Source organism: Stieleria neptunia, assembly GCF_007754155.1.
Lineage (GTDB): Bacteria > Planctomycetota > Planctomycetia > Pirellulales > Pirellulaceae > Stieleria > Stieleria neptunia.
In genome coordinates this window covers 9,572,182-9,629,852 of the sequence record NZ_CP037423.1, presented here as the reverse complement: position 1 = coordinate 9,629,852, position 57,671 = coordinate 9,572,182, and the positions used below count along the sequence as shown (strand labels likewise).

General features: G+C 59.9%; 42 protein-coding genes (2 of these 42 only partly in view). 18 read left to right on the top strand and 24 right to left on the bottom strand.

Going from position 1 to position 57,671, the window contains the following annotated elements:
• Nucleotides 1-286, bottom strand: partial view of a DUF4139 domain-containing protein gene (locus Enr13x_RS33545; protein WP_197455552.1) — the 5' end (the start) only. It extends 1,604 nt beyond the left edge of the window; 286 of the gene's 1,890 nt are visible here — the first part of the coding sequence; the start codon lies at nt 284-286; the stop codon falls past the left edge of the window.
• A 217-nt stretch (nt 287-503) separates the two neighbouring features.
• Between Enr13x_RS33545 and Enr13x_RS33540 the strand changes: the two genes are divergently transcribed.
• Nucleotides 504-1,340: a hypothetical protein gene (locus Enr13x_RS33540; RefSeq protein WP_145391226.1), complete on the top strand. Its 837-nt coding sequence runs from the start codon at nt 504-506 to the stop codon at nt 1,338-1,340.
• 132 nt (nt 1,341-1,472) lie between these two features.
• On the opposite strand, the gene Enr13x_RS33535 is transcribed toward Enr13x_RS33540, so the two are convergent.
• Nucleotides 1,473-2,663 carry a DUF1559 domain-containing protein gene (locus Enr13x_RS33535; RefSeq protein ID WP_145391225.1) on the bottom strand — a complete coding sequence of 397 codons (1,191 nt, stop codon included), beginning with the start codon at nt 2,661-2,663 and terminating at the stop codon, nt 1,473-1,475.
• Nucleotides 2,660-3,394, bottom strand: a complete 735-nt coding sequence (locus Enr13x_RS33530; RefSeq protein ID WP_197455551.1) for a DUF2306 domain-containing protein — start codon at nt 3,392-3,394, stop codon at nt 2,660-2,662. Before Enr13x_RS33530 ends, Enr13x_RS33535 begins: the two co-directional genes overlap by 4 nt.
• 206 nt (nt 3,395-3,600) lie before the next feature.
• Between Enr13x_RS33530 and Enr13x_RS33525 the strand changes: the two genes are divergently transcribed.
• On the top strand, nt 3,601-4,191 hold the full coding sequence (locus tag Enr13x_RS33525) for a carbon storage regulator (protein WP_197455550.1): 591 nt from the start codon (nt 3,601-3,603) through the stop codon (nt 4,189-4,191).
• 641 nt (nt 4,192-4,832) lie between these two features.
• On the top strand, nt 4,833-5,276 hold the full coding sequence (gene tnpA, locus Enr13x_RS33520) for an IS200/IS605 family transposase (RefSeq protein WP_145391222.1): 444 nt from the start codon (nt 4,833-4,835) through the stop codon (nt 5,274-5,276).
• A gap of 314 nt (nt 5,277-5,590) precedes the next feature.
• Here the strand turns inward: tnpA and Enr13x_RS33515 are convergent, their stop codons facing one another.
• From Enr13x_RS33515 to Enr13x_RS38565, 3 genes are all read right to left on the bottom strand, one after another.
• Entirely contained in the window at nt 5,591-7,012 is a 1,422-nt protein-coding gene (locus Enr13x_RS33515; RefSeq protein ID WP_231743935.1) for a POT family MFS transporter, read from the bottom strand.
• Between the two features lie 104 nt (nt 7,013-7,116).
• On the bottom strand, nt 7,117-8,406 hold the full coding sequence (gene glgC / locus Enr13x_RS33510; protein ID WP_145391221.1) for a glucose-1-phosphate adenylyltransferase: 1,290 nt from the start codon (nt 8,404-8,406) through the stop codon (nt 7,117-7,119).
• Between the two features lie 2 nt (nt 8,407-8,408).
• Complete coding sequence (locus Enr13x_RS38565) at nt 8,409-8,549, bottom strand: hypothetical protein (protein ID WP_197455549.1); 141 nt, start codon at nt 8,547-8,549, stop codon at nt 8,409-8,411.
• A 340-nt stretch (nt 8,550-8,889) separates the two neighbouring features.
• Here Enr13x_RS38565 and Enr13x_RS33505 point away from each other — a divergent pair, with 340 nt between their 5' ends.
• On the top strand, nt 8,890-10,419 hold the full coding sequence (locus Enr13x_RS33505; RefSeq protein ID WP_231743933.1) for a Do family serine endopeptidase: 1,530 nt from the start codon (nt 8,890-8,892) through the stop codon (nt 10,417-10,419).
• Between the two features lie 86 nt (nt 10,420-10,505).
• Entirely contained in the window at nt 10,506-10,982 is a 477-nt protein-coding gene (locus tag Enr13x_RS33500) for a 6-pyruvoyl trahydropterin synthase family protein (RefSeq protein ID WP_145391220.1), read from the top strand.
• A 109-nt stretch (nt 10,983-11,091) separates the two neighbouring features.
• Here the strand turns inward: Enr13x_RS33500 and Enr13x_RS33495 are convergent, their stop codons facing one another.
• From Enr13x_RS33495 to Enr13x_RS33465, 7 genes are all read right to left on the bottom strand, one after another.
• Complete coding sequence (locus Enr13x_RS33495; protein ID WP_145391219.1) at nt 11,092-12,498, bottom strand: DUF1501 domain-containing protein; 1,407 nt, start codon at nt 12,496-12,498, stop codon at nt 11,092-11,094.
• Between the two features lie 2 nt (nt 12,499-12,500).
• Complete coding sequence (locus Enr13x_RS33490; RefSeq protein WP_197455548.1) at nt 12,501-14,699, bottom strand: PSD1 and planctomycete cytochrome C domain-containing protein; 2,199 nt, start codon at nt 14,697-14,699, stop codon at nt 12,501-12,503.
• 337 nt (nt 14,700-15,036) lie between these two features.
• Nucleotides 15,037-16,257, bottom strand: coding sequence for an HD domain-containing phosphohydrolase (locus Enr13x_RS33485; RefSeq protein ID WP_145391217.1), 1,221 nt, complete (start codon nt 16,255-16,257; stop codon nt 15,037-15,039).
• Nucleotides 16,254-17,465 (bottom strand): response regulator, encoded by a 1,212-nt coding sequence (locus tag Enr13x_RS33480; protein ID WP_145391216.1) that lies wholly within the window; start codon nt 17,463-17,465, stop codon nt 16,254-16,256. Before Enr13x_RS33480 ends, Enr13x_RS33485 begins: the two co-directional genes overlap by 4 nt.
• A complete protein-coding gene (locus Enr13x_RS33475; RefSeq protein ID WP_197455547.1) occupies nt 17,462-19,246 on the bottom strand; it encodes a hybrid sensor histidine kinase/response regulator in 1,785 nt (594 codons plus the stop codon). The genes Enr13x_RS33480 and Enr13x_RS33475 overlap by 4 nt, the downstream gene beginning before the upstream one ends.
• Nucleotides 19,243-21,249, bottom strand: coding sequence for an ATP-binding protein (locus Enr13x_RS33470; RefSeq protein ID WP_231743932.1), 2,007 nt, complete (start codon nt 21,247-21,249; stop codon nt 19,243-19,245). Before Enr13x_RS33470 ends, Enr13x_RS33475 begins: the two co-directional genes overlap by 4 nt.
• The gene (locus Enr13x_RS33465; RefSeq protein WP_145391213.1) at nt 21,246-21,875 is read right to left on the bottom strand and encodes a RedB; all 630 of its coding nucleotides are present in this window, start codon (nt 21,873-21,875) and stop codon (nt 21,246-21,248) included. Before Enr13x_RS33465 ends, Enr13x_RS33470 begins: the two co-directional genes overlap by 4 nt.
• A gap of 405 nt (nt 21,876-22,280) precedes the next feature.
• On the opposite strand from Enr13x_RS33465, the gene Enr13x_RS33460 reads away from it, so the two are divergent.
• From Enr13x_RS33460 to Enr13x_RS33445, 4 genes are read left to right on the top strand one after another with little or no spacing between them, the layout of a single operon-like run.
• On the top strand, nt 22,281-23,015 hold the full coding sequence (locus Enr13x_RS33460) for a cupin domain-containing protein (protein ID WP_145391212.1): 735 nt from the start codon (nt 22,281-22,283) through the stop codon (nt 23,013-23,015).
• On the top strand, nt 23,012-23,983 hold the full coding sequence (locus Enr13x_RS33455) for a toprim domain-containing protein (RefSeq protein ID WP_145391211.1): 972 nt from the start codon (nt 23,012-23,014) through the stop codon (nt 23,981-23,983). The genes Enr13x_RS33460 and Enr13x_RS33455 overlap by 4 nt, the downstream gene beginning before the upstream one ends.
• Before the next feature lie 6 nt (nt 23,984-23,989).
• Nucleotides 23,990-24,448, top strand: a complete 459-nt coding sequence (locus Enr13x_RS33450; RefSeq protein ID WP_145391210.1) for a tetratricopeptide repeat protein — start codon at nt 23,990-23,992, stop codon at nt 24,446-24,448.
• Nucleotides 24,449-24,452: 4 nt separating this feature from the next.
• Complete coding sequence (locus Enr13x_RS33445; protein WP_197455546.1) at nt 24,453-26,264, top strand: asparagine synthetase B family protein; 1,812 nt, start codon at nt 24,453-24,455, stop codon at nt 26,262-26,264.
• A gap of 326 nt (nt 26,265-26,590) precedes the next feature.
• Here the strand turns inward: Enr13x_RS33445 and Enr13x_RS33440 are convergent, their stop codons facing one another.
• The 3 genes from Enr13x_RS33440 to Enr13x_RS33430 are packed head-to-tail and all read right to left on the bottom strand — an operon-like array spanning nt 26,591 to nt 30,202.
• Complete coding sequence (locus tag Enr13x_RS33440; protein ID WP_197455545.1) at nt 26,591-28,105, bottom strand: tetratricopeptide repeat protein; 1,515 nt, start codon at nt 28,103-28,105, stop codon at nt 26,591-26,593.
• Nucleotides 28,092-29,600: a protein kinase domain-containing protein gene (locus Enr13x_RS33435; protein WP_145392838.1), complete on the bottom strand. Its 1,509-nt coding sequence runs from the start codon at nt 29,598-29,600 to the stop codon at nt 28,092-28,094. The genes Enr13x_RS33440 and Enr13x_RS33435 overlap by 14 nt, the downstream gene beginning before the upstream one ends.
• Entirely contained in the window at nt 29,597-30,202 is a 606-nt protein-coding gene (locus Enr13x_RS33430; protein ID WP_145391207.1) for an RNA polymerase sigma factor, read from the bottom strand. Before Enr13x_RS33430 ends, Enr13x_RS33435 begins: the two co-directional genes overlap by 4 nt.
• Before the next feature lie 389 nt (nt 30,203-30,591).
• On the opposite strand from Enr13x_RS33430, the gene Enr13x_RS33420 reads away from it, so the two are divergent.
• On the top strand, nt 30,592-32,901 hold the full coding sequence (locus tag Enr13x_RS33420) for a vWA domain-containing protein (RefSeq protein ID WP_197455544.1): 2,310 nt from the start codon (nt 30,592-30,594) through the stop codon (nt 32,899-32,901).
• Nucleotides 32,898-33,713 (top strand): hypothetical protein, encoded by an 816-nt coding sequence (locus Enr13x_RS33415; RefSeq protein ID WP_145391204.1) that lies wholly within the window; start codon nt 32,898-32,900, stop codon nt 33,711-33,713. Before Enr13x_RS33420 ends, Enr13x_RS33415 begins: the two co-directional genes overlap by 4 nt.
• An 8-nt stretch (nt 33,714-33,721) precedes the next feature.
• Here Enr13x_RS33415 and Enr13x_RS33410 read toward each other — a convergent pair whose 3' ends face one another.
• Entirely contained in the window at nt 33,722-34,624 is a 903-nt protein-coding gene (locus Enr13x_RS33410; RefSeq protein WP_145391203.1) for a TlpA disulfide reductase family protein, read from the bottom strand.
• Between the two features lie 147 nt (nt 34,625-34,771).
• Between Enr13x_RS33410 and Enr13x_RS33405 the strand changes: the two genes are divergently transcribed.
• The 5 genes from Enr13x_RS33405 (at nt 34,772) to Enr13x_RS33385 (ending at nt 43,811) form a co-directional block, all read left to right on the top strand.
• A complete protein-coding gene (locus Enr13x_RS33405; RefSeq protein WP_145391202.1) occupies nt 34,772-35,410 on the top strand; it encodes a sigma-70 family RNA polymerase sigma factor in 639 nt (212 codons plus the stop codon).
• 125 nt (nt 35,411-35,535) lie between these two features.
• Nucleotides 35,536-37,722 (top strand): serine/threonine-protein kinase, encoded by a 2,187-nt coding sequence (locus tag Enr13x_RS33400; RefSeq protein WP_145391201.1) that lies wholly within the window; start codon nt 35,536-35,538, stop codon nt 37,720-37,722.
• 205 nt (nt 37,723-37,927) lie between these two features.
• Nucleotides 37,928-40,231 (top strand): sensor histidine kinase, encoded by a 2,304-nt coding sequence (locus Enr13x_RS33395; RefSeq protein WP_145391200.1) that lies wholly within the window; start codon nt 37,928-37,930, stop codon nt 40,229-40,231.
• Between the two features lie 22 nt (nt 40,232-40,253).
• A complete protein-coding gene (locus Enr13x_RS33390; RefSeq protein WP_145391199.1) occupies nt 40,254-42,281 on the top strand; it encodes a putative bifunctional diguanylate cyclase/phosphodiesterase in 2,028 nt (675 codons plus the stop codon).
• 126 nt (nt 42,282-42,407) lie between these two features.
• Nucleotides 42,408-43,811 (top strand): sulfatase, encoded by a 1,404-nt coding sequence (locus Enr13x_RS33385; protein WP_145391198.1) that lies wholly within the window; start codon nt 42,408-42,410, stop codon nt 43,809-43,811.
• Here the strand turns inward: Enr13x_RS33385 and Enr13x_RS33380 are convergent.
• Together Enr13x_RS33380 and Enr13x_RS33375 are read right to left on the bottom strand one after the other, a co-directional pair.
• Nucleotides 43,781-44,830 (bottom strand): hypothetical protein, encoded by a 1,050-nt coding sequence (locus Enr13x_RS33380; RefSeq protein WP_145391197.1) that lies wholly within the window; start codon nt 44,828-44,830, stop codon nt 43,781-43,783. The two genes, Enr13x_RS33385 and Enr13x_RS33380, sit on opposite strands and share 31 nt — an antisense overlap.
• A gap of 60 nt (nt 44,831-44,890) precedes the next feature.
• Nucleotides 44,891-46,399: a hypothetical protein gene (locus Enr13x_RS33375; protein ID WP_145391196.1), complete on the bottom strand. Its 1,509-nt coding sequence runs from the start codon at nt 46,397-46,399 to the stop codon at nt 44,891-44,893.
• Between the two features lie 835 nt (nt 46,400-47,234).
• On the opposite strand from Enr13x_RS33375, the gene Enr13x_RS33370 reads away from it, so the two are divergent.
• Complete coding sequence (locus Enr13x_RS33370) at nt 47,235-48,905, top strand: sigma-70 family RNA polymerase sigma factor (RefSeq protein ID WP_145391195.1); 1,671 nt, start codon at nt 47,235-47,237, stop codon at nt 48,903-48,905.
• Between the two features lie 332 nt (nt 48,906-49,237).
• On the opposite strand, the gene preA is transcribed toward Enr13x_RS33370, so the two are convergent.
• From preA to Enr13x_RS33350, 4 genes are all read right to left on the bottom strand, one after another.
• Nucleotides 49,238-50,365: an NAD-dependent dihydropyrimidine dehydrogenase subunit PreA gene (preA, locus tag Enr13x_RS33365; protein WP_145391194.1), complete on the bottom strand. Its 1,128-nt coding sequence runs from the start codon at nt 50,363-50,365 to the stop codon at nt 49,238-49,240.
• A 348-nt stretch (nt 50,366-50,713) separates the two neighbouring features.
• Entirely contained in the window at nt 50,714-52,090 is a 1,377-nt protein-coding gene (locus tag Enr13x_RS33360; RefSeq protein WP_145391193.1) for an aspartate aminotransferase family protein, read from the bottom strand.
• Nucleotides 52,090-53,499: a uracil-xanthine permease family protein gene (locus Enr13x_RS33355; RefSeq protein WP_145391192.1), complete on the bottom strand. Its 1,410-nt coding sequence runs from the start codon at nt 53,497-53,499 to the stop codon at nt 52,090-52,092. The genes Enr13x_RS33360 and Enr13x_RS33355 overlap by 1 nt, the downstream gene beginning before the upstream one ends.
• Nucleotides 53,500-53,603: 104 nt before the next feature.
• On the bottom strand, nt 53,604-54,476 hold the full coding sequence (locus Enr13x_RS33350; RefSeq protein ID WP_145391191.1) for a nitrilase-related carbon-nitrogen hydrolase: 873 nt from the start codon (nt 54,474-54,476) through the stop codon (nt 53,604-53,606).
• Nucleotides 54,477-54,700: 224 nt separating this feature from the next.
• On the opposite strand from Enr13x_RS33350, the gene Enr13x_RS33345 reads away from it, so the two are divergent.
• A complete protein-coding gene (locus Enr13x_RS33345; protein WP_145391190.1) occupies nt 54,701-56,203 on the top strand; it encodes a CoA-acylating methylmalonate-semialdehyde dehydrogenase in 1,503 nt (500 codons plus the stop codon).
• Nucleotides 56,204-56,245: 42 nt separating this feature from the next.
• Here the strand turns inward: Enr13x_RS33345 and Enr13x_RS33340 are convergent, their stop codons facing one another.
• Nucleotides 56,246-57,671, bottom strand: partial view of a WD40 repeat domain-containing protein gene (locus Enr13x_RS33340; RefSeq protein ID WP_197455543.1) — the 3' portion only. The gene runs 317 nt beyond the window's last position; 1,426 of the gene's 1,743 nt are visible here — the last part of the coding sequence; its start codon lies off the right edge, out of view; its stop codon occupies nt 56,246-56,248.

Sequence of the window (57,671 nt, the reverse complement as noted above, 5' to 3'; positions counted from 1 at the left end):
TTTCGGCGTCGGATTCCCAGCGAACCGATTGATCGCGGATGGTTTCCGGCAGTCCCGTGATGCGTATCAATTGACCTTCCGCCGCGGGTCGCACGTTGATCTCGCGCACGACATTGGCTTGGCGACGAAAGACGGTGACCGCGGTGATGGGACTGTCTACGTCGAGCACGGTGTTCGGCTCTTGCGCGGAAACACAACCACCGGCCAGTAGCAACGCCGCACTCGATGTGAACATGATCCTGCGAAAGGAGAAGGCGTCGTTTAAGATTCCAATGATCGCTCGCATGTTCCAACCTCGTTGAGTGGCCTGCTGTAGCAAAACGCTACAGTCGCATGATTGACTGCGACGCAAAATCAGACGCTTGTCTCCCGATCTTGCGTGCACCGGGGCAATGATGCATTCGGCATGCCAAGTGCAGTGGCATAAGCTTCCAGCTTGCGATCCCCAATGGGTACGATCTTGGCAAGCAAGATGCTTACCCCACAAGCGGAGCACCCTGTTCATGAGATTCATCGCCGTGTCGTTTCTGCTGCTTATGTCGGCAAGTCTGCTGTCCGCCCAGACGTCAGGCAAGTCACATCATTGGCTCAGCCCCGGGGTGAGCGATGAGATTTCTCGCTCGGCCGTCACCAAGTCTGGCGGGCCGGTGGTTTCGTTTCCATGTGATCCGTTGATGACCGCAAAGCAGGAACGGGCGCTGGCCGTCGCGTTGATGAAGGAGTCACCGTTTCATTGGGTACCCGGCATGTCGCTTAGCAACATGGCTGCGGAGCTCAGTGAGCAGGTTCCCGTGTTGCTTGACCGAAGGGCATTGGAAGAGATCGGCATCGATCCGGATTCCCCAATCGGCGCAGGAGTGATGACTCACCAGCACGCCGATTCACAATCACGGCGCGGCGAGCGGGAGCGATGGTGGCAGCGCGATGAAGCTGCGGTGATCGATGGCCGTCCCAGTTTGGTCGTCGATGTGTTGAGCCGTCTGAAAGACTTGTATTTAACGCTGATGATCGTTCGCGGCCAGGTGGTGATCACCACGGTTGAGGCCGCCGAAGACGACTTGGCGACGAGGATCTATGATGTGACGCCACTGATCAGCATGAGGGCTCATGCGTCTTGGGGCGCCAGCCATGCAACTCATGGTGTTAGTGAAGCTTATGCCGACTTCGACTCACTGATCAATATTCTCGAAACCAGCGTCGCCCCCGATACCTGGGAAGCACTCGGCGGAAACTCCACGACTGTCGGCGTGACCATTCGCGACCGTCATTGGATCGTGGTTTCAACGACGACGATGACGCACTGGAAAATCCAACGACTGCTCGATCGGCTCAACCAGTGAATTAGCATTCGGTCCATACCTTGCGAATCATCGATCGCTAGATGGACCAGTAGGGCATGCTGTGCATGCGGGCGGCCGTCAGGCACAGCCTGGGCTACACCTCGATCGGCTGAATCAGCGATCGAGACCATGCTACTGATTCAGTTGCTCTTCGATCACGTCGCCTTGAGCACGCGTTCCCAGTGCCCCCCACAGGCCGTACGGGCTGTGGCTGCCGGGGGCGCGCGGACCGGTTCCGCCGCGGACGACGGTACCGATGTTCGAATCTCCGCTGTCGACCGAATCGGTCATAAAGATCACCGCTCCGTCGGCCATCAACACGTGCGTTCCGCCCTGGTGACGACTCGACGGGGGCAGCATGCCGATGCCGGATTCACCTCCGGCCAGACAGACCTCTCGGTTCGGGGGCAGGATCGTATTGAACCCGGTGTACAACGCCGCGCCGTCGGCCCAGCGAAAGCCGCGTTTCTGGTCCTCGCTGCCCAGGCTTTGGGGGCTGTCGTCGGCCTGTGACCAGAACATCGGTCGCTGCGAATCAATTTGGTGGTTGCAAAGCGTGGGGATGTCGTGAATCTTGGTCCAATCATTCAGCAACGATCCTGAGGTTCGAATGTCACCGTCATCAAGATCGGTGGAAATCTCCCCGGCCAGGATCGTATTGCTCAACCCGTCGTGGATGTCACGCCAACGCGTCACCTGTCTGGGAACGAACGCCCCGCGACCGGACGCGGCCACTTCGTCGCTGCGATCGGTGACCCAGGCTTGCGCGTCTTGGCTCCAGCGGACCGGTCCGGTGTTCATTGCCGCGGTCGCGTCACCCAAGCAGACGGCCAGATTGGCGCGGCCGTGAGCGGGCATGCCCAGGCCCGGATCGGAGGGGCAGCGAAAGACCGGAAACTCCGTTTGCCATGGATGGAAACCACGCGTCCAAGGCGCCGGCCCCATCGGCGCGTACGTCGTGTTGTTGGACGCCGATTCTCCATCGACAATCGCTTGCCAAATGTTTTGCTGTTCCAGGAACGGCAGCAATCCGACCAACGCGCTCAAACGGTAGCGGTTATTGCCGGGGGCGGACGTGCCGCCGGAATCGGAGGACGGGTCGAAGGTTCCGCCCATCTGCAGGGGCAGTTGATCGTTGGCCGAATGGTAGTTGTGAAACGCCAGGCCGACTTGTTTGATGTTGTTGGAACAACTCATCCGCCGCGCCGCTTCACGCGAGCTTCGCACATTGGGCAACATCAATCCGACCAAGACGCCCAGGACCACGATCACGACCAGCAATTCGATCAGCGTCAATCCGAATGGTCTTGTTTGTTGGTTCATGCTGGGCTCCTGTTTTCGGCCTGCGTTGGGATTTTCGTGCGTGCGAAGAGAAAGCGGGGGGCTGCAGGGCGCGATCGCATGTCGGCCTTGGAGGACATCAAAACCCATTCATACACCGCCAGCGGGACGAGCCAGCTGAGCCAGGCGTTCAAGCGGTACGTCCATTCCGATTCCAGGTTTGAAACGATCATCAATCCCGCGACGACGCGCAACAACAGCGGTGACCAAAGTAGCAGGTAACAACGGTTTGCCCAGCGACGGTGGGCCACGAGGTTGCCGGCGCGGGCGAACGAGACCGCCACAAGGATCGTCACGCCGGTCAGGATCGACTGGACGACAAAGCCGAGTTGGGCGATCGGTCCGGCGTACGCTTGCAGCGACATCACCAAACCGCTCGGGACGACCATCAATCCGATCAGGGCGCATTGTGTCTTGCCGACCTTGCGATGGATGCGCTGCCAACGTGGCTTTCCGCCGCTGAAAAGCAAGAACGTGCCAAGGATCAATGCGACCGGTCCGGCGAAGACGTGCAAATAGAAGGCCCAGCGATAGAGGCCGGCGAAGCTGAATCGGCGGCCGGCGAGAAACGGCGAGGCATCGAAATCCGGTGGAAAGTACCAGCGGTATTGGTACAGAATCGACAGGAACACCTTTGCCGAAACGATCACACCGCCCCAAAACAGGACCCTGATCAGTCGCCCAGATCGGTTGGGGTGTGCGTTCGGTTCCACGTGATCCTCGGGGCTGCCGATTGATGTGGATGCGAGAAGAGACTTTGGTTCTACGCGGCCGGGCGAATCTGGTTCAGATTCTGCTGTTTTCGTATTTTAGCGGTTGCGTTATGTTTTGGGGAAACCGAAGCATGAGTGCTTCATCATTGATCCACTGCGGCGACGAAAGGATCGTTTTCGCGGTGTCAACATGAATGGAGAAATCCATGCTTGTGCTCTCTCGTCGTGAAAATGAACGGATCGATCTTCTTGGGTTGGGAGTTTCGGTCGAGGTGGTCCGGCTGACGCGTTCGCGCGCGACCCTTGCCATCGACGCACCCCAACACATTCGTGTCGTCAGGCATGAGATGCGACCTCGCGGGAATGAGGCGGCGGCCCGCGAAGCGTTTTGGGCCGTGGTACGCCGCGAAGTGATGTCGATGATCCAAGCCGAGATCAACGCGACAACGACGAAGCTAAAGCTTGCTCAAGAAATGTTGTTGGCCGGTGATCACGACGACGCGCTGACGGCCCTGGGAGAGGCGATGGCGGAGCTCGAGGTGCTGCGCCGCGAGGCTTCGAATCTGGAGTCGGCTCGTTTCGAAGCATGCGGTGAATCAGAGGCAGCCGATGATTGGACGGTTGCCGGCGGTGTCGCCGAGTCGTCGGTCGGATATGCCAATTCCGCTGCCGGGGAGATGGCGGATCAAACCGACACGGTGTGGGTCGTGGGATCGCCCGATGATTCGCTGCAGTCGGGATACGAATTCATGCCGGATCCGGATGCCGTGACGGTGGTCGTCCTCGCGCTTGGCTAGCGCTCCGGTGTCCGGCGCGATCCGGAGCTCCTGACGTGATTGGCTGCGACCCCGTCCGGGTCGTGGTTGGTGGGGTGGGGATTTCCGGAGGTGTCGCTGCGCTCACCTCCGGCTACGCGCTTCGACCCCATTCGGGGTCCAGCCCCCGCGGCCGTGCCGCGTCTGGAACGCCCGATTGATCCCGACGGGAGCATGGCCAGTAGCCAGAGGTCAGCGCAGCGCCACCTCCGGTGCCGACGCGCCCTCACGCGTCCAACCGATCCCGACGGGATCACAGCCAGTAGCCGGAGGTCAGCGCAGCGCCACCTCCGGTGCCGACGCGCCCTCACGCGTCCAACCGATCCCGACGGGATCACAGCCAGTAGCCGGAGGTCAGCGTAGCGCCACCTCCGGTGCCGACGCGCCCTCACGCGTCCAACCGATCCCGACGGGATCACAGCCAGTAGCCGGAGGTCAGCGTAGCGCCACCTCCGGTGCCGACGCGCCCTCACGCGTCCAACCGATCCCGACGGGATCGCAGCCAGTAGCCGGAGGTCAGCGCAGCGCCACCTCCGGTGCCGACGCGCCCTCGCGCGTCCAATCGATCCCGGAGGGATCGCAGCATTTCCACCTCCAATCCTAACTCCCTCGAAGGAGCAACCATGTCCACGTTCCATAGCATTCACCTTCACGTCACCTTTAGCACCAAGTACCGCATGAAATGGATTCACCGTTCCTGGGAAGAACGCCTTTACGAATACCTGGGAGGAACCCTTCGCGGGTTGAATTTGGCACCCCAAGGGATCGGCGGTGTCGAAGACCACGTGCATTTGCTGATCGGTTTCAAACCCTCTCGCGCAATCAGCGATACGATGCGGGAACTCAAAAAAGCGTCGTCGGCGTGGGTTCACTCGGACGTCGGCATGAAGGACTTTGCCTGGCAAGAAGGTTACGCGGTGTTTTCGGTCAGCGTGACCGAGCGATCCAAGGTGAAGGGATATATTGCGCGGCAGCGTGAACACCATCGCAAACGCACGTTTCAAGAGGAGTTAATGGAGATGTTGGATCGCGCGGGTGTTCAGTACGATCCGAAGTACCTGACGTGATTGGCTGCGACCCCGTCCGGGTCGTGGTTGGTGGGGTGGGGATTTCCGGAGGTGTCGCTGCGCTCACCTCCGGCTACGCGCTTCGACCCCATTCGGGGTCCAGCCCCCGCGGCCGTGCCGCGTCTGGAACGCCCGATTGATCCCGCCGGGAGCATGGCCAGTAGCCAGAGGTCAGCGCAGCGTCGGCCCTCTCTGGCGTTTGCTTGCTGCGCAAACGCCGTCTCTCCCAGAGGGAGAGAAACTAAATCAGTTGCCAAATCCTGCGATAAAGAATCGACGTCCCGGAGGGATCGCAGCGGGTCGCCGCGAAAAACCTACGCGGTTCCTTCGGCTTCCGATTCCGCTTCGACTTCGGATTCTTGGATGTACTGCTTTCCGCGATAGGTCACTGCGACGGCGATAAAGATCACGGCGGCGACGAGCATCAATCCGGTGAAGAACCAGTAGTAGGACGCGCCGGGCAACTTGGACGTTCCGTCGGCGTTGCTGATGATGGCATTGACGCCGGCGGTGATGAAATTACCCAGCGACACCGACAACATATAAAAGCTCATCACGATACTTTTCATGCTGTTGGGCGCTTGGGTGTAGCTGAATTCCAGGCACGTGATGGAGACCATGACTTCGGCAGCGGTCAACAGGACGTACGCCAACACTTGCCAGGAAATACTCGGCGTCCCACCGTTCTGAATCGAGGTTTCGATCAAGGCGCTGATCGAGAATGCAAACACGGTGACAAACATCCCGATCGTGATTTTACGGAGCGGGGTGAGCGGAAAGACCTTGCTGATCGCGGGATAGACGGCATAGCTGAACAGCGGCACCAGAATCAGAATCAGGAACGGGTTGGCGGCTTGGATTTGGCTGGACAACAGTTCGACGCCCATCACCGTTCGGTCCATGTTTTCGGCCTGCAAAACCCAGGCGCTGGCCGTCTGGTCAAACAGGCTCCAAAACACCGCGACCAGCACGTAGATCGGGGCCAGGCGAAGCAGCGCCCGACCGCCTTCGCCGGTGAATGCGTCGCGAAAGACTTGGGGACCCCGCGGCGGAATATGAACGAACTTGTTGCGTCCCATCCAAAACAACAACGTCGCGATCGCCATCAAAACGCCCGGCACGCCGAACGCGATTTGCGGTCCGAAGCGGTCCAACAACCAGGGCGTCAAAACGGTGGAGGCGAACGCGCCCAGATTGATCGCGACGTAGAACCAGCCGAACACCTTGCTCAGCAGGTGAGAATTCTTGGTTCCGAATTGATCACCGACGTGGGCGGAAACACAGGGCTTGATGGCACCGGTGCCCAGCGCGATCAGGCTCAGTCCGATGGCCAGCCCCATGCGGGTTTCGTCCAGGGCCAACGCCAGGTGCCCGAAACAGTACAGCACCGAGAGATAGAGAATGGTTTTGTATTTTCCGAACAGCCAGTCGGCCAGGAAGGCACCCAGCAGCGGCGTGAAGTAGGCGGCCATCACAAAGGTGTGGACCCAGAACTTGGCATCGTTGTCGCTCATCGGATCGACGCTGCCGCCGCTGCCGATCAGATATTGGGTCATGAAGACGGTCAGGATCGCCTTCATGCCGTAGAAGCTGAACCGCTCGGCCGCTTCGTTGCCGACGATGTAGGGGATCCCCGGGGGCATCGTCGTGATCGGGTACGGCGTGGTTTGCCAACCCTGTTGATCGTCCAAGGGCGTGTTCGAATCCGGCGTTTCGCTGGGCGGTGTATAGGGCACGATGCTTCGCCATGGTTGCGTGAAAGGAATCGTTCGCTTTGACGCACATCATGGCCGACGGGCCCCATTGCGACAACGGAGGTTTGTAAACCTCCCCCGCCTTTTCAACCGCCGGCTTGTCCCACCGCCGCCGGTTCGGCCGGGCAATGGGGTGTGATCAGCTCGCCTCGGCTGATCACGACCAAGCCGCTTTCGGTGACCTTGAATCCCCGCTCGGCATCGGCGACCGGGTCGAATCCGATCTCGGTTTCCGGCGGGATCGAAACCCCCTTGTCGACGATCACGCGACGCAGACGACTGCGGCGGCCGACGTTCACTTCGTCAAACAAGATGCTGTCTTCGACCGAGGAGTAACTGTTGATGCGCACGCCCGGGCCGATCACGCTGCGGGCGACGCTGCCGCCGCTGATGATCGCGCCCTGGCAGACCAACGAGTCCATCGCCGTCCCTCGGCGCGTCGAGATGCCTTCGCTGCCGAAGACAAACTTGGGCGGAGGCAACATCGGCTGGAACGCACGCACCGGCCAATGCTTGTCGTACAAGTTCAACTGTGGATCGATGCTGATCAAATCCATCGTCGCTTCGTAATACGCGTCGATCGTCCCGACGTCGCGCCAGTACGCGTCGGACTTGCGGTTTTCGTCCAGGAATGGAAACGCGCACACCAGGTGTGAATCGATCGCCCGGGGGATGATGTTCTTGCCGAAATCGTGATCGCTGTCCATTCGCGTCGCGTCGGCGCACAACTGCTCGTACAGGAACCGGGCGTTGAAGACATAGATCCCCATCGACGCCAGGCAGAACTCGGGGTCCTCGGGGGTCGGGATCGGGTTCTCGGGCTTCTCTTGAAATCCGATGACGCGGCCATCCAGATCGGTTTGCATGACGCCGAATTGCCGCGCCTCGTCGACCCCCACACGCAACGCGCCGATCGTGATGTCGGCGTCCAGCTTGCGGTGGTGATCGACCATCGGCCCGTAGTTCATCTTGTAGATGTGGTCGCCCGCCAAGATGACGATGTGCTCGGGCTGCTCCCGCTCGATCGCGTAGATGTTTTGGTAGACCGCATCGGCGGTCCCGGAATACCAATTGCCCGCGATCCGCTGTTGGGGCGGAACGACGTCGATGAACTCGCCGAGTTCGCGGCAGAAGTAATTCCGCCAAGCCAGGTTGATGTGTCGGTCCAGCGATTGTGCTTTGTACTGAGTCAGCAACAACAGCCGCCGCATGTCGCTGTTGAGACAATTGCTGAGCACAAAATCGATGATCCGGTAGAGACCACCAAAGGGGACCGCGGGTTTCGCGCGGTCGCGTGTCAGGGGTTCCAGTCGCGAACCCCGACCGCCTGCCAAAATCACCGTCAATGTGTCACGCATTCGAGCCACCCGTTCCATGGTCAGATGCTTCGCCCTATCCCGGACGAACCACCCAGTAAATCGTTGCGAATCAATTCCAGGCCGAATCGATGTTGGTCGGAATCGATCGTCCCGTGGGGGCCACCGTACTTGCCGCCGCCGCCCCAGTCTGTAAACAGCAATACGGAATAGCGTAACAGAATTCCAAGACCAGCCGCACGCGGAAACGGCTTGCAATCTACCCGAAAACACGAATATCGACGGAATATCTGCCGTGGTTGGTGATTGGCCTGCTGTTTGCTCCCGCCTGACTGGCCCTGCCAAGTTGTCAGCCGGTGATGCGATCGGTCGACGCGCGCGCTACGATAACGGCGTCCCGCGGCAGGCGAATTTTGGCGGTTTCTCCGTCGGCCCGGACATGTTCTATCGCTTGCGGCGATCGGATCGATCGCCGGCTGCGGCGTGTAAAACTGTCAGCAGAGATCGAAATTTTTACAATCAATGCACAAGGGAGTCTCAACGATGCCCAATACGGTAATGCCCCAATCCTGGAAACCGATCCGTGGTGCCCTCGGCGCGATGATCTTGGGATCGCTCGTCACCGGCGCGGTGATGACCGTACCGGGGTTCATGCGGAATGACCCGGGTGCCCAAGAGGTGGTCGCGGCGCAATCCGGTGCCGCGGCGAGTCCGTTCGGCCAAGCGTCGCCGCTGCAAGGACAGAACCTTGGTGCCGCACAAGACTTGTCGACGGCGTTTCGCAACGTTGCCAATTTGATGCGGCCGAGCGTCGTCAGCATCAACACCAAGGCGACTCAGATCATTCGTGGACAACGCGTTCCGCCGGGGCTGCCGCCGGGGTTTGAGCAATTTTTCAATCTCCCCGAAGGCCAGCCGCAACGTCGCGAAGAGAGCGGCATGGGAAGCGGCGTGATCGTTCGCAGCGACGGCTACATCCTGACCAACAATCACGTGGTCGAAGGCGCCGACGAGCTGGAGGTCGAATTCTCCGACGGGAAAAAAGCCGCCGGCCGCATCATCGGCACCGACCCCCAGACCGACCTGGCCGTCGTCAAGGTTGACCGCAACGATCTCAAAGCCGCTCCGTTGGGCAACTCCGACGCGATCCAAGTCGGCGATTGGGTCGTCGCGATCGGCAGCCCCTTTGGGCTCGACCAAACCGTCACGGCGGGAATCATCAGCGGGAAAAACCGGATCCGTGGCATCATCGGCGACGGGGCCGGGTTTGAAGACTTCTTGCAGACCGACGCGGCGATCAACCCCGGAAACTCCGGCGGCCCGCTGGTGAACTTGCGCGGCGAGCTGGTCGGGATCAACACCGCCATCATGTCCCGCAGCGGATCGAGCGCGGGGATCGGATTCGCCATCCCGGTCTCACTGGCCGCCCCCGTTTTGAATTCGATCATCGAAAACGGAACCGTGCGGCGCGGGTTCTTGGGCGCCAGCTTGGGACCGGTCAACGAGGAGACGATCGAAGGCTACCAGTTGAAGGCCAAACGCGGTGTGCTGATCGAATCGGTGCTCGAAGGGATGCCGGCTGATCAGGCAGGGGTTCAACCCGGCGACGTTGTGGTGGCCATCGACGGGCGTCCGATGAAGACCCACGCGCAGATGCGAAACTACGTCGCCAGCCGCCCGCCGGGAGCACAAATGCAGCTGGAACTCAATCGCGACGGCAAGCCCTTGCAGGTCCGTGTCGATTTGAAGGAACGCACCGAAGAGGTGATGGCCCAATTCGGATCGGGTGAAGTGATGGGCGCCGAGTTGGTGCCGGTCACCCCGGCGACGGCCCAGAAATATGGCTACCGCAACCTGGAGTCGGGGCTGATCATCACCGGCATCAAGGACAACAGCATCGCCGAACGCGACGGGCTGGAAGTCGGCGATGTGATCCAGACGGCGGGAGGTTTGCCGCTGGCATCGGCCCGCCAATTGGAGGCGGTCCTGGACGAGTACAAACGCCAGAATCAGCCCTGTCGCGTGACCATCCGTCGCGGCAATCAAATGCTGTTGATGGTCGTGCGGGAATAGGTTGACGCCTTGCAAGACTTTCCTGCCGGGTTAGTGTTAAGCTGATCGGCCCGAATCCCCTGACTTTCCAAATCGCGAGATTTTCCATGGCTTTGACCATCATGCGTCGCATCAAGTTCTGCGCCGGACATCGATTGTTCGGCCACGGCGGAAAATGCGAGCACTTCCACGGCCACAACTACGTCGCGGATTTTTTCGTCCAGGGTGAGACGCAGGACGACGTCGGCCGGATTCTCGATTTTTCCGTGCTCAAGCAGCGTGTCAAAGGCTGGATCGATGAGCATTGGGATCACAGCTTTCTGATCCACCAGGACGACGCCAACGCCCGGCAGGCACTCGAACTGGTCAAGCCCTGCCGATTCTTCGTGATGCCGTACAACCCGACGGCAGAAAACATGGCCAAGTACTTGCTCGAAGAGATGTGCCCAGAAGTGCTGGAAGGAACCGGGGCGCGGGCTTGTCAGGTCCGGATCTGGGAAACCGACGAGTCCTACGCCGAAGCATCGCTGGACCCCACCGGCGGAGAAGCGGTGACCTATTCCGCGATGGCCGTCGGCGAATGAGCGGAATGCGGTCAATAAGTGGGATAGGCTTCCAGCCTGTCGACGCTGCAATGACAGGCTGGAAGCCTATCCCACGCTCAACATCCGCCACGTTTTTTCTGCCTGCTGCTCAGGCGAACCAGTCGTCGACGACACGGCCGTGAACGTCGGTCAGTCGAAAATCGCGTCCGGAGTAGCGGTAGGTCAATCGGGTGTGATCGATCCCCATCAGGTGCAGCACGGTGGCGTGCAGGTCGTGGACGTGGACCCGTTTCTCGACGGCGTGCATCCCGAAATCGTCGGTCGCCCCGTGCGTGTATCCGCCGCGCACCCCGCCTCCGGCCAGCCACATCGAAAACCCGGTGTGATGATGGTCGCGTCCCGCTTTCTTGGGGTCTTTGTCTTTATCGACTTGGGCGTACGGCGTGCGGCCGAATTCACCGCCCCAGATCACCAGCGTGTCGTCCAACATCCCGCGGCGTTTCAAATCCGACAGCAACGCCGCGGTGACTTGATCGGCGTCGGCACAGAGTTTTTCGTGACCGGAGTTGTTGTTGCGGTGGGTGTCCCACGGCTGCTTGCTGTTCTTTTTGACATAAAACACTTGGACCACGCGGACGCCGCGCTCCAGCAGCCGTCTGCCCAGTAAGCAGCTGCGGCCGAACTCCGAATCGCCGTAGGCTTGGCGCGTCCGTTGGCTTTCGCGATCCAGGTCAAACGCCTCGGACGCTTCACGCTGCATCTCAAAGGCCAACTCCATCGATCGAATGTGTGTTTCCAGCGATGCTTCGCCGGGGCGTTGCTGTCGATGAATCTGGTTGAATTTCTGCAGCAGGTCCAACTGCTCGCGTTGATCCGACCGCGACAGGTGCGGGTTCCGAATGTTGTGGATCAGTTTTTCGACATCGGAATGGTTCGTGTCGATCTCGATGCCCTGGTGTTGACCGGGCAGGAACGCGTTGGACCATAGTTGTGGGCCGACGACGGGCAACCCCGGGGAGAGCGCGATGAACGACGGCAGGTTCGCGTTTTCGCTGCCCAAGCCGTAGGACAACCAAGACCCCATGCTGGGACGCGTCGGTTGTTGGTGGCCCGATTGCATCAGCAACAAACCGGGTTCGTGATTGGGGACATCGGTGTGCATCGAACGCACGACGCACAAATCGTCGGCATGATCGGCCAGCTTGGGAAACAGCTCGCTCATCACGACGCCACTTTCGCCATGGGCGCTAAACTGAAACGGTGAGGGCATGTACCCGCCGGCGCGGTTCTTTTTGTCGACCGAATGATCGTTCGGCGATTCCCCCGCGTGTTTGGCCAGCATCGGTTTGGGGTCAAACGTGTCGACGTGTGACGGTGCACCGTTCATGAACAAGAAAATCACCCGCTTGGCGCGGGCTCGATGGTGCAACCCATCGCTGACCGATGCATCGCCGGCAAGGATCTGATCGGATGCCAGGGCGGACATCAATCCGACCGAACCAAAGCCGGCGCCGCTGCGGCGAAATAAATGACGGCGGGAAAAGGAATCGTGCATGATCAATCCAACATGAACATTTCGTTGCTGATCAACAGCGTCTGCGCAAGGCCGTTCCAACGCTCCTGGCTGCCATCGGCGACGTAGCGTTTGGCAAGCTCGCGTTCGTCGTCGCTGGGCGCTCTTCCGTAGAGCAACCGCCAGGCGAACGCGATCCGCTGGGAATCGGTCGTTCCGGCCAGTTGGATTCGGTCGGCCAACATCGACGCCTGGTGGATCAGGAACGGGCTGTTGAGCAGAAACAGTTTCTGTAAGGGAGTGGTGGTTTCGTGGCGGCCGGGGCTGTGCGCATTGGGGTCGGGAAAATCAAACCGCGCCAGCATGGGGCTCAGGTCCAATCGACTGACTTCGCTGTAAACGGTCCGGCGACCGGACGACGTCTGTTGGGGATCGATCGATCGGCCGCCCAGGGTGGCGTCCAGTCGGCCGGAAGCCGACAGGATGGCGTCGCGATACGCTTCCAGAGTCAACCGCCGTCGCGGCATCCGCCAACGCCAGGTGTTGTCCGGGTCGGTCTCGAATTTGGCCGGGTCGATTTCGCTGCTTTGCCCGTAGGCGGCCGACAGAACGATTTCCCGCTGCAACCACTTCAGCGACCATCCGGCATTCATGAATCGAACCGCCAGGTCGTCCAGCAGCAACGGGTGGGAGGGACGTCCGCCGAGCGAACCGAAGTTGCTCGGTGTGGCGACGATCGGCGCGCCCATCAATTGGTGCCAAACCCGATTGACGATCACGCGGGCGGTCAGCGGATTGGACGGATCAGCGATCGCGTCGGCCAGCGCCGCCCGGCCGCTGCCGTTGTCAAATCCGCCGGCTGTCGAAGGATCAGTCTCGGGGGGCTGCAGCACGGTCAAGAAACCGCGTGGGACGGTTTCACCCAGACGCTTGGCGTCCCCGCGGATCATCACCTTCAAATCTTGTGGTTTTCCTTCGCGGACAATGTGCACGGCGTCTTGTGGTTTTTTCGCTTGAGCGCCGTTGGTTTCGACGGACTCATCGAGCGGCCGATTGAACATCTCGGTGCTGGCAAAGACACCGGCCAGGGCGTAGTAATCCGCGGTCGGCACGGGATCATATTTGTGGTCATGGCAGCGTGCACAGGCGACCGTCAGCCCCAGCAAGCCACGCGAGACGGTGTCGATGCGATCTTCCCATTCATCGGCCATCACTTCCGGGGCGTTGCGACGGTAGTACTTGGGGCCGAGTCCGAGGAAACCGAGTGCGACGTGGCGTTCCGGGGCATCGGGGTGGAGCAGATCGGCCGCCAATTGATCCCTGACAAAAGCGTCATAGGGCATGTCGCTGGCCAAGGCGTGGATGACCCAATCGCGGTACAGGTAGGCGTTGGGGTAGGTCAGCGAATCATTGTTGCCAACGATGTGGGCCTGGTCTTCGGCAAAACGTGCGACGTCCAGCCAGATTCGAGCCCATCGTTCACCGTGTTGGGGTGAAGCCAACAAGCGATCGACGACACGGAATTTGGCATGGGGGCTGGTATCGGCTTGGAAGGCTTTCACGTCTTCGATCGTCGGCGGCAACCCGGTCAGGTCGAAACTGACACGCCGCAACCAGATCCGTTTGGATGCCGGTGGATTGGGGGAAAGACCGTGTTGCGAAAGCCTGGCGAAGACGAACCGATCCAATTTGTTCGCCGCCCAGGACGATCCGGCGTCATCGTGACCGGCGATCTCATGGGGGTGATGCAGGGCGGGCGGTTGGAACGCCCAAAACTGCCTGGCCCGTTCCCAATCGACTTCCGACTCGTCCACCGTTTCCGTCTGCGGGGCGTCCGTCGGAAGTGGATCCGGCATCGCGGCGCCGGAGGCGATCCATCGTTCGAAATCGCGGATCACGTCATCCGGCAACGGTTCATCCGGCGGCATTTCCATCCCGTCGTAACGCAACGCGGCGAGCAACAAACTGGCGGCCGGCTGGCCGGGCGCGATCGCTGATCCCGAATCGCCGCCGCGGAGCATCGCCTGGGGATCATCGACGCGGAGCCCGCCTTGGACCAAGTCGGCGTCGGAGGAGTGGCATTCGTAGCAGCGTTCGACCAGAACCGGACGAATCTTGCGTTCAAAGAACTCGATCGATTCGGCGTCTTGCTCTGCCGCCGGACTGATGCCGTTGTTGAAACAGGCCAAGGTCACGGCGGCGCTCGTCAAGACGAATGCACGGCTGAGGCTGGAGCAAGGCACGGTGGTTGCACCAAGTCTTCGGGGGGCGGGGTGAAGCGGAGGCGGGGCGTCTATTGTAACGCATCCGCAACCGGTTCGCTCCGACGTTTTGATTTCCCCAAGTTCATCGGATTTTCGATTGAGATCAGCCGGTTCGCGCCAGCGTCCGGGCTGTGATCGGGGCGATGCGCGGCCCCCGCAGGTAACGCTGTGAAGCATTTGTTAGCGGTAGGGCGCGAGCCCTCCGGTTTTTCACGGTGTTTCTGAAGCGCAACCGGACGGCTCGCGCCGTTCCGCTAACACCTCTAGTGTCAAAGTCGATGGCATTGGGCTGGCGTCAAGCGGCTGATGATTGAGATCAGCTGTCGGCGAACGTGACGTCCACGTACGGCAGAGGGATTTCGGGCGTCTGTCCGGCGGTCGTGGGGGGGGCGTTTTCGACCTCGTCCGGTTCGCTTCGCACGATGACCTTGAGCGGTCCGCTGAGGATTTTTTTCTTGTAGTAGTTCTCCAGCAAACGGATCGCCGAGCCGGTCAAGCGATGGCCCTTGCTCATCAGCAGAGTCCCGCTCTGGTTGCGAATGTCTTCGGCCAACACCATGCCCTGGACGACTTCATGGACGCTCAGTTTGACATGTTTGAAATTCCGTTCGCGTTTGACGTAGTCCTCCAACGCCGCGAAGAACTCGGGCTCGTAGGCGCGTCGGTTTTCTCTGAGTTCGTTGAGTGCGTGGAGCGGGCTTTCGCAAAAGCGTTCTTTCAGGTCAAAGTCGATCGCCAGTTTCAAGACCCGGCTTTCGATCGGGACCGGGACGCCGTCGACCGAGGGCATGCCGTGGTCGGCATTTTGCAGCTGGATGATTTTGGAGACGTATTCCATCCGCGGAATCGTCTTGATCAGGTCGGCGGCCAGTTTGGGGTGTTTGGCAAACTGTTTCTCTTCGTCCGCCGAAACGGTCGCGCCGTCAAAGATCGCTTCCAGCACATCGGTCGGGACGGTGACACAACCGAGTGACGACAGCATCGCGGCGATTTCCAGTTGCCATTGGTCTTCGATCGGCACCCGTTTCAAGATCCCGTCGACGATCGCGCGAACGCGAGTGGATTGGCCGAACGCCAGCGGGCTGACCAACGCCAGCACTTCACTGAGAACCTTGACGCTTCCGTGCAGCGTGCCTTCGACCAATTCGCGTTCGGCCTCGATCAGGGCGTGTTGCCGGAGCCCGGCTTTGAGGGCTGCGGCCAGATCCTTCTCACTGCAGGGTTTGGCGAGAAAACGAAAGATGTGCCCTTCGTTGATCGCCTCGATGGTCGAATCGAGTTCGGCGAATCCGGTGAACATGATTCGGACGGTGTCGGGTGAACGTTCGCGGATACGTTTGAGCAATTCGATGCCGTTCATCGCCGGCATTCGCATGTCCGAGACGACGACGGCGAAGGGGCCTTGTCGTTCGATCAATTGAAGCGCTTCTTCGCCACCGAGCGCGGTGGTCAGATCAAATTCATCACCCTGTTGGCGCATGATGCCGCCGAGCAGTTTTTCATCGTCGTCAACGAACAGGATCTTTTGGTTGCTCATCGGTGATTCCTTGTTGGTGATGCCATGTCGGCGTGTTCAAGTGCGTCGCCCTTCCAGCTCAACAAGTGCTGTGCAAACAGAGTGGCTTGTTCGTTGTGATTTGCGGATTCCAGTTCACGCTCGATCAGGTCTTCGTCGCCGCCGTGGCACAGCCAATTGGCGGCGTAGACGACTTGGCAGGGGAGGTTGCGTCGCGAACAGACCTCGAAACTATGGTGGGACGCAACGATTTCGACGATCGCGGCCGGCACGCCCCAGAGCGCCAGCAGGTACGCACCGACACCTTGGTGCGACGCACCGAGTTGGTCGAGTTCCAGTTGCCACAACGGGCGGTGTTCTGTGGCGGCGATCGACAGGAGTTTGGAGTATTGGTCGGGGAACGCATCCATGAGGATCAGTTTTCCGATGTCGTGCAGCAAGGCACCGCTGAACACCGAGGCGCAGGTGTCGTCGCCCTGGAGGACGTGTCGGGAAAAGGTCTTCGCCAGGACGGCAACCTGAAACGAATGATCAAACAGGGCGTTGGTCGACAGCAGCGCGGAGTCTTTGACGTTGCGTAACTGAATCGCTTGGGACAAGGCAAGACCCTGGATCACTTCGGCACCGACCAGCGACACGCCTTGCACCACGTCCAACACTGGGTGTGGCAGTGCGAAGATCGCCGAATTGGCGACCTGCAGAATCCGGGCGCTCAGCAGCGGATCTTTCTTGATGATGTTGGCGATCGATTGCGTGTTCCAATTTTCGCTCGCCAGGGCGTCATTGATCTCGCTGACGATTCCCGGAACCGATGGCAATCCGTTCGCTTGGCCGATCGCATCCAAGACCGCCGCCGAGGCGATGGTCGCTTGAAAGGTCTCCGCTCGCTTGATGACATCGATCAAGACGTTCAGATCGCAGGGTTTGGACAGAAACTGGTGCATCGGCTGGACGGCACTGAGCACGGTGTTGCGGTCCGCCTGGCCCGACAAGACGACTCGGAACACATCGGGGTGACGTTGTTCGACCAGGCTGAGCAATTCGGCGCCGTCCATGCCTGTCATTCGCATCTCGCTGACGATCACGTTGAAATCGCCCGATTCCAACAGTCGCAGTGCATCGGCGCCGGAGGCCGCAGTGACGACCTCCCATTGCCCGATCTCGCCCGCGATCCACCGCGAAACGCCACGGACGGCACGTTCTTCGTCATCAACCAACAGGATTTTCATGGCATCGCTCCGATCGATTCGCTCACGGCGGCCGCTTGTGGGCAGCGGGGGATCTGGATCGTGAACGTCGTGCCGACCTCGTCGTCGACGTCGAACCAAAGTTTGCCGCGGTGTTTTTGGACGATGACCGAATGGGCGATCGCCAAGCCTTGGCCGGTTCCCTTGCCGACGTCCTTGGTCGTGAAGAACGGTTCGAAGACTCGTTTGCGGATCGCGGCCGGGATGCCTCCGCCGTTGTCCGAAATCGTGACCTGGACGGCGTCGCCGAGATCGCGGGTGCAAATCGAGATCACGCCCTTGTCCAGTTCGTGGCGTTCGGCACGCTCGCCGATGGCGTGCGACGCGTTGATGATGATGTTCAGAAAGGCCTGATTCAATTCACTCGGTAAGCCGTCGATGGGAAGCAGCTGATCGTCGAGATCGGTCTGGATCTCCGCGACGTACTTCCACTCGTTCCGGGCGACCGCGATCGTCGACTGCAACACGTGGTTGATGCAAAGCTGGCTTTTCTTGCCGGTCCCCGGGTGCGACAACTCTTTCATCGCCGCAACGATCTTGGAAACCGCTTCGACACCATCGATCGAATCGACCAGGGCATCGGGAACCTGCTCAAGCGCCGTGCGGACTTTGCGGGCGTTGTCGCATCCATCGATCGCATGGCGGAGTTCGATCAACTCCGCGTCGGAGACGGATTGATCGACAAAGGCCGGCAGACAATCGAGCAATTGGGACAGTCGATCGATGGTTTTGGCGACGTAGCGGACGTTGTCGCCGATGTACTGCATCGGCGTATTGATTTCGTGCGCGACGCCGGCGGCCAGTTGCCCGACCGACTCCAATCGCCGTGACTGGTCCAGTTGTGCCTGGATGAATCGCTGTCGGGTGACATCGGTTGCGACGACCAACATCGCGGCCGATGCGGCATCGCACAGCGGAGAGATGCGAATGTCCAGCGTGCGTTTTCCACCGCAGCGGTCAACGAATTGGATCTCGTCGTGCTGGGGGGCCTGTGATGAATCCGCTCGCAACAGGCTTTCCAGCTTGGCGGCGTCGGACCAGGCAATGGACAGCTCCGGCAGCGCGCGTCCGATCGCGTCGTCGGCCTTGATGTCGAATGTGTTTTCGGCATGCGGATTCCACCGCGTGACACAACGGTCGCGGTCCAGACAAATCAGGATGCTGGAGATCGAGTCGATCAGCACTTCGGCGTTCTGGTGGGCCGACTCGAGTTTTGACTGTTGTGACGCGACCGTCTTGGTCAACTCGCTCAACGACCGGCGATGGTCATCCAACAGCCGACGTTTTTCGCAAAGCGACGTCGCCAGTTGAACCGCTTCGATTTCATCAAAGGGTTTTTTTAGGACCAACAGTTTGTCGGTGCGACCGAGGCGTCGGGCAATTTCGTTCCAACTGTGGTCCGAAAAAGCGGTGCAGATCACGACTTGCAAGTCGGGGTCGACTTCCCAGAGTCGTTGAATGGTTTGAACGCCGTCCCATCCCGGCGGCATGCGCATGTCGACGAAGGCGGCACCAAAATGGACGCCCCGTTGTTTGGCCTGTTGGACGATCTGGAGTCCCTGCCGGCCTTGGCTGGCAAAACTCAACGCATAGCTTGGTGAGGGGGCCTGGGGCTCCGATTCCTCGCCGAATAGCTCCGCGTCCAACGCCATCAAGTCGTCGTGGGCAGGCGACGCGGCAAAGATCTTTTGGAAGTCGTTGTGGATCGCTTCGTTGTCGTCGATCACCAACAGATGTTCGACCTTTGTGTCGGATACGCTCATGTGGTTTCTCCGGATTCGGAAGGAATCCATTTCGTCGGATGATCATCACGTTCTTCGTGATGATCGCGTTTGTCGCAAGCTGCTCGCCCGTCGAGGGGGACCCGCAGGACAAATTGCGCGCCCGTCCCGATCCCCGCACTGGTTGCCGAAAGCCGTCCGCCGACTTCGGTTGCCGCGTTGGCGCTGCTGTGCAGACCGAATCCGTGGCCGTGGATCTTCGTCGTGAACCCGTGCTGGAAGATCTTGTTGAGGTTGTCGGCTTGGATTCCGACGCCGTTGTCGGCCACTTCAAAGCAGACGTGATCGTGCTCGGTCCACGTTCGCAGCAGCATGGTCGGATCGGGGACGCCCGCCTCCAGCAAGGAATCTTTGGCGTTGCACACCAGGTTGATCAGGATTTGCAGGATCCGATGTTTGTCCGAGACCATCGTCGGATCGGGGGCCGCGAGTTCTTCGATGACTTTGATCGCGTGCTTGTTCAATGATTCCTTGTTGGCCGTCAAAACGTCGCGAATCAGGTCACTGGCGTGCAGTTCTTGTTGCAGTCCGGAGGTTTTTGCCATGGTTTGTTGCACGGCGATGATTTCTTTGATGTGTTCAATGTTTTTGGTCAGGTCGCTGAGTTCTCGATCGACGGATGCCTGCTCGTGACGCAGGGATTGAGAGACGACGACCAGGTATTTGGGAAGCTTTTGGCCACGGGAATCGTTTTGAATGAAATCCGCGAACGAGGATTCGTACTCGGAGATCAGGTGGGTCGCCTTTTCCAGATTCTGCAGCGCGCTGTTGGAGAACTGTTTTTGGATGATCGACGCGGAAACGTTGACGCTGTTGAGGATGTTGCCGACGTTGTGAAGGACCCCCGTGGCGACCTCGGCCATGCCGGCCTGGCGGGAGGCGTCGACGATTTCTTGTTGCAGGACTTTGTTTTGCCGTTCCGCTTCGACGCGATCGGTGATGTCACTCTGGATGCTGATGAAACGCTGCGCGGTGCCGTCGGTGCCGGGGATCGGACGCAGTTCGATCGCCAACCAGAAGGGGGTTCCGTTTTTCCGGTAGCTGATGATTTCTGTGTTGAATGCCTGTTTGTCCTCGATGGCACGACGCATGGACGACAATGTCTGGGGGCAGGTTTGTTCGCCGGACCGAAATCCCGACTCCGGAGCACCGATGATCTCATCGGATTCGAAGCCCGTGATCCGTGTGTAGCCTTCGTTGACCCATTCGACGTTGGCATCGCCGTCGGTGATCGCAACGGCGTTGTCGGTGTACTTGGCGACCAACGCCAGTTTTTCCGCTTCAGCCGTCTTGATGGCCAACAGCAGGTTTGCCTTGACCAAATCCTTGGTGCGTTCTTCGACCTTCAGATCGACCGACCGCTTGGCTTCCTCGATTTCCGTCTGCCGCGCGCAAAGCTCGCGGATTTCCTTTCGCAGTCGCCGGCACCCGGGCGCCAAAAACGCGACTTCAAACAGCACCCACAGTGCGTGTTCGATCCAGCGGTAGGGGCTTTCGGTCACGATCCCGAAGGCCGAAAGTGGATAGAAAACGCCACGAACAAAGTGATCCACCGCGATGACGGCGGTTGCGGTGATCAAGATCGTCCAGTCGCGATAGATGCTCAGGATGGCCAGCGAAGCAAACACGTGGAAATGGGTTTCGATGCGTCCGCCGGACAGATGGATCAGCAACGCCGACCAAAGCATTTGAGTCGTCGCCACGACGTGTCGCGAGTGGGCGGCGGTGGGGTAGGTGCGCAGCCACAAGATCGCGAACCCCGAGAGCGAGCCGCCGATCAGGATGGAGGCCCAAACGTGCACGTGCAATTCGAAATGATTGCCGATCCAGGTCAGCGGGGAATAGAACGCGGCGAACGCGATGCCGGCCAGCCACTGGGCGACCATCAACCATTGAATGAATCCGTTGACGCGTAAACATTCCTTCTGGTAACGCGCTTTAAACAGCGTGTCGGTGCTTTCGGTCGTCCGCCGGGTCTCGCTCACCGTTGCGTCTCCGAATCGGAGGCGATCGAGCATCCGAAGACGGCCCATTGTCCGCAGTCGTCTGGGGGGGCATTGATTCGACGCAGCAAGTCCAACGACGAGGGGCTATCGCCTTCGTGCCCACGGTAGGGGGTGATTCCGCCGCTGAAGGTCAGCCGGCCGTCGGCGCCGTAGAGCAGCAGGTGTCCGGAGACGAGGGCACCGAATTGTTCACTCAGCTTGCCGCCCCTGTCGATCACGGTCTGCGTCCCGGTCAGATTGGAAAGTGCCGTCGTGGTTCGAGACTCGATCCAAGCGTCGTCCTGGTCCGGCGGGCAATACGCAACCGCGATGATCCGCAGCGTCGGTTTGAAACGCGGCTGCAGTCGTTCCAGAACCCGCACCGTGGCCGCCGTGCAGGGGCATTTGGGGTGGTAAAAAACCAGCAGCGTCGGCATCTCGCCCAAAGGGATGCCGGGCACGTCGCCCGTCCAGGACGCCTCCAAGAGTGCCAGGTCGGTCAGTTGACGCGGTGCCTGTCCTGCCCGGCCGGGACGACTGGAGTAGTCCGTCAACTGAATGAAGCCGATCGCCGACATCGAAAACAATGCGACAAACGTCATCAGTAGAATCGGCCGTGAATTCATCCCGCTGTCCCCTCGGTGTTGCCCCGCGTCAATAGAAGCTGTTGGTCGTCGGTTGGCTGATGGCAACCGATTGACGCCGGGTTGAGGGGAATCCCGAACGATCGGACCGGCGGGACGGGACGTCATGAGGGAGTTAGCGGAACGGCGCGAGCGGGCTGTCGTCTTATTGGGATTTGTCGAGTCAATGGTGAGCCGCTGGCCGTCAGGCCTCGGGCAGCGTCGCAGTGCCCGGCCGCTTACGCGCCCGCGGCTCACCGAATCGCCGGCCCGCGCCGTCCGGTTTCCGGTTGAGGAAACTTGAAAGACCGGAGGGCTCGCGCCCTGCCGCTAACAAACAGCGACGAGTTTCGTTATCCTTGCTGGCTGTTTGCGATCCCTTTTCTGCACCCATGCAAGCTGAGACCGATGGATCACGAGCCGGATGCCGTTTCGCTGTTTGCCGCACAGACGCGGCCACTTTGTGATTTGTCGGATTCGTCGTTCCCGGCGGTGCTGTACGGCTGGAAGGATGAAGGGTTGACGCTGCAATCAGACGCGACGCATTACGGGTTTGTGCAACGCGGTCGTGCGGTGTTGAAATTGGGGGGACACGACTTTCAATTGACCCCCGGAATGTATTTCAGTGCGGCGGGGGAATGCCGGTTGGAGGGATCTGGCAGCGGGTTCGTCGCCTCGCGAATCGGTTATCGCGGGCTGTTTCAACTGGGCGGCCCGATCGAAGCGACGGGCCGCTTGCGATACATCGACGGCTGCAGCGATACCTTGTTGATCAGTCCGGCCGTCAAGGGCGACCCCTGTTTGAATCTGTTGCACATTCCACCACACACGCGTCAGACCGCCCACACCCACCCGACGGTTCGTTTCGGAATCATCGTGGGCGGCCAAGGTGTCTGTCGGTCGCCGAATCAAGACTTGGCACTCCAACCCGGCGACATTTTTTCGATTCGCCCCGAGGGCATTCACAGCTTCAACACCACGCATGATTCGTTGCTCGTCATCGCTTGGCATCCGGACAGCGATTGCGGTCCGACCCATGGTGATCATCCGATGATCAACCGCACCGTGATCGATGGTGTTTCGGCGGCCCAGCGGCAGCGGAATCAAGACGCATCCTGCACACCGGCGGAATCACGATCATGAAATGTCCAAAGTGCCCGCACAACCAACCGGTCAAATCGGGGATGAAGTGCGCTTCCTGCGGTTATCGATTCAGCTTCAATCCCCAGGATGTGCAATCCCAGGGATTGACGGACGGACGTTTTCTCGCCGCGGTTCGCGCGGCCAGCCAGAATGACACGGCGTTCTTCACCCGCAACCAGCTCTATGGGACCTATTGTCGGCGGCAAAAGGTGTCAAAGGTACCGGGCATCCTGGTGGGAACGTTGTTCTTTATTTTCGGAGCGGTCGCGATTGCTTCCAATAACATCCCCGCCGGTGCGTTGACATGGTTCATCTCGGCGATCATCTTTTTGGCGACGCTGCTGAGCCGTCCGTCGATTTTACCGCGAGACCGCTTCATGCGATTGATCGAGCGATGGATGAACGACGGCAAACCACTCGACAAGTTGATCGTGTCACCGTCGCTGCGGTCGCCGCCGCCGCAGTCGCCCGAGTCGGATTTGTACGACTATGGGATTCAGCGATTGTTGATCGTGCAGCGCGACGAACTCGTGGATCTGTTTGTTCTCAACAATCTCCACGCCGAACAGTCGATGCTGGTGTTGTCCATCAACGGCTATCCCAATTACCTGCTCGGACATGCCAAACGCGTGTTGGAAGAGCAGCCTGATTTGCCGGTGCATCTGCTTCACGATGCGGACGCCCTGGGACAGACCATGCAATCGCAGCTTCCAAAGCTTGGTTTGCCGCTGCAGGGGCGCAAGATCATCGACTTGGGATTTTCCCCCGACGATTTCAACCGTCTCAAACGGGCCAAGCAGATTGATCCCACGAATCGCAAGCGTACTCTGCCTGCCGACGTGTTGGCGCTGCCGTTCCTGTCCACCGGATTGGCCGCCTGTTTTGCGAGCGAAATGACGATGAGTGCGTTGCTGGAAGAACACGCTCGGGAACAGGCGGTCGCATCCTCCAATTCCAGTTTTGGGTAGTCCGTGATGAAAACGAATACAGCTGTCCTCGCCGCGTTGCTGATGCTGATGGCGGTCTGCACGACCGGATGCGACAACCAACCCTCTGGCGAAGCCTTTCACCGCGGAAGAGAGTTGTTGATCAAGGGGCAATTCGACGCGGCCGAATCCGTGTTGGCGGAATTTGAAACACAGCATCCCGGTCATGCGCTCTCCAGTCGGACGCGGTTCCTGCGCGCCAAAGCCAAGCTGGGGGCGGGGGATCTTCCGCAAGCGCGGCAACTGTTTCAACAAACCATCGATCGGTTTCCCAAGTCGGACGAGGCCGACAAGGCACGCTACAAACTGGCGTTTATTGAGTTGCTCGATGGGAACACGCAGCAGGCGGAGCAACAATTTCAAGACATCGTGAACCAGTCGCGCAGCATCTACATCGCCGAAGCCCATGCGGTGCGAGCCATGCTCGATCGGCAACGGGCCGAGTGAATCCATGGATGCATTGGTCGGATTCACGGGGCCGCCGTCGGAGACGCTGTTGCGATCGATGATCGCGACGCTGATGCACCGTGGGAAAGCACCCGGCGAGGTGTTCCTGCAATCAAACCATGCGTCGTTGGCAAGATTGCAACTGAGTGACGACCACGCCGTCGGTCTGCGACTGGACCGCCGCGGGTTGATCGATGGCGACGTGACGTTGCTGGTTTGTGGGTTCCTGACCCGAGACGGAACGGAGTCGCCCGGGGGATCGGTCGCGCTGTCCGGCTTGATCGCGGAGTATCGGGCACGCGGGGTTGCCGCGCTGGCGCGTCTGCAGGGAGCGGCGATCGTGGCGATTGCTGACGAGACCGCCGGCGCGCTGCACGTGGCGAGAATCGGCGCCGGGGTGCGGACGGTTTTTTACGGGCGGTACACCGACCCGTCGGCCGCAACGTCGCGCTGGTTGGTCGCATCGGAGCCCAAGGCGATCACATCCGCACCGGCGTTTCAGGCAGCGATTCGTCCGGCGGCGATCGCACAATACTTGGCGTTCAGTTTTGTACCCGGTAGCGGGACGATGTTGCAGGATGTCTTCGAATTGCCGGCCGGTCACGCAGTGACGCTCTCCGCTGATGGTTCCAGCAACCTGACGAATCTGTTTCCGTTTGAGGACGGTGAATGGGACGGCCGGGGTGACGGGGATGACCATTCGCACTGGGTGGCTGAGTCACGGCGGGTGATCGCCGATGCCGTCGCGCGACGGTTGCCTGTGGGCGAGCCCGTCGGGATCTTCTTGTCCGGCGGTTTGGATTCCAGCATCGTCGCCGCCGAGGTCGCCCGTCAGCACAACCATCGGGTGCTGACCTATGCGATTCACTTCGGCAAACACTATCCCAACGAGTTACAGTTCGCACGCAGCGTCGCAGACCGTCTGGGCACCGAGCACCATGAAGTCATGGTCAATCCCAGGCAGTTTGCGCCGCGGCTGCGTCAGATGATCTGGCATCTGGACGACCCGATCGGTGATCCGATCACGCAGCCGAATTTTGAACTCGCCCGACGCGTCAGCCAAGATGTGCGGTATGTGTTCAACGGCGAAGGGGGCGACCCGCTGTTCGGCGGTCCCAAAAATTTGCCGATGATGATGCAGCACTGGTACGGCGTCCCACGCGAACCCGGGTTCCGTGAAAAGGCGTACCTGGCGTCCTATCGACGGGCTTACGAAGAATGGTCCCGCGTGCTGCACCCGCGGATTCGAGACCAGATTGATCCCGAACGTGATTTGGAATCGATTTTGGCGCCGTTCTTTCAACAGACCTCGGTCCGTTCGTTCTTGAACAAACTGATGGCCATCAATATTCGTCTCAAGGGGGCCCATTTGATTCTTCCCAAAGTCGAACGGATGTTGGCCGCGTCGGGACTGACCCCGCTGGCGCCGTTGTTCGACGAGGAATTGATTCGGTTGAGTTTTCAGATGCCTCCGCGCATGAAGCTCCGCAGCGGTGACGAAAAATGGGTGCTCAAGCGTGCCTACGAAGACGACTTGCCACGTGAAGTGATCGAGCGGCCCAAGAGCGGGATGCGGGTCCCGGTCCATTTTTGGTTCCGCGGTGAAATGCGGCGGTTGGCCAAAAAAACGCTGGCGTCGCGACACGTCCGCGAGGCCGAGTTGTTTGATCCCGATCGAATCCGACAACTGTTGCGTTACGACATCGAAGAAGGCGCCGGACGCTACGGCATGCGGTTGTGGATGCTGATGACGTTCGAGCTTTGGCGCCGCGTCGTGGTCGATCGCGACAGGACGGGGGTGAGTGGCGGTCGGTAGGCTGGCTTTACCCCATGCCATCTAGGTTGACGCCAAGCGGGGTGTTTGGGTTAGCGGCAGGGCGCGAGCCCTCCGGTCTGTTGGCAAAAACGCGCAAGCCGGAGAGTTCGCGGGCTGTCGATTGAGTGGGATTGGTCGAGGCAATGGTGAGCCGCTGGCCGTAAGGCCTCGGGCGGGCGCCTGGATGCCCGGCCGCTTACGCGTCGCGGCTCACAAAACCGACAGCCCGCTTGCGCCCTGCCGCTAATAAATCGTTCACGGCGTAAGGCAGAGCCTGGGAACGAGTCTCCATGAAGTTGTTATTGAATGAAAGTGACGCTGCCCAACTAATCCTCGACGTCGCTGGCCGATTCGGCTTGTTCCAGCATGTCCTTCATGCCTTTGTCATTGGGATTGTGCTTGAGGTATCTCCGGCTCCACTGCTTGGCTTGCTCGTAGTTTTGCTGTTGCAGGTACGTGCGGACCAGACCGTGCCAGGCGGCCAATCCCATCTTGGCGGCGCGAACTTCGCCAACCTTGGCGATCGTCTGCTCGGTCGTGTCGAGCAACACCTGGATGGCTTCATCTAATTTGCCCAGCGCGAGTAGACTTTGGCCGATCCCGTTGAGCGCCGCGCCGTGAACCGGCGTGTCTGGATCGATCTTTTTGAATTCCGTGATCGCTTTTTCGTATTCCCCCAGATGCACGTAGGTCCAGCCCAAGCCGTTTCGTGCCGATTGGTTCTCCGGTTCGAGATCGACCGCCGAGAGAAAGCTGGTCAGAGCCTTGCGAGTATCGTGGGTTCGCCAGGCCTTCCAACCTTCGTCGACGAGCACGGATGCCGGTACCTGTTCCTTCGTCTCGGGTTTGGCCACATCGCTGTGGATCAATTCCTGCACGCGGGCGGCGATGATTTCTTCGGCCGAATCAAGCCGTTGCTGCAATTGCAGTTTGACGCGTTGCAGGTCGGCTTCGGCTTTTTCCACGCGTGCCAATTGCAGTTCCATCTGCAACTGGAATGACTGTCGCACCAACGCTTCGATCACTTTGTTCGGGTCGGTTTCCGGCGGGGTTTTGGCAGTCGACGGTTTGGCAGTCGACGGTTGTTTGGCGGCAGGTCCGAGCGGGGCGGCGCCCAATCGTTTGAGTTGGTTGTTGATCAGTTCAATGTTCTCTTCGAGTTGCTTGACCGTGGGGTGACCCTGACCGAATTGACTGGCCAGTTCTTGCAATTTGAGCTTTGCGGCCGATCCGGTTTCTCGCAGTTTCTTTTCAAGAGAATTGGTATTCCGCGCCGGCGCGGATGGCGGCGGTTCAGCGGTTAGAAACTGTGCGACGTCACCGTTTATTCCGTCCACGACAAACCGCTTTGCGGCATACTCGCCCTGAAAGGTCGTGACCTCCAGTCCGGTGAGCTCTTTGAGACGTGATTTGAGGTCGCGACCATTCTTGGTATGCCATGAATAGGCCCAGAAGAAATCTTTGCGAGTTTTGTCCGCGTTTGGATAGTACGTGATCATTTCTGTCGGAACGCGATCCGGTACGCCGCGGACGGAGTGTTCAAAGTAACCCGCAATGATGATTTGGCGGACGTCGGCTTCGGGGGCAATGTTCAAATTCCACTGGGCGCCGTAGTAGCCCGAGAGCACCAACACGACGGGTTTGCCGGTGGGTTGCACGTCGACGAACACGCGGTCATCGGCACTGCTCTCAGGCGAATAGATCCCGATGACGTGCAACTGGCAGGAGGCGAGTTTGTCCGCGGGCAACAGTTCGGCGCGGGCTTGTTTCGAAACGCTGACTTGCATCAGCAGGATACCCAGCAGGGCAGACGCGACGGTTGGCAAATTAAAGCGTCTCATTGGACGGCTCCAAGGTTGGTGAGGGATCGGCGAACGGATCGTCGGCCGTTTCTTGCAGAAGAAGATGGAGTTCGGTTTCCAATTGATCCAACGCTGTTGCATCGAACTCCCAGCCGACCTGTGGCGGCAGCAAATCCGACGGTGGTGGATCGGGATCGGTGACTTGGGGTGGCGGTGTTCCGGAATCGTTGGTCTCGAATCGCTTCATCGCCCAACCGTCCCCGACCATGACCAGAGCCACCACGACCAGGGCAACCAGGGCAAGGGCGACCATCACCACGGCGAGCGGCAACACGCTTGGCCGGCGTTTGGACGAAGGCTGCAGCTTTGGCAACAGCGTCGTCGTCGGTTGACGGACGTGCGCGAGGCATTCTTCGAGATGTGCGGCCAACTGATGGGCGTCATCAAATCGCTTGGCGGGATCTTTTTGCAGCAGTCGATCGACGATGGATTCCAACCAGGTGGGAAGATCGTCGCGAAGCTGGGAAAGCGGGCGATGCGGCTGGTCGGTGATTTTGCGGAGCACGCCGTAGGGTGTTTCGGCGCGGAACGGCGGGCGGCCGCAGGCCATGGCGTAGATGACGCTGCCGAGACTGAATAGGTCGGTGCGACCGTCGATGGCTTCACCCTGGGCCTGTTCGGGCGACATGTATTGGGGCGTCCCGGCCAGCACGCCGCTGCGGGTCAGGCTGGCATCGTCGGCGGTGCGTGCCAAACCAAAGTCGGTGATGATCACTCGCGAAACGCTGGCGGGCATCAAGATGTTGGCCGGTTTGATGTCGCGGTGAACCAGGCCCTGGTCGTGTGCCGCAGCCAGCCCTCGCGCGATCTGTAGCGAAATCTCGAGAACGTTTTCCAGCGCAAGCGGCGCGGCACGGTCGATGCGTTGCTGCAACGATTCGCCCTTGATGTAGGGCATGACCAGGTAGGGCATGTCCTTCCAATGGTCGACGCCGTAGATGGCGATCACATTGTCGTGAAGAATCGCCGCGGCGGCTTGTGCTTCCCGGGCAAAGCGTTGCCGCGCCGCGGAGTGGCCGGCGTAGGCGGGGCTCAGAACCTTGATCGCGACGAAACGATCCAACGAGACATCCCAGCCCTTCATCACCACGCCCATGCCGCCTTGGCCGATGATGCCCGAGATCTCGTAGCCGCCGAAACGCCCCAACATGCGTGGGTCGTCGGTGGGATCCAAAAAGCTCAGTTGTCCGAGGTGGAGGGATTGGCCCGGCCTGTTCAACGTGTGCGGATCCGATGTCGTGGGCAGCGGGCGATCATCGGTGTCGTGATCCGATGGCAGATCGTCGGCCGCGCTCAGAAAGGTTTGGGCATCGTCCCAGAACGATTCGTCAGCGGTCCGCCGCGTCAGTTCCTCGTCACAGTGTGGGCACGCATCGAGATGCTGTTCGAGTTGTTCCACTTGCGCGGCGGAGAGTTCACCGGCCAAGAACGCGTCAAGTTGATCGAAGCGGCACGGAGTGCTTGGTGCTTTCATGATTCGTCGTGCTCCTGCCGCAGATCGAGTTCCTGGACTTTGTCCTTCAGGCGTTTCATGACACGGCTGCGGGCGGTGTAGACACTTCCGCGGGAGCGATTCAACGTCTCGGCAACCCGTTGAACATCTTGTCCGAGCACCACGCTGCACCAAAACGCTTGCCAGGTCTCGCCATGGAACTCCTCACGGATTTGTGAGGCGGCGACGAGAAAGATTTCTCGCCGGTACTGCATCATCAAGGTTGACGTTTGATCATCGGCGGCGGGCTGTTGATGCAGGAAATCGATGACGTCGCTGCCTCCGATCGCCCGATCGGGCGCGCCGCGGGTGAGGGCATTGATGATCGCGCGTCGAGCGATCGTTTTCAGCCAGGTTCGAAATTTTGCTTGCCCGTTGTCGGGGTCAAATCCTTCGATCGCTCGCGAAATTGCCAGCAAAACTTGCTGAGCCAAATCGTCCGCGTCGGCCGGTTGCATGCCCCGATGGCGTGCCATTCGGCAGACGACGGGACGATACAGGTCCGAAAACTCGTGCCACGCCTGGCGATCACGGGGATCGCGGATTCGCATCAGCAGGCTCGGTCGTGTTTCGGGAACAGACATTCGGCGGGACAATGAATCGGGAGTTCGGCACGATGCGTCGGGCAAAGCGGAGCGTCATCAGACGTCCTACACACGCCAGGTGAGCAAATCTGTCAGCAGGTCAGGTCATTTTTGCAGTTTATTATTTTCTAGCTGTTGGATCGGGTGCGGGAGGGAAAGGCTGAACGATTGGAGGGCCGAAACATTCCAGACTGGCCGTCCGATTTGACAACGCCACTCGGATTCGCCACGCTAACGCTCGTAGGCGGGCGTGGGTCATCTCTTCATCATCTTATCACTCGTCTGCCGATGGACGTGTCACGGCGCTGCCACTTGCGCTGTTGACGGATGGTTGGATTGGATGCGCGCACGTTGCTGATTGTTCAAAGGACCGGATCGAGGCACCCGAAATGGCATCAGCTCGGAAACGATGGCTGACCGACGGACTTGATCTCGGCTTGGAAGACCGTGAATCCTTGCCGATCAATTTTCCGCCGCCGATTCCCGGTGAACGACGCGCCGCGGCCGATTCGGTGATCTACCGCGATGCTCCGCCGGTCGCCTGCTGCGACTTGCCTGCCGGCGATGATGCCAGCGATGATGCCAGCGATGATGCCAGCGATGATGCCAGCGATGATGCCAGCGATGATGCCAGCGATGATGCCAGCGATGATGCCAGCGATGATGCCAGCGATGATGCCAGCGATGATGCCAGCGATGATGCCAGCGTACGCCGCTTCCCGACGCTGGCTCAGATTCACACGGTGCGGCGTGCCGCGGAGACCGGGGGCCGCCAAAAGTCGGCCGGCTGGTTCGGCTCGATTCTCGTCCACGTCGCGATCGTGCTGCTGATTGCGTTTCTGGTGGTTCCGGCGGACTTCGGGGGCAACGGGATGCAAACCTTGGTGATGACGCTCAGCGAGGATCAGCCGGAGATTCCGATCCCGATGATGTTGGTCGACGAAACGGCGGCCGAGGACTCCTCGTTACTGAACGAAATGGAACCGGAAGCGGAGATGCTCGAGCCGGTTGATGTTTCGCTGAACGTGGCTCGCCCGGTCATCAAACCCTCCGGTTTAAAATCCAAGCCCGGTCAATCCGCCGGCAATGTCAGTGGCGGATCACGCGGTTCATTCTTCGGCATCGAAGCGGTCGGACAGGAGTTTGTTTACATCGTCGATCGTTCGGGAAGCATGAACGGCGTTCGCTATCGACGCGCGATCGAAGAATTGAAGCGATCGGTTCGTGAACTGCGGGAGGACCAGAAGTTTTTTGTGGTGCTGTTTAGCAATTCCAGCACGCCGATGTTTCAGGGGACTCGATTGATGAAGATGATGGAGGCGACGGCGGAGAATAAAGACAAGCTGGACGCTTGGTTGGCGACGATCCGCGCCGGTGGCGGGACCAATCCCAATTCCTCGCTGCGGACGGCGCTGAGAATGAAACCGAGTGCGGTGTTCATGTTGTCCGACGGTGAATTTTCGGAGACGAAGGCCAACAAGCGGGGCGGTTTGTTGAGTGCCGGCGGTGATGCCTATTCGATCGTCCAAGCCTCCGGCGGGGCGATCCCGATCCACGCGATCGCGTTTGAAGATCCCCGCAGCTGCAAAAACATGAAACGACTCGCGGAGCTGAGCGGCGGTGAATACCGGTTTGTCAACGCGTCCGGAAGAACGCAGGCCGAGTTGATCGCCGACGCCAAGACGATGGTCGGCCAGCCGCCGGGCAGAGCCAGGGCGAGTCGTCAGCGGCAATTGAGCCACCAATTCGGATCGTCTCAGGTGTCCGGCAACGCGAAACAGACCTATGGGACGTTGTTGGTCGACGAATTCGAGAACACCTATGGTGACATCGGTCAACCGGATTCGCTGGTCAGTGTTCCTCCCTTGGATGAATTATTCGGGTTGCTAGAAGCGTTGGTCCATACCGATTCCCGACGGTCCGTGATCGCGTCGTTGCAAGACAAGGTCGCCGGAGAGCTCTCGCGACGATTGCACGAGGCCGATGCGTCCGACGTCGAATCCACCTGCGACGCCATCTTGCGTTGGCGGGGATCGGTTGCGGCGACAAGCGTTTTGGACCGGATTGCCGATCATCTGGGAACGTTGAACCGGGACTCCGCCGAAAAAGCCTTTGCGCGATTGCAAATGGTCAAGCGATTCCATCCGCGATCCAAAGCCGTTGCGGTCTGCCAGACGATGTGCGATCAGATTCGTGATCAAATTCTCCGTCAGTCCAATGAGATGGTTGAACGGGGAGACATGGCGGCGGCGATTCGGAACTTACGCGAGGCGAGGACGGGGCAATCGGATCAGATCCTGCGATCCCTGGCCGATACGGCGCTGCGTGATTTAACGATGAAACAACTGGTCGCCGCACGAGACGCATCGATGCAACGCGATTTTGATCTCAAAGACGAGATCAATGAGCAATTGGAGATGGGGTTCGCGGATGATCCCTTGCTCGCTCAATTGCGCAGGGATCGCATCAATTGCGAACTGAACGCCCGACGAATGTTGTTGCAAGTCGGCAGCGAGAACGCCTACGCGGGTCTAAAGCAAAAGCGACAGCAACTCGAAGCGATCATCAGCCGCTATCCCGATGCGTTGGCCACCCGCCAGGCGAAGACCCAATTGGATCAGCTGCCCAAATGGAAAGCCGCGGAGGAGAAACAGGAAGCCGAGCTGATTCGACTGATGGATGACACACGCCGCCGATGACCGAATCTCCGCAGCGCAGACGTCGGGTCCGGCGAATCGTTCTCGGCAGCGCCCTGTTGATTCACGTCATTGTCTACTGGTCGTTGGGGTTCGTATTGCGGCCGTCCGATGACGTTCACCGGGTGATCGCGGTCGGCGTGATGCTCGGTCAGTGTTCGTTAGCGGCGATCCTGGCAACGATGTTTGCGCCAGGCAAGCTCGCCCGAATCGCGATCACGTGGAGTGCCGCTCTGACGTGTTGGTACGGGCTTTCGACCGTCTTTTACTGGGGACTCGGTGAACCCGGCGCCGCATGGTGGGCGATCGCCATCACCGTGCAGACGATCGTGTGTTCGCTGGGGACCCAGGTGATGGAGCAAAAAAGAAGGCATGCCTCAGCTTCGTCGGCCGTCGCCTTGGAGTCGGGAAACACTCCGTTTCAGTTTCCCATCCGATCTCTGATCGTGTTGACGACCATGGCGGCGATCGGGTTCGCGGTGGTCGAAGTTGGTCAGCGGCGGGGTTGGTGGTCGATCGATTCTTTGAACGTCCACGAAGGCATCATGATGGTGGTGGTCGGGTTGATGGTGGGCGTCACCGCTTTGCTGTGCGTGATCGCTTTGGCGGCGCGGAAGAGGTCGGTGGTTGCCACACGTCTGTTCGCGTTTGCCGGACCGGTGTTTCTGCTGGCAGTCGTCTTGCAATGGGGGGCCGTCCAAGCGGGAATGGACCAGTCTTCCGATCCCACCTTGGCCGTCGTGCTGCTGGGGACCCAGGCGGGGTGCGTCGTGATCACGCTGGGCATTGTCAACCGCGTGTCAGGGGCGCCGTGATCGCGGGATCATCCGGCCAGTTTTTCGACAAACGGAACGACGTCGGCTTCATACGAAAAACCGACCGTGTCACCGGCATCGACGAACTGTTTGACCTGTTTTCCATCGGCGTCAAAAATCAGCACGGCGGGGATCGAAGGAATTCCGACGGTTGCAAAGACGTCATCGCTCGGCGTGTTGCACAGGTAGTTTTCGAAGTCCGCGCCCATTGCACCCAGGAAGGCGGTGACCTTGTCCGAATAGTATTCCGGCGGACGCGATTTTCGTCCGTCGTAGTCCACCGCCACGCCGATGCAGACCACGTCGTCGGACATGGATTTGCTGAGCCGGACGAGTCCGGGGAATTCCTTGACGCAGGGTTCACAAACGGTGGACCAGAGGTCGACGACGGTGATCTTGCCGGTCGATTTGGCGTGGGATTCGATCGCCGACCAGCTCGCGAATTGCAAGTCCACGCCGCTGTTGCTTTGCCCTGCATCCGCCGCTGAATCATCGGACGAATCATCGGACGGGGGGGCGGGATCGAGATCGGGCATTTCAATGCCGCCGGCCCCCGGTTGGGTCGGTCCGCCGGATTCGGGCTGGGCTTGGCCCGAGGGGGCGCCGGCTTCATCGCCGATTTCGACCGCTTGATCGGGAAGCTGGATGCCGCTGCCGCCGGCCGGCACCGCCGGCGTTGCTGACATCGCCGGTGTCGCGGGGGAGGTCGATTCGCCGGCGTTTTCGCTGCCGGTCGAGTCGCCGGCTTCGACGGACGCCGGCTCGGGCGACGGGCTGTCGCTTGATGCGTCGTTTGGTGCGTCGCTGCCGCCACAGCCGACCAAGAGGGCGGCTGCGAAGACGACGAGAACACGGGACAGCTTGCGAGTCCGGTGTCGGAAAGGCCTTGGATCGGTGTGACGCATGGACATCGTGGAAGTCTGCCGAAGTTTGGTAGGGAAGGACGGTGAAGAGGCGAAAAATCAGCGACGAACAGGCTCCGTTGGCTTTGGGACCCCCATTCTTCAGATAAACTGTGTCGCATCCGCCGCGCACCAACATTGTCCAGAATTTGATTGATGACCGCAACTGATGGAGACATGTCGACGACCGAATTAGTGGTCGCATCCAAAGCCGGCGACAATTCGGCGTTGGGGCAATTGCTGGAACAGTATCGCGGGTACTTGTTGATGCTCGCGCATCGCAATTTGTCCGAACAGCTTCGCCGCCGCGTCGATCCGGGGGACATCGTTCAAGTCACGTTTTTGGAAGCAAAACGCGACCTGCATTCCTTTCGTGGCGATTCGCCGGGAGAGTTTGCCGCGTGGTTGCGTGGCATGTTGAAAAACAACGTCGCCACGGCCGTGACGCGTCACGTCATGACGCAAAAGCGGAGTATTCGTCGAGAAGTCAATGCCGATGCCAAGCAGGGAAACGATTCGGGCGGTGCACCCTGGATCGCCCAATTGCCCGGCAGCACCACCAGCCCTTCCGGTGTGGTGATCAAGGAGGAAACAGCCGTCGCCCTGTTGGAAGCATTGCATCAATTGCCCGAAACGCAGGCCGAAGCGATCCGATTGCGTTACATGGAAGGTTTGCCGCTGGCAATCATCGTCGAGCGGATGGGAAAATCCGACACCGCCGTCGCTGGCTTGCTAAAACGAGGGTTGCAGAAACTGCGGACCATCATTGATCCCAAGAACAATCCGTACATGTAGGTCCCCATGCGGCCCGCTCCGTGCCGACCGCGGAGGGCGCGCCCCCCGCCACGGTGATTGCGGCCTCTGATGCTGGTCGATGTGAAGACGCCACCCCTTCCCCTGATCCTTCGTCCGACTATTCCATGCCCGTTCCTTCCGAAGCCGATGATCCGATCGACGAAGCGTTCGCAGCCTACCTGCGTTCGTGTGATGAAGGATCCGTCGGATCGCGCGAAGAGTTTTTGGCACAGTTTCCCGAGATGGCCGAGGAACTGAAAAGTTTGATGGACGCGGCCGATGCGATCCATCGTTTCACCGGGGCAAGCGTTGCGGACTCGGGCGAGATCGGGCAAGCCGCCGCGGCCGCGGACACCGTCGACTTGAAGGTCGCCGGGCCCGACGATTCCGGGGACGATCCCGCCGCGACACTGCCCGAGGCGCATCGTGCGAAAGGCGATCCGGGGCCCACGCTGCCCTACACGCTCGGCGATTATGAACTGTTGGAGGTGATCGGCCGCGGTGGGATGGGCGTGGTCTATCGTGCGACCCAACGCATGCTCAATCGAACCGTGGCGGTCAAAATGATTCGCGGCGGAATGCTGGCCTGTGAGAACGATGTGCGGCGGTTTTATACCGAAGCCCAGGCCGCCGCCCGGCTGCATCATCCGGGAATCGTTCCCGTGTATCAATTCGGGCACGAAGCCGGCCACCACTTTTTTTCGATGGCGTTGATCGAAGGGACGGATCTGCAACGCAAGATCAACGACGGCGAGCTGAGAATCGAAGACGCCGCCCGATACGTTCGCGATGTCGCGCGGGCATTGGAGCACGCCCATCAGAACGATCTGCTGCATCGCGACATGAAGCCCGCCAATATTCTGATCGATCAAAAGGATCGTGTTCACATCACCGATTTTGGCTTGGCCAAGAATCTGAGCACCGACAGCAGCGTGACCGGCAGCGGTGCGGCCGTGGGGACGCCCAATTACATGGCGCCCGAGCAGGCGGGGGGGCACAGCGATCGGGCCACGCGGCAAAGCGACGTGTATTCACTCGGTGCGATCCTGTTTGCCTGTGTCACCGGGCGACCACCCCTGGTCGGCGACACGGTCGTGGAGACGTTGATGCAGGTCGTGCACGAGCCGCCGCCGGCGATGCGTGCGTTTCGCAGCAACGTGCCGACGGATTTGGAGACGATTGTTGCCAAATGTTTGGAAAAGGAACCTCGCAAACGCTTTCAATCGGCCGGAGACCTCGCCGAAGACCTGGACGCGTTCATGGAAGGCCGACCGATTCTGGCGCGGCCCCGCGGGCGGTTGCTGAAAACGTGGCATTGGGTTTCCGGCGTCCCCTTGGTCGGCGCCTTGATCGGTCGCAAGATCGTGCGCACCTCACCCGGACACCGCCGTTTCCAGGCCGCGATGCTGTTGCTGTTGGCCCTCTCGCCGTTCCTGTTTGTCATCGGGGCGATGCTCTGGAGCCGTCACATTGAAGCGATGCCGCAATCGGTGGCGTTGGCCGGTGGGCTGGAACAAGGCTCCTACAACCGTGTCTCGCAAGCGATCGCCGATCGGTTGGAACGCTCGGCCGCAGTGGCGACGCGTGTCATCGCCAGCGAAGGGTCGCTGGCCAACCGCCAACTGTTGATCACCCGAGAGGTCCAGCTTGCGCCGATGCAGGCCTCGGCGATCAGCGGTGACGATTTGTGTGTCATTGCACCATTGTTTTATGAAGTGGCGCATCTGCTAGTCCGTGCGCCCGAACTCTTGGCCCCACCTGAATCCGTCGGCTTGCAGTTTCTGGCCGGACAACGCATCGCGGTCGGTCCGATCGGCAGCGGTTCGCGCCGCGCCGCGGACATGATCCTGGATTCGCTGCAACTTCCCGCCGACGTCGCGCCGCGTGAAGTCATCGCCTGGGAACAGTTGCAATCGCCGGACGCACCCGATGTCGCGCTGATCTGTGTCGGCCGTGGCAGTGGCCTGGTTTCGGAATTGCTGCGGCGCGATTGGCGTCTGGTCGCGATCCCGCAAGGCATCACGATCTCCATGCAACACCCGACGCTGCGGACGATCACGATCGACGCAAAGGATTACCGGACCGCAGGCATTCCCGATGGGGGGCTGGCGACGGTCGGCACCACCGCCTTTTTGGTCGCCCGTCGAGACGCGCCCTCGGCTCTGGTGCAAACCACGCTGGAACTGCTGTACCAACCCCCGCGGCTGTTCGTCGACCTGATCCCCAGGGAACGTGCCGCCGAATGGCAGGGATTGGATCTTCATCACGCCGCACGACGCTACTTCGAATCGCTCGACATCGGAACGCGATGAGGGCGTTACACGCCCCCCGCCTTGTCTGATCCTGTCACAGTCGAATCAAGGCAAATCGCCCGGCAGCACCGCGTCATGATCGGTCCAGTCGATAGGATCGGTCCCCGCCATTCCCCTCGGGTCGGGTTCATCGAATCGTGCGGGTCCCGTTTCAAATTGCGAAACCTAGGGTTGCCTGAGTCTTCGGTCCCCAGGAACCCACCGCATGTCGACGCGTCCACCTCTCTCACACGATCCACCCAACGCCGACGAGCCCCCGGGCGCGCCGTCGGATGGGCACGGTGAGACAATCGGTGAGACCATTCCTGAAGCGACCAGCGGTGCAACCGCCGGGCGTACGGATGCCGGCGCGAGATCGGACGAGACGGCGCCGACGAAAACAGCGGCGACGAACAAAAACGAACGCCCACCACGGGATTCGCCGGACCGAGACGGCACGTCGGGCGACCGAGACGATTCGATCCCGACGCTCTCGGCGAGTCAATTCGAAAGCGAACATTCACAATCGCTGCGGAGCAAGTTGGTCTTGGCGCTGGCGTTGATGTTGGGCGTGGTGGTCGGCATCGATGAAATCGTCCGGCAAAAAGTGATCGCGCCCGAATTCGCCAACCTGGAACGCGTCGCCGCACTCAAGGACACCAATCGAGTGCTCTCGGCGATCAACACCGAAGTCGAATTCCTCTCCGAAACCGCGGCCCAGGATGCGATCCGCATCGACATCCATCTGCGGGCCCAGGACGGTGGCGATCCTGCCGAACAGCTTGCCAGCGCGATGCCGCTGGGGATGCTCGGTCAGGGGAAACGCGTCGAGTGGGCTGCGATCACCCGTCAAGACGGAAATTGGACTTGGCTGACGACGACCGCGCCCGCTACAGAAGACGATTCAGAAGACGAAGCGTCCTCGACGCGACCCGACTTGGCCGACCTCGAATTTCCCGGCATCGCCAAGCGGATCGCGGCTCAGCGAGACGTAGCGAGCGGTTCGGACGACGCGAACACCGTTCGCGGGATGACGCGTGGCAGTGACGGCCAGTTGTACTTGTTCGCCGCCGTTCCGCTGTACCAACGCACCCACGGCGTGCCGCATCGCAACCACCACGGTGCCGTGGGGCGTCAGACGCCGGCATCCTTCTACGTCGTCGGTCGCCAGTTCGGTGATGCGGTGATGACGGATCTTCAGCAACGGACCAGCGTTCTGTTTTCCGTTCGCCCGCTGACGCATGACGTGACATTGAAACAGTCCATTGAGGTGGAACCGACCGACAGTTCGCTGCTGTGTGTCCGCTGGCCGCTGTTGAGTCCGTCCGGCAGCCCGTTGGCGGAACTGAGCGTCCATCTGCCACGGGAAGTCACCAGTCGCAGCAACCGGACCACCGCCTTTGCCCGCTATCTTTCATTGTGTGGGGCCTGTGCTTCGTTGTTGCTGTTGTTGCTGTTATTGCAGCGGATCGTGATCGGGCGGATCGAGAGGATTCGTGAGCATACCGAACAGATTGCACGCACCGGGATCATTTCCGAGGAGACCGGCGCACCGGTCTTGCGGGTCGCCGGGCACGACGAGATCGGCCAGTTGGCCCAGTCCTTCGATCGGATGCGGACACGTTTGGGCGACGCCCAGCGACGGCTCTCCGACGCCTCGCACGCGGCCGGAATGAGTTTGGTGGCCGACACCGTGATTCACAACGTCGGGAATGTGCTGACGAACGTCAACAGCCTGATCGAAACCGCGACGCGACGCGTGGAAAGCTTGCGGATCGAACCGCTCGAAAAGCTCGCCTCTCGGTTGCGGCAAGACGACGTCGACATCGCCCTGCAACGCGCGACGCCGGATTATCTGCAGCGTTTGAGCGCGACCTTGGAGGACGACAAAGACGATTTGGCCGCCCTGCTGCAAACGCTCAATGACAACATCCAGCACATTCACCAGGTGATTCGTGACCAGCGGCGGCATGCCAACCAGCCGATCAAATGGGCGCACCTGGACGTCAACGGTGTGATCGCCGAAGCGGTCCGTTGCAGCCAGGCTCGGCTGGAAAAGGACAACGTCTCGGTCGACTTCAAGCGAGAGAATGATGTTCTCATTTGGACCGATCGGTCGCTGTTGCTGCAAATCCTGATCAATATCATCACCAATGCCGGCAACGCCACGCAGGACATCTGTCACCGACAGCCGACACTCACGATTGATCTGATCCGCACCAAAACGACCGTCCGGCTTCGATTCCGTGACAACGGTTGCGGGATGGATGAAGCCACCCTGGCGCGCGTTTTTGATGCCCACTTCACGACCCGCCAGTCGGGAAGCGGATTGGGGCTGCATTTCTGCGCGATCGCCATGAAACGAATCGGCGGGGCCATTCACGCCGAAAGCGACGGTCCCGATCGGGGCGCCACCTTCATCCTCGAGGTGCCGGTCGTCAAACCGTCCGACGAAAGCGACCCCGGACATTCCAGCGAAGCTCCCGATCTGGTCGGTACCGCCAGCGGATCTTCCGGCAGCCATCGATGAAGGGAAATCACGGAGAGAATAAATGACAGACTTTGAAACGGAACGCCGCGTTCTGATCATTGATGACCAATCACAGATTCACGAAACGTTTGCGCGCATCTTTCAATGCGATCAACGCAGTGAACATGAATTGGATGATTTCGAGGCGCGTTTCCTGTTGGATGACTCCGAGCCGCAAGCGAGCCAGCGGTCCAGTGCACCGGTCTTCGCCCTGACGCATGCCTACGGCGGCGAAGAAGGCGTCTATGAAGTCCAAAAATCGGTCGAAGCGGGAGAGCGGTTTTCCGTCGCCTTTGTCGACATGCGAATGCCCAGGGGAATGGACGGATTGGCGACCATCCGCCGGTTGTGGCGGATCGATGCCGATTTGCAAGTCGTCATCTGCACCGCCTACAGCGATCACACCTGGGACGATATCGTTCGCAGCCTCGGCTACAGCGACAAGTTGTTGCTGCTCCGCAAACCCTTTGAACATGACGAAGCACGTCAATTGGCGTTGGCGCTCAGCGAGAAATATCGTCTCTCGATCCGACAGGAAGAGAAGCTCCAACTGCTCAAGAGCGAAGTGAATCGGCGGCGTAAAGCGGAATCGGAACTGAGAGACATGGCGCATCGGGACGCGCTCACCGCGCTTCCCAATCGTCCGTTTTTGATCGAAAAACTGGAACAAGTCCTCGCCAACCAGGGGCCGCGGCGGCGATCCCATGACGCGCTGCTGTTTCTCGATCTGGACAATTTCAAAATCATCAACGACAGCCTCGGCCACGAGGCCGGTGATGACCTGCTCAATCAGGTCGCCGTCCGGCTTCAAGAATGCGTTCGCGATCACGACACCGCTTCCCGCTGCAGCGATTCGGTCGAAACCAGCAACGATGCGGCCGGCGATGAAACGATCCGCTTGGGCGGCGATGAGTTCGTCGTGCTGCTGGAACGGTTGGCCCATCGCGACGACGCCCTGCTGGTCGCCCGGCGGATCGTCCAGCGGATCTGTGAACCCTTTTCGCTCGGTGATCGACTGGTCACCGTCGGGACCAGCGTCGGAGTCGCATTCATCGATGACTCGCTGGCCGACGGCCACGAAGCCCTTCGCAACGCCGACACGGCGATGTATCAGGCCAAAAATTCGGGCAAAGGCCAGATCGCGGTGTTTGACCAAACCATGCACGATGCGGTCGTCGCCCGGCATGAGCTGGAAGCACAGCTTCGCGTCGCGTTGCGGGAGGAAAAATTTGAACTGCGCTACCAACCGATCGTGAATCTGAAGAGCTGCGAGATTCAAGGCGTCGAAGTCCTGTCGCGATGGCGAGGTGACGACGGAGAATACGTGCCCCCGAGCGAATTTGTGCCCGTTGCCGAAGAGATCGGATTGATCAACCATTTCGGCGAATGGGTGCTCGAACGATCGATGCGTGAATTCAGCGCCATGATGGCGTCGTTTGAGGACGCACAGCGACCGCAAGTCTATCTGGGCGTCAACATTTCGCGGCGCCAGCTCGCCGATCCCTTCTTCATCGATCGGCTGCAAGCGATCATCGATCGCACGCGGTTCAAGTGGTCGCTGAAACTGGAAATGTCCGAAAACGGAGACACCCGTCACAACGAACGCTCCCTGCAAACGATGTTGGATCTGCACCAAAGCGGTGTCGGGATTCACATCGACGATTTTGGCAAAGGCAATTCGTCGCTGACCTGCTTTCACGACTATCCGATCGAGACCGTGAAGATCGATCGCACGTTCACCGCCTCGATCACGATCGACCATGGGCATGCGATCATCACCCAAGCCATCGTTCAACTCGCGCACCACCTGATGGCAAACATCGTCTGCCAAGGCGTCGAGTCGGCTCAGCAATTGAATCTGCTGCAACAGTGGGGATGCGACCTCGCCCAAGGCTACATCTTTGCGCCGCCGCTGGATATCGTCCAACTGGAACGATTGCTGATCACCCCCGGTGAAAGCGACGGGATCAAAATCCTGAAGTCCACCGTTCCGGCCCCGGTGACGATGCCCGGTGGCACGACCGGCGGGATTCAACTGCCCAGCCGCTGAGTCTGCCCGGTCGCTGAGCCTGCCCGGTCGCTGAGCCTGCCCGGTCGCTGAGCCTGCCCGACACGTCTTGGGTTACAATCGCGGCATGATCGATCTGTCTCGTTCCACCCCGCAACAACCACGACGATGATTCCACGATTGCTCGCCGCCTGCCTTGCCGTCTCCCTTACCTCCGCGACGGCCGCGGCCGTCCAGCCGCCGCGTGAAATCAAAAACGTCGTGATGATCGTCGCCGACGATCTCAAGGCGAGTGTGCTGGGGTGTTATGGCGACAAGGTCTGTGCGACACCCAACCTGGACCGCCTTGCCCGCAACGGGATGGTTTTCCGACGAGCCTATTGCCAGGGGACCTGGTGTTTGCCCTCGCGGATCTCCTTCATGTTCGGCCGCTATCGGGACAAACAGAATGTTTCCCTGGGACAGCACTTGCAAACCCACGGACTCAGCAGCACCCGTGTCGGCAAAATCTTTCACATGCGTGTCCCGGGCGACATCATCGCCGGGACCGACGGCCAGGACCATCCGGCGTGTTGGTCGGCGCGGTTCAATTCGCCCGGACCGGAGGCGCATACGCCGGGCGAGTACGCGTGTTTGAATCTGAATATCGTGACGCGTGATTTGCAGAATCGACAATCCACCCGAATGCCCCATCGCATGTTCGTGTCGGTCAAGGGCGATGCCGATGGGACCGAGCAACCGGATTACAAATCGGCCAGCAAGGCGATTGAACTTTTAAAGCAGTCGCCAGAACGCCCGTTCTTTCTCGCCGTCGGGCTGGTGCGACCGCATTACCCGATGGTTGCCCCCGGCAAGTACTTTGAGCCGTACGGCATTGAACGCATTGAAATGCCGGCCAACTGGCACGACGACACCGACGACATTCCGAAACTGGGGATCGCCAAGACCAACAACCGGAAGAACGCGATCGGAAACTACCCCGAGAACCAGAAACGCATGTGGGCCGCCTACTACGCCAGCGTGACGTTCATGGATCATCAGGTCGGGCGAATCCTGGACGCCCTGGAGGATTCACCCCACCGCGATCAGACGGCGGTGATCTTCACCAGCGATCACGGTTACCATCTCGGGGAGCATGGGTTCTGGCAGAAGAGCAACCTGCACGAGGAAGTGATCCGCGTCCCGTTGCTGATCGACGCCCCCGGCATGCCATCCGGTCAATCCGATTCGCTCGCCGAGTTGGTTGATCTGTACCCGACGATCTGTGACTTAGTCGGTGTGCCGGTCGCGGCGGCCGCCGAGGGGACCAGCCTGATGCCGGTGCTTGCCGACTCGACCGCCGGCGTGAAATCCGAAGCGCTCTCGTTTCAAAATGGAACGTCGATTCGCACCGACCGCTGGCACATGATGCGTTATGACGACGACAGCGAAGAGCTCTACGACATGCACAACGACCCCGGTGAAACGACCAATCTGGCGAACCGATCTCAATACGCCGAGGTGCTCCAGCGGCTGCGGGAACGACTACGCGAGCGAACCGATCACTTCACCGAGCGGAAGACCCAGCGGTAATTCAGCGGTTCGGGCATGTTGTACTTGTCCAGAATATACGCTTGCTCTTCGGAGTCTTCGAACGAAGGCATGCCGAAGCGAATGAAGTCTTCGGTTTGACTCATCGCGTCGCCGGGCCGAAAGAAATTCAATTGCAACGCTTTGCGACGGTACGGTGCGTCATCGCCTTCACCGTCCTGTTGGAACGCGTTGGTCAGTCCCGAAACGTACAGCGAGACGTAATCGACGTTCGGATTGACATCCATCCAGGTCAACACGCCCCAGACTCCGGGGGCGCTTTCATCGGAGGAAAGCGGAATCCGCTGGCGGGTGATTTCGACGCTGTTGTACAGCGGTGCGGTGATCTGTTCGCGGGCCGCGATCATTTCTTTGGCGCTGGGGATGATCCGGTCCAGGTACTCTTGGCCGCTGACGTGATCTTTCAGGGTGACCAGGGGAAAGAACCGTCGCGAGTCGTAGGAGACCGATTCGAGCCGTTGATACAGTTTTGAACCGCCCACTTCGTCGGCCGCCGGTCGCAAGTCGCCGCCCCGATAACGCACGCGATAGACCATGTACCAAACCAGTTTGCGTTGCAGTTTGCCGCTGCCGACCGGCACATCGACATACATTTGACGCAGGGGTTTAAAGGAAAATTCCAGGCAGTAAATCTCGCGCCGCAAGACGACCTGTTTGGCCATCTCGACCAACGTCCGCGAACGGGGATCGAAATGCGGTGAGCCGTTTTCGAAGGTCGGCGCTTTCCATTCCAGTTCGGGATGGGCACTGAGAAACGTCTTCAGCGTCAGCGGGCCGTCAAAGGTTTCGTCGGGGCTGGCATCACCGGGGACGATGGTCACCACGCCCGGGGCGAACTGGGTCGCCTGCTCCGTCGTGGCGTCTTGGGGTTGACCGGATGCTTGGGCGCTTGCCTGGGGGCAGCGAACGGCTGCCAGGCAAACCAACATCGATCCCAACAGCACCGTAGCACGGCGCGGGGTCAGTCGCGCGGGCGTGATTTGATTTTCAGCAAGGCTCATGTCAGGAACTCGGTCAGAGATTTTGGATTAGCGGACGGATCTTCGGCGGCCGGCGTGGGCCTACCTCCGATCACTGGAACTGAGGGTTTCGGTGTCATCGGTCGGGGGGCGGCTGGCGATCTCCGGATCGGCCTCGGGCTCTCCGGCGATCGCTTCCTCGTCACCCGGCTTGCCGTCGTGGATTTCCGTGGGGTCGAGAAATCGCAGGGAATCGGCGAGCTGGGCGTCGTTGCCGGCAAAGGCTTCGAGCTTGTCGGCGGACAGCGTGAAGGTCGCTTGAACTCGACGTCCCTCGTCATCGGAGAAGTGCATCATAATCCATCGAATCGGTACGCCTTGGGTTTCTCCGTCGGCGACGACGCGCAAAACCCGTAATCCTTGTGCACTGACCCGCTGATCCCCCTCGACCAGCTGTGTCAGCTTTTCGCCGAGTGTCTGTCGGACGGCCGCCTCAAACGCCTCCAGCGTCCACTGCTTGCCTTCGGGCAGCTGGACCAATGGGCGTAGATTGCACTGGGCGATGCTCCGGTCATGGTCGATCATTCGCATCACCGCCGAACCGGGGGCGTCGCTGATCATCCGCCACTTGCGGTCCATCATCGTCCCGACCTCCAGCTGACGACTTTGCAGCTCGACGTACATCCGCTCCCGTGGGATCTCGCGGTCAAACTCAATCACCGCCCGCTCAGCCGGCAAGGCCACCGCTTGGGCCATCGGGCGACGGACCATTCGGATGGTGGCCGAGACATCAAATCCGGGTTCGGCGCGGCTGATTTCACGGGTCTCGTGGATCGCCAACGCCAGCCAGGTGCAGGTCTTGGCGTTGCGGTCGAATGTCATTTTGCCGATCAGCCGAATTCGCGTGCCGACGCCATCGATCGACCCTTCGATGTCGCCTTCCAATTTGAAACGCACCGCGTCCTCGGAAATCCCGGCGACGGTGCTTTCCACCCGTCCGCTGTCGACCGACGTCAGATTCAAAACGGAGCACAGGGCGTCCGAATCGATCTCATAGCGGTCTCCCTCGATCACACGTTCGCCCGGTAGGAATCGGTCGACCGAGACGCTGGAGACGGGGGATTTGAGCAGCGAAAGCTCGCCGTGGGTGAAAAAATGATCCGGCGAGTAGATCGATTCGGGCAGCGATTCGCGGCGGACGATCGCCTGTCGCATCGATTTTCGCAAATCCTGCTCGCTCGACGTCTTGTTCAGAACGCTTTTGTTGGATGCGGTGTGGTAATACCGCTCGGCGGCCACCACCTCGGACGAAGCGGCCGCGTCGGCAGGCCGCCGGTATCGCTCCTCATAGTCCAGGACCGCTTGGGACGTGATCGGAAACGTCTGCCGCGTCTCTTTGGACGCAATCGCGTTGTCGGAAACCCTGACGTTTCCTTTCACATCCATCTCGATCCGCACCCGCATCAATTGTTGGGGCCCGGCGACGATGTTGGCCGATCCGGTCGCCGCCCGACTGGGGGCAGCGAGCGACGCCGAAGCGATCGCGAGAGAGCCGGCGAGAAAGGAGCGACGATTGGCGGTGACGTCGTGGCTGGGCATCTGAAAGTCCATTTCGGTGGGCAGTCCGGAAGTGGCCGATCGACCCCCGCCGCGCGCAGCACGGCGGCTTGGGAGATCGCCTGTCTCGCAATGATCGACCGTCGGCATTGGGGCGGTTCAGCCGAAATACCCCGCTCGGGGCGATTCAGGGGGCAGTTCCCGGGCCCGAAAGGTGTGCAGCCGTCGTGTTCCGCAAAGTCGATTCTTGGACAGCGGTCGCATTGCGAGACTGCCTTTTGTGCAGCCTGTCTGAAATTTTTACACACAATGCAGGCAGCGCCGCAAAAATGCGCGACACCCCGAAAAGGTTTTCGGGTTTCTAAAGTGTTGCCAGTAAAGGGTTTGCGGCGAAAATTGAGGGAAATCGTGACAAATCGCTGCAGAATTGGCCCCAAATTTCCTACAAGGTGTCCCGGACGCAGGCAACCGCTGCCAAGCTCATCGAGTTGGAATAGTGGAAAAAAAATCGACTCAAAGTGTCGGGTTTCATCCCCAAGCAACGAGTGGTTTTCTAGAAACTCATTCAATCGAGGTGAACCGAGCGGCGGAGGCTCTCGTCCTACAGGCATCCGCATTTGTGGACAGCAACGTTTTTAACGGCTGTTGTCCTGCGACTGTCATTTCGGTCGACATGGAGTCGGCTAGGGAACTTGTTCTGGGGGTCAGGCCATCCGGTTTGACCAGAGGTGTCGAGCCAAGGCTCGACATTGAAACCTAGGCCAAGCGACCGATATCACCTGGAGGAGACAGGTGACCCCGGGCAACCGAGGCGATTGGACTGGGCGATCCGCCGGGATTGCAAGGACGTTTGGCCAGTCTACGCCAATAGCGCTGGGAGACCACAGTGATGCACGACAATTACCGCGACATAAAAATCAAAGACCTGCGCGATCAGCTCCGCTTCAATCAAAAAACAAAATTGATTGAGCAGGCTGCCGCTGCGGAAACCCTACTGAGCGAAATCGAAGAGGATCGAGATTACGCCTACGACTTTTTGTGCTATCGAATCACCAATTATCGCTCCGACCGACCCGGTCGACACAACATCGCCTCGGCCGATCTGGCTCATGACTTGCGCCTGTTGATCGAAGATCTCAGCGAGTTGGCGGATCTGTCGGTCGAGGAAATCGCCGAACAGGTTCACACCGTTCAAGACCTCAGTCGCCAGTTCAATGTTTCGACCAAGACGATCAGTCGCTGGCGCGAAGCCGGTTTGGTCAGTCGACGGTTGCTCTTCGGCGGCCGCAAACGCGTCGGGTTCCTCAACAGCAGCGTGGAGCAGTTTGTGGCTCGCAACAAGGCCAAGATCCAGCGTGGCGAACGCTTCAGCCAGCTGACCGAAGATGAAAAAAGTGAAATCATCGAACGGGCCAGACAGTTGGTCGAAGGCGGGGCGGCCCTGGCCGATGTGACTCGTCTGTTGTCCGAGCAGATGGGGCGGAGTGCGGAAACCATCCGATACACGCTCAAGAACTTTGACGCCGACAACAAGTCGATCGCGATTTTCCCCAACCATCGCGGCATCCTGTCCGATGACGACAAACGCTCGATCTTTAACCAGTACCTCGGCGGCGTCTCCGTCCCGCAGTTGTGCCGACGGTTCAAACGGACTCGCAACAGCATCCAACGAATCCTGGTCGAAATGAGACGGCAACGGATCATGGAGCTGCCGTTGGACTACATCTACAACGAAGACTTTGAAGCGGTCTCGCGCGAAGCGGAATACCTGGGTGTGGAGCCGGAACCGGCCAGCGCACCTCGGAAAGTCCGCGTGCCGAGCGATCTGCCCAGCTATCTCGCGTCGCTGTACGACGTCCCACTGCTGACCCGCGAACAGGAGTACCATCTGTTCCGAAAGATGAACTACCTCAAGCACAAAGCCAGTCGCTTGCGGGAGACGATCGGGACCGAGGCTGCCGGGAAAGCCGCGGTGATGAACGACATCGAGGCGTTGTACGAACAGGCGGTCAAGGTCAAAAACCGAATCGTCCAAGCCAACTTGCGTTTGGTCGTGTCGATCGCCAAACGCCACTTGGCCGGCACCGACGATTTCTTCTCGTTGGTCAGCGACGGAAACATGTCGCTGATCCGCGCGGTGGAGAAATTCGACTATTCGCGCGGCAACAAATTCAGCACGTATGCGTCGTGGGCGATCATGAAAAATTTCGCCCGCACGATCCCGAACGAATTCAAGCACCGCGATCGGTTCCGAACGACGACCGAAGAATTGTTCCTGGCGCGACAAGACGAACGGGTCGATCCCTACGTGGAAGAATCCGCCCAACGCACCCGCAAACGCGAGCTGTCCCGAATCCTCAATCGATTGGACGAACGCGAGCAGAAAATCATTTCGGCACGCTTCGGACTCGAACGCGGCAGCGAGCCGCTGACGCTCAAGGAGGTCGGCGAGGAAATGGGCGTGACCAAAGAACGCGTTCGGCAACTCGAAGCGCGGGCGCTGGCGAAACTGCGAACCGCCGCCAGCGAAAACAACATCGAAATCGATTTCGAACAATAAGTGGGGGAAGCTTCCAGCTTGCCATACGTCACGCACCGCGTGACGTACCGGCCGTGTTCCCAGGCTCTAAAGGTCGTGCGGTTTTTAGGCGTTGATAAGAAAAGGGTTTGGTCACTCTCCCCCTGGGAGAGTCGAGCGTAGCGAGGAGAGGGTTTGCCTTGGTGCGCCGTCGGAGATGGAGGTGACTGAAGCGAAAGTGGCGATTCACCGTTCGACCTCCCTTCGCTTCGCTCGACCCTCCTGCCAGGAGGGTGGCCTTCAGACTGCGCGACCTCCTCGCCTCTGACAGGCTGGAAGCCTATCCCACTGTCCAGCCTATCCCACTGTCCAGCCTATCCCACCAGATCATCTGACTGCTTGACGAATTGGTCTCCGTCCCAGTTTTCGTCGGTCGTGATCCCGGCACCCCGCTTTGCCTTGGCCTCTGCCTTTTCGGCTTTCGCCTCCGCCTGGCGCCGGACCAGGTCCGCGTGGGTTGTGAAATAGGGGAGTGCTTTGCCTTTGAAATCATCGATCGTTTCAAAGCCGTGCTTGTCCATGAACGCGAGCAATTGTTCTTTCATGGTTTCCACCAGTTTGTACCCGTGCTTCATCACGCCGGTGCAAACTTGAACGGTGTCGGCGCCTAGCAGGAAGAACTCCGCGGCGTCTTCCCCGGTCTCGATCCCTCCCAGTCCCGAAAGGGTGCGTCCGGGAAATTCGTCACGGATCAATGTGGCGATTTCCATGTTCATCCGCAACGCGATCGGCTTGACCGCCTTGCAGGAGTAGCCGCCCGGCGTGGTGTAGCCCTCGACCGTGGGCATCGGTCGCAGCGTTTCCAAGTCGACGCCGATGACACTCCGGATCGTGTTGATCGCAGTGATGCCGTCCAGGTCTGCTGCCAGACAAGCCCGTGAAGGATCTTCGATGTGCGTCACATTGGGCGTCATCTTGGCCCACACGGGCTTGGTCGTCGCGGCCCGCACCCAACCACACACCTCGCTCAAGATGTCCGGGTTTTCGCCCATCGCCGCGCCCATCTTGCGTTCGGGCAATCCGTGGGGGCACGAGAAATTGCATTCGAACATGTCCACGCCGGCGGCTTCGCAACGTTCGATGATCTCGAACCAGGCGTCTTTGTTGAACTCTTCCATGATCGATGCGATCAAGACGTTGTCGGGATAAGCGTCTTTGACCCGTTTGTATTCGTCGATCCACTGGTCGAACGACATCGTGGAAATCAACTCGATGTTCTCCCAGCCGTAGGGTTCGCCGGAATGGTCCTTCAATCGTCCATAGCGCGGGGCAACGTTGATGACTTTGGACGCATCCAAGCTGACCGTTTTTGCGCACGACGCGCCCCAGCCGTCGGCGAACGATCGGCAGATCACCCGCGCGTTGGTTCCCGGCGGCCCCGATCCGATCACAAACGGATTGGGAAACTTGATTCCATTGACGGTTGTTTCAAGGGTCGGCATCTCAGTCGTCTTTCAGTGTGGGGTAAGCTTCCAGCTTGCCATTGCAGTCGTGGGATAGGCTTCCAGCCTGTCACTCGTTCCCAGGCTCCCGCCTGGAATTCTCTCGTTCCCAGGCTCCCGCCTGAAATTCTCTCGTTCCCAGGCTCCCGCCTGAAATTCTCTCGTTCCCAGGCTCCCGCCTGGGAACGCATTTCGTGGAGGCTCTGCCTCCGTTCCATCATGCCGGAGGCGGAGCCTCGGGCAATCCCCGTTCCATGGCAGAGCCTTGGAACGAGTGGTACGTGGGATAGGCTTCCAGCCTGTCGTGTCCTGGATTTGACAGGTTGGAAGCCTCTCTCACTTTTCTGTCTAACCGCCCATTTCTGCGAGGCATTCATCGATCGTCGCGAGCAGGAATTGGGCGTCATCCTTGGTGATGCACATCGGCGGTTTGATCCGCATGGTGTTGCCAAACAACCCGCCTTTACCGAGGATCAGTCCGCGCTGTTTCGTCTTTTCCATCAGTTCCGCGGCCTCGGCCGATGCCGGTTCTTTGGACGTCGGATCTTTGACCAATTCGACGCCCAGCATCAGTCCCATGCCGCGAACATCTCCGATCAAGGGATGTTTTTCTTTCAGCTGCATCAGGCCATCGATCAGGAAGTCGCCGATCAGGGCGGCGTTCTCCTGAATTCCCTCGGCGTCGATCACTTCCATTGTCGCCAATCCCGACGCCATTGAAACGGGGTTTCCGCCAAAGGTGTTGAAGTGGACTCGATGGGTCATTGTCGACGCCACGGGCTCGGTCGCGGTCACGGCGGCCAGTGGCGCGCCGTTGCCGATCCCTTTCGCCATCGTGATGACGTCGGGCTTGACGCCCCAGTTCTGGTGTGACCAGTAGTGTTTTCCGGTCCGCCCGAATCCGCCTTGAACTTCATCGGCGATGCACAGCCCACCGTGCTGACGGACGATGTCGTACACAATCGAAAAGAACTCCGGCGGCGGCACGACCGTCCCGCCGACCCCTTGGATCGGTTCACCAATGAAGCAAGCGATCTGGCCCGGCGTCTGGTACTCGATCACGTTCTTGATGTCGTGGGCGCACTTCACATCGCAACTGGGGTACTCGAGCCCCAGCGGGCATCGATAGCAGTAGCCGGGCACGCTGTGCGTGATGTTGGGTTGCGGGTTGCTGGGGAATTTCCAGGTCCCGTGCGCCGTCATGCCCATCGCGGTCGTGGTCCCGCCGTGATAACCGTTGCGGAGGGCGACGACGTCTTGGTTTCCCGTGAACTCGCGCGACATCAGCACCGCGATCTCATTGGCTTCGCTGCCCGAGTTGGTGAAATAGGTACGATCCAGCGGAACACCGGCCGGGTCGGACGGCATTTTAGAGGCCAGCTTGGCCGCAAACTTGGCGATCGTCGGGTGCAGATAGATCGTTGTGGTGTGCTGCAACCGACCCGCTTGCGCTTGGACCGCTTGGGCGACGTGCGGATGACAGTGCCCGACACTGACCGTGACGATCCCCGCGAACGCGTCCAGGTAGCGTTTGCCGGTTTCGTCCCACAGGTACTGCATGTTGCCTTCGACGATCATCAGCGGATCGCGATAATACGTCAGCACGCCCGGATTGACGTACTGGTGACGCAGCGCCAGGACTTCATCACGCGACGGGCCGTCGTAGGGCTCTGGCGTATGGTGACAAGGCGGCAGTTGGGCTTGCGGCAGATCGACAGGTGGCATCACGATGGCTCCGTGAAAGGTTCCTGCGGCTCCAGGCCGCGTTCTCGACGTGTTCCTGGAATCAGATTGTCCAGCGCGATCCCCAGGATTGCAGCGACCGCCATTCCCGTCTGTCCGATCGCGTTGATCACATCGTCCAGTCCATCGATGAAGGTCGCTTGGACCGCTTCGGAACCGCCGTTGGCAAAATAGTACGGCACACTGATTCCCATGAACAATGCAAATCCACCGATGAACAGGTTGCGGTCGCTGGACAATTCGGCCCTGGCAAACTGTCGAATTCCGACGGCGGAGATCAAACCGAACATCACACAATACAACCCGCCGACGACCGGTTGCGGGATCGCGGCGGCCAAGGCTCCGAATTTCCCGAATAATCCCAGCAGGATCAGGATCACCGACCCGAGCTGAACCACATAACGCGATCCGACTTTGGTCAATCCGATCAGTCCGACGTTTTCCGAATAAGACGTCGAACTGAAACCGCCAAGGATCCCCGTCAGCGCGCAGCCGATTCCTTCGCATCCGATGCCCCTGGAGATCTCTTCCGGCGTCGGATCACCGCCGCCCGCCATCTGCTTGCAGGCGTGGTAGTCGCCGAAACTTTCGATCATCGACGCCAGGTACCCCGCGATGACCGCGACGATGAATCCCAATTGAAACTTGGGCATGCCCCAGGGCAAGACGACGTCGCGGACGCGAAACCAAGATGCCTGCTCGAAGGCGTCCAAATTCGGCCGTGCCGGATGCCCGGGGCCGAAGATGCCCAGCAAAGAACAAAACGCACAAACCGCGACCGCACCCACGATCGCCAACAGCATCGGGAACATCTGGAAAATCAAATGGTGACGCGACCAGATAAAGGAGAACGTGGTGATCAGCACCATCGTCAAAATCGAGATCGGCCAGTGGGACGCGGCGATCGGGGCGCCGGCAGAGTACAGCGCCAATCCGATCAACATGATCACCGGACCGACGACGACCGGCGAAAGCACCTTTCGAATCTGGCCCATCAGCCCGCTGAAACCGACCGCGATTTCGAAAACGGCGCCGACGAGGATCGCACCGGCGATGTAGGGCATCGCGGCGCCCGGCGTGACCGATTCGCCTTCGGGGTGGATCGTCGCGATGATCATGAAGAACGCCGCGAGAAACGAAAAACTGACTCCTTGAATGATCGGCAATCGTGATCCGAACGTCGCTTGAATCAGCGTCGCGATCCCCGAGCAGAGCATCACGCTGGAAATCAACAACGCGATCGCGGCGGTGTCCATGCCCATCGCCGGACCGAGCAACAACGGAACGGCCACGGTCGAACCGAACATGGTCAAGACATGCTGCATCGCCAGCACCACCGCTTTGCCAAGCGGCGGCCGATCGTCCAGGCCGTATATGATTTTGTTTTGCATGATTAATTGTGGGATAGGCTTCCAGCCTGTCATCCCCTGCTGTGGGATAGGCATCTTGCCTGTCATTCCCTGAATCGACAGGCTGGAAGCCTATCCCACTCTCGCTACAGCTCCGTGATTGCACCGTAGGTTTCCGGACGGCGGTCGCGGAAGAATTGCCAGGTGTTGCGGACTTCGCGGATCATCTCGAAGTCCATCTCCCCGATCACGATGTCGGTCTCGTCGCGTTTTTTACTTTGCGCGAACAGCTGGCCGCGTGGATCACAGAAATAACTTTGGCCGTAAAACTGGCCGATGTTCCAGGGGCCCTCGGTGCCGGGACGATTGATCGCGCCGACGAAATATTGATTGGCGACCGCGTGGGCCGGTTGTTCCAGTGTCCACAAGTATTCGCTCAAACCGGCGACCGTCGCGCTGGGGTTGAACACGATCTCCGCCCCGCCCAGCCCCAGGCAACGCGCCCCGTCGGGGAAGTGGCGGTCATAGCAAATGTAGACGCCGACTTTGCCGATCCGCGTGTCGAAGACCGGATAGCCGAGGTTGCCGGGGCGAAAGTAAAATTTCTCCCAAAACCCTGGGCTGCAGTGGGGGATGTGCATCTTGCGAAACTTGCCAAGATACGACCCATCGGCATCGATCACTGCCGCGGCGTTGTAATAAACACCCGTCAGGTCTTCTTCATAGACCGGCACGATCATCACCATTTCGTGCTTCTTGGCCAGTTCCATCATCAACTTCGTCGTCGGGCCGTCGGGCACCCGCTCGGTCATCTCGTACCACTTCGCGTCTTGTTCGGCGCAGAAATACGGGCCATAAAACAGTTCTTGCAAACAGCAGACCTGTGCACCTTGGTCGGCGGCCTGGGCGATCAGGTCGACGTGCAAGTCGATCATCGATGCCTTGATCTTTTCCACCGGCGAAGTCGCAGGTTCACAAAGCTTTGCCTGGATCAAAGCTCCTCGGACGATTCGTGCCATCGGTCAAATTTCCTCGTTGTCGAAAGTGGGATAGGCTTCCAGCCTGTCATTCCCTGGATTTGACAGGCTGGAAGCCTATCCCACTGGAAGCCATACCCACGTCAACCACGTGAACGCTAAGCTTAACAGCATCGGGTGATTTTCGTGATACGACTTTGCCGACGCGCCCGCGTTCCCCGATTTCACTCCCAGTTCAACGGAATGACAGTTCAACGGAATCCGCGATGAGTACAGAAACACCGACGGCGAAACTGCGGATCGGATCGAAATGGATCGACGGCGGAGGTGCAACCGGTTCCACACCGGTGTTCAATCCGTCGACCGGGGAGATCATCGCGAAAACTCCGGTCGGCTCGGCCTCCGATGTCGATGCCGCCGTCGCCGCCGCCCTGGATGCCCAGCCCGAGTGGGCTGAAACCCCGGTCGTCGAGCGGGCTCGGGTGATGTTCGCCTATCGCGAGTTGATCGCCCGTCACTTTGAGGAATTGGCGCGTCTGGTGACACGGGAGCATGGAAAGACCTACGGCGAAGCCCGTGCGGAGGTCCAACGCGGCCTGGAAATGGTCGAGTTCGCTTGCAGCGTTCCCGTGATGCTCTCCGGCGACACGTTTCCGCAAATCGCCGAAAGCGTCGACGGAGAAACGAATCGGCATCCCGTCGGGGTTTGCGTGGGGATCACGCCTTACAACTTTCCCAACATGGTTCCGCTGTGGATGTTTCCGATCGCGATCACCTGCGGAAACACGTTCGTGCTCAAGCCCAGCGAGAAGGTACCGCTGAGTGCGATCCGTTTGGTGGAACTGCTCGTCGAAGCGGGACTTCCCGACGGTGTGATCAATCTGGTCCATGGCGGGAAAGAAGTGGTCGACGCGCTGCTGCAGCATCGCGACGTCGCGGCGGTGTCATTTGTCGGTTCGACATCCGTCGCCAAACACGTCTACCAACTCGGCACCGCGCACGGGAAACGGGTGCAAGCGGCCGGCGGAGCCAAGAATCATTTGATCATCATGCCGGACGCGGATGTGGATCAATCGTCCAAGGCGCTCGCCGCATCGGCATTCGGCTGCGCCGGTCAACGCTGCATGGCCGGTTCGGTCGCGATTGCCGTCGGTTCGGCCGGCGATCCGTTGTTGGAACAACTGGTCGGGTTCGCCGGAAAACTGAAGGTCGCGCCCACCGACAACAACGACGCGTCGGAGATGGGGCCGGTGATCAGCGGCGATCATCGCAGTCGTGTGGCCGGTTACCTGGAGACCGCCGAGCGGGTCGGTGCAAAGGTGGTTCTGGACGGACGCGATGTGGACGCCGGTGACGCCTTTCTGTTGGGCCCCAGCATCGTCGATCAAGTCACCACGGACATGCCGCTGTGGAAGGAAGAGATCTTTGGACCGCTGTTGTCGGTCGTTCGCGTGGATTCGTTGCAGGAGGCGCTGGCGATCGGAAGGGCGTGTCCGTTCGGAAACGGCGCCTCGATCTTCACCAGTGACGGATATGCGGCACGCGAATTCAAACGTCACTTCAACGCCGGCATGATCGGCATCAACGTCGGCGTGCCCGCGCCGATGGCGTGGTTGCCGTTTACCGGTTGGAACCAATCGTTCTTCGGCGACCTGCACATTCAGGGCACCGAAGGCGTCCAGTTTTACACCCGCCAAAAGATGACACTGACCCGCTGGTTCGAATCGGCCAGCGAATCCCATCACGACCCGGTCTGGAAATCGAAGTAGCCCGCGGACCTGCGCAGTGAACACCGCCTGTGACGACTTGTTTCACCTGCGATACAGCAGGGGCTTTTCGTCCTGGTCGATCAGCACCATCTGTCGATCCCCTGTCAACGCAATGTCCTTCAACTGGCCGCGCACTTTCATCAGGGGATTCAGGTTCTCGCCGCGCTGCTTTCGCTCGTACGCGGGGACGAATTCGGTCGCCGGTGACCAGCGTGACAGTTGGCCGCCACGATCGCTGACCAACCAATCATCACCAACTCTGCCGTGCACCCAGTGTGATCTCAATTCGTCAATGACGCGTCCGGAGTCGACGTCGTAGACCACCACGCGGGAGAAATGGCCGGCGACGATGCGTTTTCCGTCTGCGGAGAAGAACACACCCGGGTGTTCCGAATCGAGCGAACCTCGGGTTTGCACTGTTTTTAATGCACGTTCGTCTTCAGGGTCCCAGATCACGATGCGGTTCGTTTGTGCCAGCGCGATGCGTCCGCTTCGCTCGTCGATGTCGATGGCTTGGATCATCGAGATCCGGACGGTGCCGGTTCGTGGTGCGACTTCGGCCAATTCGACCACACGCTCTCGCGAACGAACATCGTAGATCCGAAGTGCGTCCTGTTCGGCCACCAAAAGTTGTCGGCCATCCTCCGAAAAACGAACACATCGGGATCGACGATCAATATTGGTGGGCCATCGAGATTTCCCCGCGGGATCGGCATAGTGGGCAAGCGGACGGCCGTCGTTCACCGACCAGACCTCCGTCGTCAATCCCTGACCGACCAGCGCGATCAACGATCCATCGGGCGACAAGTGAACGTCATGAATCGAACGCGTCCCAGGCTCGAACGCCGTGATGCATTTCCCGTCGCTGACATTCCAGACGTGAACGTATTGACCGACGGCCGCGATCCTTGAACCGTCTGACGAAGCGGTGACCAGTGACCAAGCCAAAACCGAATCGGCAGAAGACTCGGGACCGGGCCGCGAAGCAATCGCGTCCTGGCTGGGGAGGTGCCAAAGGCGTGTTCCGTTGTTGAATCCGACCGTGACGACGCCCTTCTGCCCATCAAGGGCGCTGATCCCATGCGCGGTCTCGTGGTGCCCGATGACACGAGTCGACCCTGTGTCGCGGTCCCAGATCAGTATTTCTTCCTCGCCCGTCAAGACACAGAATCGATTGCTGTCGTCGAATCGGTCCAAGGCGATCACGCGTCGAGGACCGGTTTGAAGATTCCTATTTTCCACAAACTGACCGGTTTGGGCGGACCAGGTTCGCACGGTTCCGTCGGTCAATCCGAGGATCCAATCTCCGTCTGGGCTGGGGGCGACGAGCGTCGGTTGCTCGGTAAGCGGAAATCGCACTCGCTGTTGCAGTGACGAGGTTTCGTAAATCGAAATCGCTTGCGTCTCCGCGATGGCGATGAATGCTCCGTCGTCACTGACGTTTGCATCGACCACTTTGACGTCATCG

Excerpts from the sequence above, each read along its gene's own strand:
- Enr13x_RS33540 (WP_145391226.1), top strand. The coding sequence starts at position 504 with ATGAGATTCATCGCCGTGTCGTTTCTGCTGCTTATGTCGGCAAGTCTG.
- Enr13x_RS33535 (WP_145391225.1), bottom strand. The coding sequence starts at position 2,663 with ATGAACCAACAAACAAGACCATTCGGATTGACGCTGATCGAATTGCTG.
- Enr13x_RS33525 (WP_197455550.1), top strand. The coding sequence starts at position 3,601 with ATGCTTGTGCTCTCTCGTCGTGAAAATGAACGGATCGATCTTCTTGGG.
- tnpA (WP_145391222.1), top strand. The coding sequence starts at position 4,833 with ATGTCCACGTTCCATAGCATTCACCTTCACGTCACCTTTAGCACCAAG.
- glgC (WP_145391221.1), bottom strand. The coding sequence starts at position 8,406 with ATGGAACGGGTGGCTCGAATGCGTGACACATTGACGGTGATTTTGGCA.
- Enr13x_RS33505 (WP_231743933.1), top strand. The coding sequence starts at position 8,890 with ATGCCCAATACGGTAATGCCCCAATCCTGGAAACCGATCCGTGGTGCC.
- Enr13x_RS33500 (WP_145391220.1), top strand. The coding sequence starts at position 10,506 with ATGGCTTTGACCATCATGCGTCGCATCAAGTTCTGCGCCGGACATCGA.
- Enr13x_RS33495 (WP_145391219.1), bottom strand. The coding sequence starts at position 12,498 with ATGCACGATTCCTTTTCCCGCCGTCATTTATTTCGCCGCAGCGGCGCC.
- Enr13x_RS33485 (WP_145391217.1), bottom strand. The coding sequence starts at position 16,257 with ATGAGCAACCAAAAGATCCTGTTCGTTGACGACGATGAAAAACTGCTC.
- Enr13x_RS33480 (WP_145391216.1), bottom strand. The coding sequence starts at position 17,465 with ATGAAAATCCTGTTGGTTGATGACGAAGAACGTGCCGTCCGTGGCGTT.
- Enr13x_RS33475 (WP_197455547.1), bottom strand. The coding sequence starts at position 19,246 with ATGAGCGTATCCGACACAAAGGTCGAACATCTGTTGGTGATCGACGAC.
- Enr13x_RS33465 (WP_145391213.1), bottom strand. The coding sequence starts at position 21,875 with ATGAATTCACGGCCGATTCTACTGATGACGTTTGTCGCATTGTTTTCG.
- Enr13x_RS33460 (WP_145391212.1), top strand. The coding sequence starts at position 22,281 with ATGGATCACGAGCCGGATGCCGTTTCGCTGTTTGCCGCACAGACGCGG.
- Enr13x_RS33455 (WP_145391211.1), top strand. The coding sequence starts at position 23,012 with ATGAAATGTCCAAAGTGCCCGCACAACCAACCGGTCAAATCGGGGATG.
- Enr13x_RS33450 (WP_145391210.1), top strand. The coding sequence starts at position 23,990 with ATGAAAACGAATACAGCTGTCCTCGCCGCGTTGCTGATGCTGATGGCG.
- Enr13x_RS33445 (WP_197455546.1), top strand. The coding sequence starts at position 24,453 with ATGGATGCATTGGTCGGATTCACGGGGCCGCCGTCGGAGACGCTGTTG.
- Enr13x_RS33440 (WP_197455545.1), bottom strand. The coding sequence starts at position 28,105 with ATGAGACGCTTTAATTTGCCAACCGTCGCGTCTGCCCTGCTGGGTATC.
- Enr13x_RS33435 (WP_145392838.1), bottom strand. The coding sequence starts at position 29,600 with ATGAAAGCACCAAGCACTCCGTGCCGCTTCGATCAACTTGACGCGTTC.
- Enr13x_RS33430 (WP_145391207.1), bottom strand. The coding sequence starts at position 30,202 with ATGTCTGTTCCCGAAACACGACCGAGCCTGCTGATGCGAATCCGCGAT.
- Enr13x_RS33420 (WP_197455544.1), top strand. The coding sequence starts at position 30,592 with ATGGCATCAGCTCGGAAACGATGGCTGACCGACGGACTTGATCTCGGC.
- Enr13x_RS33415 (WP_145391204.1), top strand. The coding sequence starts at position 32,898 with ATGACCGAATCTCCGCAGCGCAGACGTCGGGTCCGGCGAATCGTTCTC.
- Enr13x_RS33410 (WP_145391203.1), bottom strand. The coding sequence starts at position 34,624 with ATGTCCATGCGTCACACCGATCCAAGGCCTTTCCGACACCGGACTCGC.
- Enr13x_RS33405 (WP_145391202.1), top strand. The coding sequence starts at position 34,772 with ATGACCGCAACTGATGGAGACATGTCGACGACCGAATTAGTGGTCGCA.
- Enr13x_RS33400 (WP_145391201.1), top strand. The coding sequence starts at position 35,536 with ATGCCCGTTCCTTCCGAAGCCGATGATCCGATCGACGAAGCGTTCGCA.
- Enr13x_RS33395 (WP_145391200.1), top strand. The coding sequence starts at position 37,928 with ATGTCGACGCGTCCACCTCTCTCACACGATCCACCCAACGCCGACGAG.
- Enr13x_RS33390 (WP_145391199.1), top strand. The coding sequence starts at position 40,254 with ATGACAGACTTTGAAACGGAACGCCGCGTTCTGATCATTGATGACCAA.
- Enr13x_RS33385 (WP_145391198.1), top strand. The coding sequence starts at position 42,408 with ATGATTCCACGATTGCTCGCCGCCTGCCTTGCCGTCTCCCTTACCTCC.
- Enr13x_RS33380 (WP_145391197.1), bottom strand. The coding sequence starts at position 44,830 with ATGAGCCTTGCTGAAAATCAAATCACGCCCGCGCGACTGACCCCGCGC.
- Enr13x_RS33375 (WP_145391196.1), bottom strand. The coding sequence starts at position 46,399 with ATGGACTTTCAGATGCCCAGCCACGACGTCACCGCCAATCGTCGCTCC.
- Enr13x_RS33370 (WP_145391195.1), top strand. The coding sequence starts at position 47,235 with ATGCACGACAATTACCGCGACATAAAAATCAAAGACCTGCGCGATCAG.
- preA (WP_145391194.1), bottom strand. The coding sequence starts at position 50,365 with ATGCCGACCCTTGAAACAACCGTCAATGGAATCAAGTTTCCCAATCCG.
- Enr13x_RS33360 (WP_145391193.1), bottom strand. The coding sequence starts at position 52,090 with ATGCCACCTGTCGATCTGCCGCAAGCCCAACTGCCGCCTTGTCACCAT.
- Enr13x_RS33355 (WP_145391192.1), bottom strand. The coding sequence starts at position 53,499 with ATGCAAAACAAAATCATATACGGCCTGGACGATCGGCCGCCGCTTGGC.
- Enr13x_RS33350 (WP_145391191.1), bottom strand. The coding sequence starts at position 54,476 with ATGGCACGAATCGTCCGAGGAGCTTTGATCCAGGCAAAGCTTTGTGAA.
- Enr13x_RS33345 (WP_145391190.1), top strand. The coding sequence starts at position 54,701 with ATGAGTACAGAAACACCGACGGCGAAACTGCGGATCGGATCGAAATGG.